At 65.7% G+C, this 56,843-nt stretch carries 50 protein-coding genes and 3 rRNA genes (2 of these 53 only partly in view); 19 read left to right on the top strand and 34 right to left on the bottom strand.

What is annotated here, in order from left to right; translation table 11 throughout:
- From ACZLHH_RS02100 to ACZLHH_RS02065, 8 genes are all read right to left on the bottom strand, one after another.
- A protein-coding gene (locus tag ACZLHH_RS02100; RefSeq protein ID WP_049462171.1) for a hypothetical protein crosses the window boundary here: on the bottom strand, positions 1-149 show its beginning. Its footprint begins 340 nt before the window's first position; only the first 149 of its 489 coding nucleotides appear in the window; its start codon is at positions 147-149; the stop codon falls past the left edge of the window.
- 31 nt (positions 150-180) lie between these two features.
- Positions 181-933, bottom strand: a complete 753-nt coding sequence (locus tag ACZLHH_RS02095; protein ID WP_049462172.1) for an HAD family hydrolase — start codon at positions 931-933, stop codon at positions 181-183.
- A 95-nt stretch (positions 934-1,028) separates the two neighbouring features.
- Positions 1,029-1,439, bottom strand: a complete 411-nt coding sequence (locus ACZLHH_RS02090; RefSeq protein ID WP_004139214.1) for an EF-hand domain-containing protein — start codon at positions 1,437-1,439, stop codon at positions 1,029-1,031.
- A gap of 232 nt (positions 1,440-1,671) precedes the next feature.
- Positions 1,672-2,043, bottom strand: a complete 372-nt coding sequence (locus tag ACZLHH_RS02085; protein ID WP_032968343.1) for a hypothetical protein — start codon at positions 2,041-2,043, stop codon at positions 1,672-1,674.
- Between the two features lie 210 nt (positions 2,044-2,253).
- A complete protein-coding gene (locus tag ACZLHH_RS02080; RefSeq protein ID WP_049461774.1) occupies positions 2,254-2,967 on the bottom strand; it encodes a M15 family metallopeptidase in 714 nt (237 codons plus the stop codon).
- On the bottom strand, positions 2,900-4,453 hold the full coding sequence (locus ACZLHH_RS02075; protein ID WP_049461773.1) for a serine hydrolase domain-containing protein: 1,554 nt from the start codon (positions 4,451-4,453) through the stop codon (positions 2,900-2,902). The genes ACZLHH_RS02080 and ACZLHH_RS02075 overlap by 68 nt, the downstream gene beginning before the upstream one ends.
- A gap of 55 nt (positions 4,454-4,508) precedes the next feature.
- Positions 4,509-7,532, bottom strand: a complete 3,024-nt coding sequence (locus ACZLHH_RS02070) for a TonB-dependent receptor (RefSeq protein WP_049461772.1) — start codon at positions 7,530-7,532, stop codon at positions 4,509-4,511.
- 51 nt (positions 7,533-7,583) lie between these two features.
- Positions 7,584-9,074, bottom strand: a complete 1,491-nt coding sequence (locus tag ACZLHH_RS02065) for a transglutaminase-like domain-containing protein (protein ID WP_049400066.1) — start codon at positions 9,072-9,074, stop codon at positions 7,584-7,586.
- A 132-nt stretch (positions 9,075-9,206) separates the two neighbouring features.
- Here ACZLHH_RS02065 and ACZLHH_RS02060 point away from each other — a divergent pair, with 132 nt between their 5' ends.
- The 6 genes from ACZLHH_RS02060 to ACZLHH_RS02035 all read left to right on the top strand — a co-directional run bounded on the left by ACZLHH_RS02060 (position 9,207) and on the right by ACZLHH_RS02035 (position 15,718).
- Positions 9,207-10,643 carry a C40 family peptidase gene (locus ACZLHH_RS02060; RefSeq protein ID WP_049421210.1) on the top strand — a complete coding sequence of 479 codons (1,437 nt, stop codon included), beginning with the start codon at positions 9,207-9,209 and terminating at the stop codon, positions 10,641-10,643.
- Complete coding sequence (locus ACZLHH_RS02055; protein ID WP_032130035.1) at positions 10,644-11,738, top strand: dipeptide epimerase; 1,095 nt, start codon at positions 10,644-10,646, stop codon at positions 11,736-11,738.
- A 616-nt stretch (positions 11,739-12,354) separates the two neighbouring features.
- Positions 12,355-13,203, top strand: a complete 849-nt coding sequence (locus ACZLHH_RS02050; protein WP_049461891.1) for a MurR/RpiR family transcriptional regulator — start codon at positions 12,355-12,357, stop codon at positions 13,201-13,203.
- Between the two features lie 15 nt (positions 13,204-13,218).
- Positions 13,219-13,980, top strand: coding sequence for a L,D-transpeptidase family protein (locus tag ACZLHH_RS02045; protein WP_049461892.1), 762 nt, complete (start codon positions 13,219-13,221; stop codon positions 13,978-13,980).
- Positions 13,977-15,278, top strand: a complete 1,302-nt coding sequence (locus ACZLHH_RS02040) for an APC family permease (protein WP_049461893.1) — start codon at positions 13,977-13,979, stop codon at positions 15,276-15,278. Before ACZLHH_RS02045 ends, ACZLHH_RS02040 begins: the two co-directional genes overlap by 4 nt.
- Positions 15,279-15,388: 110 nt before the next feature.
- On the top strand, positions 15,389-15,718 hold the full coding sequence (locus tag ACZLHH_RS02035; protein ID WP_049461894.1) for a hypothetical protein: 330 nt from the start codon (positions 15,389-15,391) through the stop codon (positions 15,716-15,718).
- 52 nt (positions 15,719-15,770) lie between these two features.
- Here the strand turns inward: ACZLHH_RS02035 and yiaA are convergent, their stop codons facing one another.
- On the bottom strand, positions 15,771-16,223 hold the full coding sequence (yiaA, locus tag ACZLHH_RS02030) for an inner membrane protein YiaA (protein ID WP_049461895.1): 453 nt from the start codon (positions 16,221-16,223) through the stop codon (positions 15,771-15,773).
- 168 nt (positions 16,224-16,391) lie between these two features.
- Between yiaA and ACZLHH_RS02025 the strand changes: the two genes are divergently transcribed.
- Positions 16,392-17,561: a PQQ-dependent sugar dehydrogenase gene (locus tag ACZLHH_RS02025; RefSeq protein ID WP_049461896.1), complete on the top strand. Its 1,170-nt coding sequence runs from the start codon at positions 16,392-16,394 to the stop codon at positions 17,559-17,561.
- 70 nt (positions 17,562-17,631) lie between these two features.
- On the opposite strand, the gene ACZLHH_RS02020 is transcribed toward ACZLHH_RS02025, so the two are convergent.
- The 4 genes from ACZLHH_RS02020 to folB all read right to left on the bottom strand — a co-directional run bounded on the left by ACZLHH_RS02020 (position 17,632) and on the right by folB (position 22,296).
- A complete protein-coding gene (locus ACZLHH_RS02020; protein ID WP_049461897.1) occupies positions 17,632-18,174 on the bottom strand; it encodes a hypothetical protein in 543 nt (180 codons plus the stop codon).
- A 131-nt stretch (positions 18,175-18,305) separates the two neighbouring features.
- A complete protein-coding gene (locus ACZLHH_RS02015) occupies positions 18,306-20,480 on the bottom strand; it encodes a glycoside hydrolase family 3 N-terminal domain-containing protein (RefSeq protein WP_049461898.1) in 2,175 nt (724 codons plus the stop codon).
- 128 nt (positions 20,481-20,608) lie between these two features.
- Positions 20,609-21,880, bottom strand: coding sequence for a mechanosensitive ion channel family protein (locus tag ACZLHH_RS02010; protein WP_049461899.1), 1,272 nt, complete (start codon positions 21,878-21,880; stop codon positions 20,609-20,611).
- 62 nt (positions 21,881-21,942) lie between these two features.
- Entirely contained in the window at positions 21,943-22,296 is a 354-nt protein-coding gene (gene folB / locus ACZLHH_RS02005) for a dihydroneopterin aldolase (RefSeq protein WP_025878255.1), read from the bottom strand.
- Positions 22,297-22,656: 360 nt separating this feature from the next.
- Here folB and ACZLHH_RS02000 point away from each other — a divergent pair, with 360 nt between their 5' ends.
- A complete protein-coding gene (locus ACZLHH_RS02000) occupies positions 22,657-23,322 on the top strand; it encodes a hypothetical protein (RefSeq protein ID WP_049461900.1) in 666 nt (221 codons plus the stop codon).
- A 142-nt stretch (positions 23,323-23,464) separates the two neighbouring features.
- Here the strand turns inward: ACZLHH_RS02000 and tsaD are convergent, their stop codons facing one another.
- Complete coding sequence (gene tsaD / locus ACZLHH_RS01995) at positions 23,465-24,490, bottom strand: tRNA (adenosine(37)-N6)-threonylcarbamoyltransferase complex transferase subunit TsaD (protein WP_049461901.1); 1,026 nt, start codon at positions 24,488-24,490, stop codon at positions 23,465-23,467.
- A 166-nt stretch (positions 24,491-24,656) separates the two neighbouring features.
- Between tsaD and rpsU the strand changes: the two genes are divergently transcribed.
- From rpsU to ACZLHH_RS01965, 6 genes are all read left to right on the top strand, one after another.
- The gene (gene rpsU, locus ACZLHH_RS01990) at positions 24,657-24,872 is read left to right on the top strand and encodes a 30S ribosomal protein S21 (protein ID WP_002808376.1); all 216 of its coding nucleotides are present in this window, start codon (positions 24,657-24,659) and stop codon (positions 24,870-24,872) included.
- 133 nt (positions 24,873-25,005) lie between these two features.
- Entirely contained in the window at positions 25,006-25,449 is a 444-nt protein-coding gene (locus ACZLHH_RS01985; protein WP_005415013.1) for a GatB/YqeY domain-containing protein, read from the top strand.
- Between the two features lie 105 nt (positions 25,450-25,554).
- On the top strand, positions 25,555-26,475 hold the full coding sequence (locus ACZLHH_RS01980; RefSeq protein ID WP_049461902.1) for a YihY/virulence factor BrkB family protein: 921 nt from the start codon (positions 25,555-25,557) through the stop codon (positions 26,473-26,475).
- A gap of 61 nt (positions 26,476-26,536) precedes the next feature.
- Positions 26,537-28,276: a DNA primase gene (gene dnaG, locus ACZLHH_RS01975; protein ID WP_071227447.1), complete on the top strand. Its 1,740-nt coding sequence runs from the start codon at positions 26,537-26,539 to the stop codon at positions 28,274-28,276.
- A 27-nt stretch (positions 28,277-28,303) separates the two neighbouring features.
- Positions 28,304-28,804 (top strand): protein tyrosine phosphatase family protein, encoded by a 501-nt coding sequence (locus ACZLHH_RS01970; protein ID WP_049461904.1) that lies wholly within the window; start codon positions 28,304-28,306, stop codon positions 28,802-28,804.
- A gap of 28 nt (positions 28,805-28,832) precedes the next feature.
- Positions 28,833-29,804, top strand: coding sequence for a bile acid:sodium symporter family protein (locus tag ACZLHH_RS01965; protein ID WP_049421191.1), 972 nt, complete (start codon positions 28,833-28,835; stop codon positions 29,802-29,804).
- A 117-nt stretch (positions 29,805-29,921) separates the two neighbouring features.
- Here ACZLHH_RS01965 and ACZLHH_RS01960 read toward each other — a convergent pair whose 3' ends face one another.
- The 6 genes from ACZLHH_RS01960 to ACZLHH_RS01935 all read right to left on the bottom strand — a co-directional run bounded on the left by ACZLHH_RS01960 (position 29,922) and on the right by ACZLHH_RS01935 (position 35,763).
- On the bottom strand, positions 29,922-30,665 hold the full coding sequence (locus tag ACZLHH_RS01960) for a hypothetical protein (RefSeq protein WP_132808923.1): 744 nt from the start codon (positions 30,663-30,665) through the stop codon (positions 29,922-29,924).
- 677 nt (positions 30,666-31,342) lie between these two features.
- Positions 31,343-32,149, bottom strand: coding sequence for a hypothetical protein (locus ACZLHH_RS01955; RefSeq protein ID WP_049461906.1), 807 nt, complete (start codon positions 32,147-32,149; stop codon positions 31,343-31,345).
- A gap of 146 nt (positions 32,150-32,295) precedes the next feature.
- The gene (gene cyoE, locus ACZLHH_RS01950; RefSeq protein WP_010484229.1) at positions 32,296-33,189 is read right to left on the bottom strand and encodes a heme o synthase; all 894 of its coding nucleotides are present in this window, start codon (positions 33,187-33,189) and stop codon (positions 32,296-32,298) included.
- Positions 33,190-33,193: 4 nt separating this feature from the next.
- Positions 33,194-34,357 (bottom strand): COX15/CtaA family protein, encoded by a 1,164-nt coding sequence (locus tag ACZLHH_RS01945; protein ID WP_049421194.1) that lies wholly within the window; start codon positions 34,355-34,357, stop codon positions 33,194-33,196.
- A gap of 10 nt (positions 34,358-34,367) precedes the next feature.
- Positions 34,368-34,937 carry a hypothetical protein gene (locus tag ACZLHH_RS01940; protein WP_032129724.1) on the bottom strand — a complete coding sequence of 190 codons (570 nt, stop codon included), beginning with the start codon at positions 34,935-34,937 and terminating at the stop codon, positions 34,368-34,370.
- Positions 34,938-35,046: 109 nt separating this feature from the next.
- Positions 35,047-35,763 (bottom strand): SURF1 family protein, encoded by a 717-nt coding sequence (locus tag ACZLHH_RS01935; protein WP_049461907.1) that lies wholly within the window; start codon positions 35,761-35,763, stop codon positions 35,047-35,049.
- Between the two features lie 57 nt (positions 35,764-35,820).
- Between ACZLHH_RS01935 and ACZLHH_RS01930 the strand changes: the two genes are divergently transcribed.
- Positions 35,821-36,039, top strand: a complete 219-nt coding sequence (locus ACZLHH_RS01930; protein ID WP_005412025.1) for a twin transmembrane helix small protein — start codon at positions 35,821-35,823, stop codon at positions 36,037-36,039.
- A 20-nt stretch (positions 36,040-36,059) separates the two neighbouring features.
- On the opposite strand, the gene ACZLHH_RS01925 is transcribed toward ACZLHH_RS01930, so the two are convergent.
- The 6 genes from ACZLHH_RS01925 to ACZLHH_RS01900 are packed head-to-tail and all read right to left on the bottom strand — an operon-like array spanning position 36,060 to position 40,913.
- A complete protein-coding gene (locus tag ACZLHH_RS01925) occupies positions 36,060-36,935 on the bottom strand; it encodes a cytochrome c oxidase subunit 3 (protein WP_049461908.1) in 876 nt (291 codons plus the stop codon).
- A gap of 13 nt (positions 36,936-36,948) precedes the next feature.
- Entirely contained in the window at positions 36,949-37,539 is a 591-nt protein-coding gene (locus ACZLHH_RS01920) for a cytochrome c oxidase assembly protein (protein WP_049461909.1), read from the bottom strand.
- A complete protein-coding gene (locus tag ACZLHH_RS01915) occupies positions 37,536-37,772 on the bottom strand; it encodes a hypothetical protein (protein ID WP_049461910.1) in 237 nt (78 codons plus the stop codon). The genes ACZLHH_RS01920 and ACZLHH_RS01915 overlap by 4 nt, the downstream gene beginning before the upstream one ends.
- A gap of 8 nt (positions 37,773-37,780) precedes the next feature.
- The gene (gene ctaD / locus ACZLHH_RS01910) at positions 37,781-39,388 is read right to left on the bottom strand and encodes a cytochrome c oxidase subunit I (protein WP_004153896.1); all 1,608 of its coding nucleotides are present in this window, start codon (positions 39,386-39,388) and stop codon (positions 37,781-37,783) included.
- Positions 39,389-39,447: 59 nt separating this feature from the next.
- Positions 39,448-40,425, bottom strand: coding sequence for a cytochrome c oxidase subunit II (gene coxB, locus ACZLHH_RS01905; RefSeq protein WP_049461911.1), 978 nt, complete (start codon positions 40,423-40,425; stop codon positions 39,448-39,450).
- An 11-nt stretch (positions 40,426-40,436) separates the two neighbouring features.
- Entirely contained in the window at positions 40,437-40,913 is a 477-nt protein-coding gene (locus tag ACZLHH_RS01900) for a DUF2244 domain-containing protein (protein WP_004153894.1), read from the bottom strand.
- A gap of 274 nt (positions 40,914-41,187) precedes the next feature.
- Here ACZLHH_RS01900 and putA point away from each other — a divergent pair, with 274 nt between their 5' ends.
- Complete coding sequence (gene putA, locus ACZLHH_RS01895) at positions 41,188-44,406, top strand: bifunctional proline dehydrogenase/L-glutamate gamma-semialdehyde dehydrogenase PutA (RefSeq protein WP_071227445.1); 3,219 nt, start codon at positions 41,188-41,190, stop codon at positions 44,404-44,406.
- Positions 44,407-44,494: 88 nt separating this feature from the next.
- Here putA and pnuC read toward each other — a convergent pair whose 3' ends face one another.
- Together pnuC and ACZLHH_RS01885 are read right to left on the bottom strand one after the other, a co-directional pair.
- On the bottom strand, positions 44,495-45,067 hold the full coding sequence (gene pnuC / locus ACZLHH_RS01890) for a nicotinamide riboside transporter PnuC (RefSeq protein WP_049461913.1): 573 nt from the start codon (positions 45,065-45,067) through the stop codon (positions 44,495-44,497).
- Between the two features lie 142 nt (positions 45,068-45,209).
- Entirely contained in the window at positions 45,210-46,559 is a 1,350-nt protein-coding gene (locus tag ACZLHH_RS01885) for an outer membrane protein transport protein (RefSeq protein WP_032129717.1), read from the bottom strand.
- A gap of 226 nt (positions 46,560-46,785) precedes the next feature.
- Here ACZLHH_RS01885 and ACZLHH_RS01880 point away from each other — a divergent pair, with 226 nt between their 5' ends.
- Positions 46,786-47,478, top strand: coding sequence for a rhomboid family intramembrane serine protease (locus ACZLHH_RS01880; protein ID WP_019662230.1), 693 nt, complete (start codon positions 46,786-46,788; stop codon positions 47,476-47,478).
- A 117-nt stretch (positions 47,479-47,595) separates the two neighbouring features.
- Here the strand turns inward: ACZLHH_RS01880 and ACZLHH_RS01875 are convergent, their stop codons facing one another.
- From ACZLHH_RS01875 to ACZLHH_RS01865, 3 genes are all read right to left on the bottom strand, one after another.
- Positions 47,596-48,006 (bottom strand): hypothetical protein, encoded by a 411-nt coding sequence (locus ACZLHH_RS01875; RefSeq protein WP_032129716.1) that lies wholly within the window; start codon positions 48,004-48,006, stop codon positions 47,596-47,598.
- An 83-nt stretch (positions 48,007-48,089) separates the two neighbouring features.
- Positions 48,090-49,538 (bottom strand): S41 family peptidase, encoded by a 1,449-nt coding sequence (locus ACZLHH_RS01870; protein WP_049461915.1) that lies wholly within the window; start codon positions 49,536-49,538, stop codon positions 48,090-48,092.
- Positions 49,539-49,646: 108 nt separating this feature from the next.
- Positions 49,647-50,945 carry a murein hydrolase activator EnvC family protein gene (locus ACZLHH_RS01865; protein WP_049461916.1) on the bottom strand — a complete coding sequence of 433 codons (1,299 nt, stop codon included), beginning with the start codon at positions 50,943-50,945 and terminating at the stop codon, positions 49,647-49,649.
- 95 nt (positions 50,946-51,040) lie between these two features.
- Here ACZLHH_RS01865 and ACZLHH_RS01860 point away from each other — a divergent pair, with 95 nt between their 5' ends.
- Together ACZLHH_RS01860 and ACZLHH_RS01855 are read left to right on the top strand one after the other, a co-directional pair.
- Positions 51,041-51,703: a DUF4097 family beta strand repeat-containing protein gene (locus ACZLHH_RS01860; RefSeq protein WP_032129713.1), complete on the top strand. Its 663-nt coding sequence runs from the start codon at positions 51,041-51,043 to the stop codon at positions 51,701-51,703.
- An 86-nt stretch (positions 51,704-51,789) separates the two neighbouring features.
- Positions 51,790-53,505: a M28 family metallopeptidase gene (locus ACZLHH_RS01855; RefSeq protein WP_049401620.1), complete on the top strand. Its 1,716-nt coding sequence runs from the start codon at positions 51,790-51,792 to the stop codon at positions 53,503-53,505.
- Between the two features lie 496 nt (positions 53,506-54,001).
- On the opposite strand, the gene rrf (ACZLHH_RS01850) is transcribed toward ACZLHH_RS01855, so the two are convergent.
- The 3 genes from rrf (ACZLHH_RS01850) to ACZLHH_RS01840 form a co-directional block, all read right to left on the bottom strand.
- A 5S ribosomal RNA gene (gene rrf / locus ACZLHH_RS01850) occupies positions 54,002-54,116 on the bottom strand.
- A 134-nt stretch (positions 54,117-54,250) separates the two neighbouring features.
- Positions 54,251-54,365, bottom strand: a 5S ribosomal RNA gene (gene rrf / locus ACZLHH_RS01845).
- Positions 54,366-54,492: 127 nt separating this feature from the next.
- A 23S ribosomal RNA gene (locus ACZLHH_RS01840) occupies positions 54,493-56,843 on the bottom strand (it continues 528 nt past the right edge of the window).

Genomic DNA, 56,843 nt, shown 5'->3' with positions numbered 1-56,843 from the left:
TAGTGGTTGATGTCCTGCAGCTGGGCATCGACCCAGCGGTCACCGGTTTCCACCGTGTAGGCCGCCGAACGCTTGGCGGTCTGCTGGGCCAGCACGATGGCCGGCACCAGCAGCAGGGACAACAACAGCGCGCGCAGTCGGACGTTCATGCCACGATTCTGCCGCAGCCGCCGGGTCCTGTCAGGCCGCCGCCGAGGCCTTGGCCTCGATCGCGGCCAGTGCGGCCGGCCAATCATGGGCGGTATCGGCAGTGACCATGCGCGGTTCGTCGTCGGCCACGCCGTGCTGGGTCTCGTGGGCCCAGGTCACCGCGTACGGGGTATGCACGCCCCAGCCACCCAAGGTCACCACCGGCTCGATGTCCGAGCGCAGCGAGTTGCCGACCATCACGAAGCGCTGCATCGGCAGGTCGAATTCGGCCAGCACGCGGGCGTAGGTCTCCGGGTCCTTCTCGGAGACGATCTCGATGCGCGGGAACAGCTCGGCCAGGTTGGCGACCTTGATCTTCGCTTCCTGGTGGAACAGGTCGCCCTTGGTGATCAGCACCACTGGATAATCTTCGGCGATCGCAGCGACTGCTTCACGCACGCCGTCGATCAGCTCGACTGGGTGGCGCAGGGTGTCGTGGCCGATGTCCAGGATGCGCTGGATGTCCTTGGCCTCGATGCGCTGGCCGGTGATGTCGATGGCCGCTTCGATCATCGACAGCGTCATGCTCTTCACGCCGTAACCGAAGGTGCCCAGGTGGCGCTGCTGCACTTCCAGCAGGTGGCGCGCGGTCTGCGTGTCATGCACGTCGACGTAGCGCGACAGCAGGTCAAGATAATCCTGCTCGGCCTTGCGGTAGTAGTCCTCGCTCTTCCACAGCGTATCGTCACCGTCAAAACCGACCAGGCCGATGGCGCGCGACGGCGCAGGCGTGGGGGTGTTCATCGCACAAGGATACAGGGGTGCTGGTGACGATAAAAACCCGGGCGGCCGCAGCCGCCCGGGTCCCCATGCACCGGTCTTCCCGAATCAGGCGTGGATCAGCGGCCCTGCGCCGCGCCGGCACCTGCACCGGCCTGCTGGGCGGCCACGTAGGCCTTGTACTCGTCGGCGCTCAGCTCGCCGTCCTTGTTGGTATCGGCCTGGTCGAACACCTGGGCCAGGCCTGCGTTCACCTGCGCCTCGGTCTTGCTGATGGTGCCGTTGCCATCGGTATCGATGCTGGCCCAGGTCTGGCCACCGCCATTGGCCTGTGCCGAAGCCGCTGCGGCCGCGTTGGTCGCCTGGTCAGCCGCCTGCCCTGCCTGTGCCGCCGACTGCTGCGCCTGCGCGGCCTCGTTCTGTGCCTGCGCGGCCTGCTGCTTGGCCGACTGGGCCATCGCCGGAATGGCCAGCACGCTGCCGGCGGCGACGATCAGGGCGATCAGGGGCTTGCGGTTGCGAATAGTCATCAGGGGTGTCTCCTACCAATTGGGTGGTGTTGCGCGGCGTGTTGTCTCCGCACGGCACCTACCCTGCCACCGCGTTTCTGAATCGATTTTGCCCCGCGACCGGCGTCAACACGCACGATTAACCACTCGCCTACGCGCATGCTTTAGCGCGGTGGTTAGCACGAAGTGAGTGGCTCATAAGCTGCGCATTCAGCGCTGCCTGATTTAACCGGCAGCGAACAAAAAACCTGCGTCAGTCGACGTTCTGAGCCGATGACCGCGAACTGAACACCACCCAGCCGAGGGCAACACCGGCGAGCGCGCCGGCGATTTCCAGCACCACGCGGCTGCCGAGTTCGTTCGGATCGTGGATGGTGGCGAGGAAAAGGCGCGCATACAGGGGCGACTCCAGACGCACGATGCCCATGTAGAACAGCTTCCAGGCATCGATGCCGGCGGAGATGATCACGGCGATGACGCAGGACCAGCCGATCGCGTGGCCAACCGTCCAGTGCAGGAGCCGGCACAGCTGCGACCACAGGAAGTACACCAGCAGCCCGACCAGCAGGGCAATGGCGCCCGCTTCGAGGGTACCGAGCAGGCCGAAGTGCAGGGGAAGGTTCATCGGGTGGGCAGGGATGAAGAGGCGGCCAGTGTAAGGGATCTGCCTCGGACCCAATCCGTTAGCCCCGGTAGATCCACGCCATGCGTGGATGAATCCCCATCGAAATCGAATACTCCGATGATTGAACGAAAGGCGTCCACGCATGGCGTGGATCTACCGTGTCGACCAAGGTCGACACCTACCAACAGCAGCGCCCCTCCGCCGATGTCCCTACCGCACGGGGACGTCGTATGCGGTGCCCGGGTCCGGTTCGGGCTGCAGGGTGTAGTGCCACCACTCCTGCGGATAGTTGACGAAACCACGGCGTGCCATCGCCTGCACCAGCTGCTTGCGATTCGCCTGCTGCGCAGCACTCAGCCCGCTCGTCTGCGTATGCGCGCGTGGCCCGAAGAAATCGAAGTCGGTGCCCATGTCCAACGGCGTACATGCACCACTGCCGCAATCCAGCAGCCCCAGATCCACCGTGGCACCGCGGCTATGGCCGGAGCGCTCGGCGATGTAGCCGTCGGCCAGCAGCCGTGGCTTGTCCAGATCCGGGTACTGCAGAGCCTTGCGCGAGCGCTCGCGCGGATCGTTCACCCAGGCCATGAAGGCCTGCACCGAGCGCACCGGCCGGTAGCAGTCGTAGAGGCGCAGGCCAAAGCCATCCGCGCGCAGGTCCTGTTCCACCTGTGCCAGTGCCTTCGCCACCGGCGCCAGCAGGTAACAGGACGGCCCCTCGTAACCCGGCACGCGCGCGCCGGTGAAGTTGTTGGCGCCGGCGTAGCGGATGTCCATCTCGATGCCTGGCGACAACGTGCGGATCTCCACGAATCCGGCGCTGGCGGCATCGGTGGCCGGCGAAACACGCGGCGGCTCAGCGGCGCTGGCGCTCGCTGCCAGGGCAGTCGCCAGTACGAGTGAAATGCAGGTCCTGGAAGTCATAGCTGAAGTCGATGTCCGGGTCGATGGCACGCAGGTCCAGTGTGGGCGGCGCACCGTCACCGGGCTGCAGCCAGGCCTGTGCGTCTTCGCCCAGCGTATCCCAGCGCAGCAGCCAACGCCCCTGCAACTGCAGCACCGTGGCCTGCAGCCGGGGCGACTTGTCCACGCTGAAGCGCAGGCCGTCCGCGCCCGGGCACAGTGAGGCCGGGCCCAGCCACGGATCGCGGTAACGGCCCTGCCAGTGCGGCAGATCCGTGCGGCTCGTCTCCTGCGCCGCAACGGTGGACGGCCGCGAATGGCCGGTCGCCGCCCGCGTTGCCTGGTCTGCCTTCAATTCGGCCAGGTACTCCATCGCAGGCCGCGCATCGTCCGCTGCGGTGAAGCGCTTCAGCGCGGCCTGCATCAACGCGGTACGCGCATCCTCGCCTTCGCCATTGATCAGCATCACCACACCCACCTTGCGGTCGGGCAGCAGCGCCAGCGACGAGTACATCCCTGACAGCGTGCCGGTGTGTGCCACCTTCCACTGCCCATCCATGTCAGACACGCGCCAGCCATAGCCGTAGCCGTAGAAATGCGCGTTGTCCCAGCGCCGCTGGCGCTCACCCAGCGGCATCGGCACGTGTAATGTCCACAACGTGCGGCGCTGTTCACTATCCAACCAATCCTGCACCACGGCAGGATCAAGCAGTACCTGCATCCAGCGCGTCATGTCGCGCAGCGAACAGCGGATGCCTCCGGCAGCCATGGAAGGCAGGTCCGGGCTGATGGCACCGTCAGCGTTCACCACCTCATTGCGATCACGACGCCAGGCATGTGGCTGCGCGACGTTGCCTACGCGCTTCACCGACCAGGCCCCCACCTGGCAGCGCGTCATGCCGAGTGGTTCAAACACCTGCTCGCGCATCAACTGGTCGTACGATTTGCCACCGGCCGCAGCGGCCACTTCGCCGGCCACCACATACATCAGGTTGTCGTAGGCATAGTGGCTGCGGAAGCTGCTGACCGGCTTCAAGTGCGCCAGTCCGGCAATGATGTCGGCGCGGGTGAACGTGTTCGGCTCCGGCCACAGCATCAGATCACCGGCGCCCAGACCGAGACCGCTGTTGTGGATCAGCAGGTCGCGCACCTGCATCTGCTGGCCCACCCATGCGTCATGCATGCGGAAGCCCGGCAGGTGCCGCCGCACCGGGTCATCCCAGCGCAGCTTGCCCTGCTGCACCAGCCGCGCCAGCAACGCGGCGGTCATCGCCTTGCTGTTGGAGGCGATCTTGAACAGCGTGTCCTCGTCGATGCGGCCGCCATCACCGCGCGCGCCCTCGGCATGGCGATAGACCACGTGCCCATTCTCGACCACCGCCATGGCCAGCCCGGGCAGGTGCTTATGCTGGACCACGGCGGCGACATCGGCATCGATGGATGCGGTATCGACCGCCGAAGCGGAGGGTGCGGCCAGTGCCGCTGCGAGGATCAGCAGATGATGCATGCACGCTTCCCTTCCAATGCCCGCGCCGCCCACACGGACGGCACGGGATGCAGCCTCAGAAATTCCAGGTCACCACCAACTGTGTATAGCGCGGAGCCTGCCAGCGCGTCCCGGTGGCGAACGTCGCCTCGCGGTACTGGCCGGGCTGCGCTTCATAGCGCTGGTGCACGTTGATGGTCTTCTGATTGTTGAACAGGTTGTAGACCGACAGCCGTGCGCTGAGGTCGATGCCTTCCACCGGCAAACGCCACGTCACATTGGCGCCCATGGTCCACGTCCATGGCAGGCGACCGAACGCGCCGCGCGGACTGTACTCGAACTGTCGCTGGTTGTATGGGCCGGAGCAGTTGGCCACGCACAGCCAACCGGTGCCACCGCCACTACCTTCACTGGAGGTACTGCCACCGGCGATGGAGTCGTTTGGCCACATCACGCCATACGCAGTGATCGGGCCACCGGACTGCACCTGCAACGTGGTGCCGAAGGACCATTGCTTGTTCAGTGCGTACGCAGCTCGCAGCTTGAACTGGTGGCGGAAGTCGTTGAACAGTACGCCGTAGCGCTCGTTGGTGGCGGGGTGGTCCCAGAACTGGACCATGCCGGTATCACCGTAGTTGGTATCGGAGTTCACTGGTCCTTCGAAGTTGCCTTCACTCTTCGACCACAGGTAGGACGCGTTGAACATCCACTTCTCGTCCCATGCACGGTCGATCTGGAACTCCAGCGCCTTGTAGGTACGCTTGGGCTTGGAGTAACCGATCACCTCGCCACTGCCGCCCTTTCGATAGCCGCTGTTGGCGGTGTCGATGGTGATCCAGCCTTCGTTGGCGCAACCGATGCTCTTGTCGCCCCAGATCGTCAGGCTCTCGCCCGGGTTGGCGATCGGCCACAGCGTGCTGGGGGTCGGGCCGCACGGGGTGTAGTTGATGCGGATGTCATCCAGAGCGCGGGTCATGCGCCGGTAGGTGGCGTTGACGCCCCAGGACCACGCCTGGTTGATCATGTTCTGGAAGCCCAGGATGTACTCGTCCTGGTAGACCGCCTTGAGATCGCGGTCCACGCTCTGGCGCAGGTCGGCACCGCCGGTGTTCATGCGGGTGTCGGTCGGCCCGATCTGCTGGCCGACGATCGGTGCCATGTACGGCGAGCCTGTCGGCGAGGTCTTCTGTTCCCAGCCATTGAGCACGTAATAGCTGTATTCGTCGGTGAGACCACCGGCGAAGTTCACGTTGATGTTGTTGGTAACCGGCAGGTAGTAGCGGCCGGCGTTGCCGAAGAGCTTGGTGCTGCCATCACCGCGCATGTCCCACGAGAAGCCCACACGCGGCGCGACCAGGTCGTCCATCTTGATGAACGCCTTGCCGGCGGCGGTGCGGTTTTCGAAACGGTCCCAGCGCACGCCGAGGTTGAGCATCAGGTTCGGAGTGATGTTCCAGATGTCTTCCACGTAGAAGGCATTGGCTTCAGTCTCGAACGTGCCTCCCGACTTGCGGTTGCGCGCACGCAGCATTTCGGTAACGCCTGCTGGCACGTAGGCATTGGCACCGTCCCAGACTTCGTCGCCAGGTCGCGCTACGTAGGCCGTGTAGCTCAACTCGGTCGGACCGGGGTAGCGGGTGGACTGCTTTGTGGTCATCAGCTCACGGTCGACACCGAAGCGTAGCAGGTGATCACCCAGCTGCCATTCGAAGTCCAGTCGCGCCACGTCACGGGTATCGTCACGCTCGGCCACTGCCGTGCCGGTGGGGTGGCAGCCTGCGCGCAGGCCCTGCAGCTTGCCCAGGCGCGGGCCGTAGGTGCTGTCGGTGAACACCGGGCTGCACGCCTGATCCAGCGACGAATTGGTGAACGCACGCTGGTTGTTCTGGCCGACCATGGCGCGGGCGGTGAAGTTCTGGCCGAAGTGGCCGGTATAGGTGGCCGACCAGTTGCGACCACCCGTCTCGGTGACCGAATCACCGCCCCATGCACCGAGCTGGTCTGCGTTCCAGTTGTAGCCATACGAGGCGTTGGTGACGTCACCTTCGTCGGAGAACGCCAGCAGTGCCAGGCTGTGGTTGTCGTTGATGTTCCAGTCCAGCTTGGTGCCCCAGAAACCGTTGCCGGAATCATTCTTGAACCAGGTACTGCCATCGGACGAGGTGTTGTGCCCTTTGTCACTGCGGTCTTCATACATCGCGAACAGGAACAGCTTGTCCTTGATGATCGGACCGGAGCCCCACACGTTGGTCTTCAGGAACGAGTTGTTGTCGCGGCTGCCATACGAATGCGGGGTTCCATCACGATGGAAGTGGTCGCCGCCGCTGGAGCGCCATGCACTGGGTTCAGCGGTGACTTCCACGCCGCCTTCGAACTCGTTGCTGCCCGAACGGGTCACCGCATTGATCACGCCACCGGTGGAGCGGCCGAACTCGACCGAGTATCCGCCGGTCTTGACCTGAAACTCCTTGAAGAAGGCGAACGGCGCGGTACTGAAGCCGCGACGGGTGTACATGTCGGTGACATTCAGGCCATTGATGAAGACGGCATTTTCAGCCACCGACGAGCCGGCGAAGGACAAGCCACCAAACGACGAGTTGCCGCCGACCACGCCAGGCGCCATCAGTGCGACCGCAGACAGGTCCTGCGCCACAGGAAGGCGCGAGATTTCCTGTCGATTGATGTTGAAGGATGTTTCGGTGGAATAGACATCCACGCGATTGACCACGCGTGTGCCGACCACCTGCAGTGCATCGAGATTGGTGACGCCGCCGCCGCTTGCCAGATTGACCGTGGTGGTGCCGCCGATCGCGACGCTGACAGCAACCTGATCACCCAGCTTCTGGCCATCACGGCTGAGCTGCAACTGGTAGTCGCCCACCGGTAGCTGGCCCAGGCGATAGCTGCCATCGGCACCGACCGTGACAGAGCGGGTCAGGCCCGTGCTGTTGCTGACCACGGTCACCTGATCACCGGCGGTGGCGCGGCCCGCCACCGCGCCGCTCACGTTCTGCGCCATTGCGGTGCCGGGCAGCATCACGCCCAGACACGCCCCAAGGGCGACGCACAACGCCGCCCGCTTGATGCTGTAAGCCTTCATCCCCTGCTCTCTCCTGCAAGAATCGAATGGTGTGGAGTGCGATGTGTCGCGCTAGCGTTGCCTGGCTGGCAGTACCCGCCACTGGAAGTCGTAGTTCCATTGGTCGAAGTACAGGTTGCCGCCAGCCCACTCGGCCTCGCCGCGCTGCGAGTCGACCGTTTCCGAGCGGAAGTGCTGCTTGGCCGGCACCAGGGCCTGGCCGAAATCGTCGTTGAAGGCGATGCGGTAGCCGTCGAGGCCACCCAGGTAGAAATCGCGCAGGGCCGGCACGTCGCTGGCCAGTGCGCCGGTGGTCACGTCCATCGGCAGCCATCCATACGGCGCCAGGTAGACCTGCCCCCAGTCATGCAGGTTGTTGTAACCACTGCCATCGTCGGAGAACACCATGCCCGACTGCCAGCGTGCGGGAATGCCGTTCAGGCGCAGCAGCGCGATCAACAGCAGGGTCTGCTGCCCACAGTCGGCATGCCCGGCATGCAGCGCGTAATCGCTGATGTTGCTGATCGTGGAGTATTCGCGCGCACCGGCCCATGGAATGCGATCCACGGCAGCAAACAGCTTGCGCACCACTTCATACGGGCGGGTTTCCCCCTGCAGCACCTGGTCGGAGAACAGCTTCAGCGCCGGCGTGAAGCGCACGTGCGGCAGCTGCTCGGCCAGGTAGGGTTTCAGTGCCGGATCGGCCGGTGTCGGCTGCACCTTGGCCGGATCGATCGCGGTATGCCGGGCCAGGATCGTGACCGCATAGCGGACCTCGAAGCGGGTCGGCTGCCCGGCCACCGCTTTGGCTTCCAGATAGGCGGTACGCTGCAGGGTGCTGGCTGGTGCCACGCGCGCCTTGCCCGGGGTGCTGCCCAGCCACTGCACCTGCTCCTGCTGGCCGGGTATCTCGCGCGGGTACGGAATCCAGGCGCGTACGGTCTCGCCGGCCGGCACCGCATCGGCTTTCACCGTGAGCGACTGGGTGAATTCAATGCGCTGCGGCAGTACCGACGCCTGGCCACTTTGTTCCGCTGCGGCAAGCACGCGTGCGTGGTGCGCGTTGAGCACCTCGTTTGGGCCCGGCGCCGGCATCGGTGCATCCGCGCGGCGGCGCGCACGTGCCTCGTCGCTGAGCAGGAACAGGTTCAACGGTGCGCGCTTGAAGTACCAGCGCGTGCCATCGATGTCGAGGTGTTCGATCAGTCCAAGCTGGTCCCAGCGTGCGAATTCCTCGTCGGTCAGGTCGGGAATCCAGCGGCGCACGGCAGACTTGGCGGCGGCTTCGTCGAGGGAAAAATCCAGGCGGATGCGGCGCATGCGCTCTTCCTGGAACGCGATGTCGTCGAAACTGACGCCAGGCTCCGCCGCGTCCGCAGCCGACCAGGTGTTCAGTTCGCTGCCGGCTTCGGAGAACCGTCCCGCGTCGATCATCTGCACGACCCGCGCAAACTGGATGGCCGAGGGTGGCGGCTCCGCTCCCGCCGACCACGCCCACAGCAGCAGCGCGGCACACAGGCCGGCAGTGGCAGGCAGACGTGGTTTGCGAACGGCAGGATCCACAGCGACACTTCCCCAGCGCGGGTGGTAACGGCTGTGTAACACGGGCCGGGATGCCGGTCAATAATTTATTCTTGCTTTCGATGCCAAAAGGAATAAATATTCCAACAGGCATTCGAGGAGGGTGTGCAGCGCATGATCCTGGCTTCCCGCGAACGGCATCGGCATTGGCCACGCCGCTTGACCCTGGCCCTGTGCCTGCTGGCCGCACCGGCCTTTGCACAGGCGGCCCCGCCGCCCGACCCGGGCGCGCCGCTGCCCTATGTGATCGGCCTGCACGAGGCCTACCTCACCCCGCAGTACTGGACCGCGCGCCTGGACAACGCAGACGTGCCGATCCTGGACCGCAGCCAGATCGAGGCACAGAACGCACGGATGCGGTCACAGGACAGCCACATCCAGGACATCGCCGCACTGCCCGAGCAGCTTGATGCGGCGGCGGTGCGCGCCAGCATCACCTCGCTGTCGAGCTGGCCCACCCGCACTCTGTACAACGACAAGGGCCAGGCCGTTGCGCCGGCACTGCGCAGCGCGACCGAAGCCAATCTGGGCCTACAGTCCATTCCCGCGCAGACGACACCGCAATACGGGCTGGTGGTGAAGCGCGCTGCACTGCGCACCTTCCCCACCCGCGAGCGCGTCTTCAGCAGCGTCGGTGACATCGACATCGATCGCTTCCAGGAATCGGCGCTGTTCCCCGGCGACAAGGTCGCCGTGGTCCATCGTAGCGCCGACGGCCGCTGGCTGTTCGTGCACAGCGAGCGCTACAGCGCATGGATCGAGGCCGATGCCATCGCCAGCGGCGACAAAGCCACCGTGCTCGGCTACGGCGCGAAGGGACCGTACCGGATCGTCACCGGCGCCACCGCACAGACCGCCTACACCCCGGAAGAACCGCGCGTCTCGCGCCTGCAGCTGGACATGGGCGTGCGCTTGCCGGTGCTGGCCGACTGGCCGGCGTCAGAGCCGGTGAACGGCCAGCAGGCACATGCGTCGTGGGTGGTGCAGCTGCCGGTACGCGAGGCCGATGGTCGATTGAAGCTGGTACCAGCGCTGTTGCCGCGCTCGCAGGACACCGCCGCCGACTATCTGCCGCTGACCCCACGCCTGCTGCTGCAGCAGGCCTTCAAGTTCCTCGGCGAGCGCTACGGTTGGGGCCACGACTACGACACCCGCGACTGCAGCGGTTTCGTTTCCGAGATCTACCGCAGCTTCGGCGTGCTGCTGCCGCGCAATACCAGCGCGCAGGCGGTCAGCCCGGCGCTGGACCGCGTGCCATTCACCGGCAAGGACGGCAAGGCCGTGCGCGACCGCGCCGTCACCGACCTGCAGGTGGGTGACCTGGTCTACATCCCCGGCCACGTGATGATGGCCATCGGCCACGTCGACGGCCGCACCTGGGTGATCCACGATACGGCGGGCGGCAGCTGGTTCGGTGCTGACGGCAAGCGTGTGCAGGCCCACCTCAATGGTGTTTCGGTCACCCCGCTTGAGCCGATGATGGCCAGCGACAGCGTCCGCTACATCGACCGCATCACCAACATCCAACGCCTGCGTGCCAAGACCCCCTGAATGAAGATCACTGCCATCGAACTGGGCATGCTGCGCGTGCCGCTGAAAACACCGTTCAAGACCGCCCTGCGCACGGTGGAAACCGTGGAAGACGTAGTGGTGCTGATCCGCACCGACACCGGCCACACCGGCTACGGCGAAGCGCCGGCCACCGCGGTGATCACCGGTGATACCCACGGCTCGATCATCGAGGCGATCCGTCACTTCATCGCGCCGCGCCTGATCGGCCAGGACGTGGCCAACCTCAATCGCCTGTGCGGTCTGGTGCAGACCGCGATGGAGCGCAACACCAGCGCCAAGGCGGCGGTGGAGATCGCGCTGTACGACCTGTGGGCACAGCTGCATGGCGCGCCGCTGTACCAGATGCTGGGTGGCGGCGACCCGGTGATCACCACCGACATCACCATCAGCGTGGACTACATCGACAAGATGGTGGCCGATTCGCTGTCGGCGATCGAGCGCGGCTTCGAGTCGCTGAAAATCAAGGTCGGCAAGGACATCGGTCTGGACATCGAACGGGTCAAGGCGATCCACGCCGCCGTGGAAGGCCGCGCCCTGCTTCGGCTGGACGCCAACCAGGGCTGGACGGCCAAGCAGGCGGTGCATGCCATGCGCACGCTGGAGGAAGCGGGCGTGGTGCTCGAGCTGCTGGAGCAGCCGGTGAAGGCCGCCGACATCAGTGGCCTGAAGTACGTGACCGACCGCGTCAACACGCCGGTGATGGCCGACGAAAGCGTGTTCAGCCCGAGCCAGGTGATGGACCTGATCCAGCAGCGCGCGGCCGACATCATCAACATCAAGCTGATGAAGACCGGCGGCCTGTCCAACGCGATCCGCATTGCCGACATCGCCGGCATCTACGGCGTGCCGTGCATGATCGGCTGCATGATCGAATCCAGCATCAGCGTGGCTGCGGCCGTGCACCTCGCGGTGGCCAAGAGCGATGTGATCACCAAGGTCGACCTCGACGGCCCCTCGCTGGGCCAGTTCGACCCGGTCAGTGGCGGCGTGCACTTCAACGAATCGGAGATCAGCATCAGCGACGTGCCGGGGCTGGGCATCACCGAAGTGCGCGGGCTGGAGATGCTGGGGTGACCCGCGCAGTCGAGCATGGCTCGACTCTACAAGGGCCGTGCTTATCTGATGCCTGGTCGGGCGTTACTTTTCTTTCTGCGAAAAGAAAAGTAACCAAAAGAAACGCTCCGCCAGCCGCGAGCCGACGTGCTGCGCACGTCGGTGCCCTGCGCTCCTCGGTCCGTCAAGGGACGGCGCGGAACTCGCTGCGCTCAGACACCCGCGCCTCTTCGCCCTCGCAGGACCTGCGGTGCTCGGCTCGCTACAAGGCGGACTCAACGTCCAAAGCAACAGCTGCACCCAGTAAATCCATGCCACGCGTGGATGCACCTTCTCTTGCTTCTGCCCTACCCCGTAACCCCTTCGCGGCTGGCACGCGCGCGATGTGTCCGAGGTCGGGCGGGTGGGGTTTGCAGGGGTGTCCGCGCCATGGGCCCGAGGCATGCCTCGGGCGGGTTGGGCAGGACGCCCAACCCCGGTCTTGCCGTTTGCGCAGGACAGCGCAAACGAGCAAGCGCGGCCAAGCCTCCATGGACGGATTCACGGCGTCCCCTGCAAACCCCACCCGCCCGACCCACTCCATGACACGCTCTACGCGACCAACCGCAATGCGCCTACACATGCCCGGACTCCCCGCATGCCGCCCCTGCTGAAGATCCGTTCCGAGCGCGGGCAGATGTCGGCCATCGAGCGTCGCATCGCCGACTTCATTCTCGACAACGCACACCTGCTGCGCGACTACTCGTCCCAACAGCTGGCCAGCGCGCTGGGCATCAGCCAGTCCAGCGTGGTGAAGTTCAGCCAGAAGCTCGGCTTCAAGGGCTACCCGGACCTGAAGTACTCGATCGGCCAGGATGTGGCTCGCGCCGGTGCCGATCCACAACAGGCGCCCAGCGAACCGGACAGCGGTGACGACTACCTGCGCCTCGGCGAGGCCCTGCGCCGCAGCAAGGCACAGGCCGAGGAGGAAACCCGCCAGGCCAATCCACGCGGGGAAATCGAGCGCATCGTGCAGCTGATCGACGGCGCGCCGAAGCTGTTCGTGTACGGCCTGGGTGACGACGGCCTGTACGCGCGTGAGTTCGCCATGCGATTGTCGCTGCTCGGCCTGCTGGTGGTGCCGCATACCGACCCGATCCTGATGCTGGCCAACCTGTCGGCCGCGCGCCCCGGCGATGCGCTGCTGGTGTTCTCCGAGTTCGGCAACCTGCCCCAGCTTTCGCAGCTGTCGCGCCAGTTCCAGGACATGGGTGGCAAGGTGATTTCCATCACCCGCCACACCGCCAACCCGCTGCGCGCGCATGCTGATGCAACACTGGTGGTGTGTGCGCACGACCGCACGCCGCAGGTCGCGCAGCTGCTGTACCGTAGCGCCATGCACGCGCTGCTCGATTTCCTGTTCGTGCTGCTCTGCCACGCCAATCCGGATCGCCAGCAGCAGCTCGCGGTGAACCTGGAGCGGATCGACCACCTGCTGGATTCCTGACCGGAGCGCACGTTGATGAAATCGCTGGTCCGCCTCGCTACCGCTGCGCTGCTGCTTGCTGCAGCGGTGTCCGTATACGCGGCGCCGCTGGATGGTGCGCGCCAGCTGATCGTGGTCACCAGCGATGGCTGGGACAGCACCGAGGGCCAGCTGCAGGCCTATGTGCGCGATGGCAAGGGCTGGCACGCGCATGGACAGGCGTTCCCGGTGGCGCTCGGCCGTACCGGCAGCGCCTGGGGCCTGGGCCTGCATCCGGCACAGGCCGACGGCCCGCAGAAGCAGGAAGGCGATGGCCGCAGCCCGGCCGGCGTGTTCGCGCTCGGCAGCGCCTTCGGCTATGCCATCACCCGCCCCGGCACCGCGATGGCCTACCAGCCCATGCTTGAAAGCAGCTACTGCATGGATGTGTCCGGCTCTCCGTTCTACAACCGCATCGTGGATGAAAAGAAGGTCGGCAGCGCCGCGGTCAAGGGCTCCACCGAGCCGATGCGGCTGGACCTTCACAACCAGGGCGACGTGCGCTACCAGGAAGGCTTCGTGATTGCCCATAACCCGGACAACCAGCCCGGCAAGGGCAGCTGCATCTTCGCCCATCTGTGGCGCGCGCCCGGTGAGGCCACGGCTGGCTGCACCGCCATGCCGCAGCCACGCATGCAGGCGCTGCTGGACTGGTTGCGCCCGCAGGATATGCCGCGCTTCGTGCTGCTGCCGCGCGCCGAGTACAAGCGCCTGCAGGCACAGTGGCAGCTGCCCGCACTGAGCGGAGACGCCCGTTGAGCGCGCAGGACGAACCGCAGCTGCAGCGCGCGGTCAGCCGCTGGCAGATCGTCGGCCTGTCGATCAACGATGTGATCGGCAGCGGCATCTACCTGCTGCCGGCCGCCACCGTCGCCCTGCTCGGCCCCTTCAGCCTGTGGGGCGTGGTCGCCGCCGGCATCGTCGTTGCCCTGCTGGTGCTGTGCTACGCGCAGGCCGCCAGCTACTTCGATGAACCCGGTGGCAGCTACCTGTATGCCCGTGAGGCGTTCGGGCGATTCGCCGGGTTCGAGATCGGCTGGATGATCTGGTTGACCCGCATCAGCTCGGCGGCCGCATTGAGCAATGCACTGGCCGATGCGGTCGCGCGCTTCTGGCCGTGGGCCGGCGCCGGCATGGGCCGCATCGCGGTGATCGTGGTGTCGCTGGGCTTCCTCACCGGCGTCAACATCATCGGCGTGCGCTCGGCCGCGCGCACCGGCGTGGTGCTGGTGATCGGCAAGATGCTGCCGCTGCTGCTGTTCGTGGCCATCGGTGCGTTCTACATCGATCCGCAACTGGCCTTCTCCGGCCAGCGCCCGGACCCGCATGACCTGCAGCGCATGGGCGAAGCCGCCTTGCTGCTGCTGTACGCCTACGCCGGCTTCGAGAACATTCCGGCGGCCGCCGGCGAGTACCGTAATCCGCGCCGCGATATTCCATTCGCCCTGATCACCATGATCATCACCGTCACCGTCATCTACGGCGCGGTGCAGGTGGTGGCGCAGGGCACGCTGGCCGGCCTGGCCAGCTCGGCCACGCCGCTGGCCGATGCCGCCGCCGGCTTCGGTGGCGAGGCACTGGCGCTGATCCTGACCATCGGCGCGACCATCTCCATCCTCGGCACCAACAGCAACACGATGATGATGGGCCCGCGCTTCCTGTTCGCGCTGGCCCGCGATGGCTACGGCCCGAAGATCCTGGCCCAGGTGCATCCGCGCTTTTACACGCCGGCCGCGTCGATCCTGTGCCAGGGTCTGATCGCACTCGGCCTGGCCCTGTCGGGTTCGTTCGTGCAGCTGGCGCTGCTGTCGATGACCACGCGCCTGTTCGCCTACATCGGTACCGCCGCGGCAGTGCTGGTACTGGCCAAGCGCTATGCCGACCGCCCCGGTGCATTGAAGCTGCCGGGCGGCCCGCTTATTCCGGTGCTGGCGCTGCTGCTGTGCGTTGCGCTGTTCGCCAGTGCCAGCTGGCAGAACATCGCCGCCGCGCTGGTGGCGTTCGCCATTGGTGCAGTGATCTACAAACTGCCGCGAAAAGATGCCGACGCCGGATGACCGATAGCGCCGGGCCATGCCCGGCGGATTGATCTGGTGATCACGCTGCCGGACCGGGCCGTTAACCGCCACGCAGGCATGATCAGGCTTCGTCCACAACGGAGCCTTCCATGACCGAGTACCAGATTCCCGGCCGCGTACCGGACGACAGCACACCGCGCGATGCGGTCAGTAACTACTGGCGCGAACGCTACACGGCCGAGCCGTACTACGACGACCAGCTGTTCTTCGAGGACTACGAGCCGGCCTACCGCATCGGCCACGCCGCACGTGCGCAGGACGTGATCCGCGCCTACGAGGAAGTGGAACGCGAGCTGGAATCACGCTGGGCCAGTGAACGAGGCAAGAGCCGGCTGGAGTGGGCGCAGGCACGCAGTGCCGTTCGCCGTGGCTGGGAGGAAGCGCGGCAGGTGGAACCGCGCCTGGCACGCGGCCCCTGACGGATCCGATATGCGGCAACGCCGGGCATGGCCCGGCGCTACCGTTGCTGCATCACTCCTGTTCCGGCAGCGGCGGCACGGCCGTGCTGCGCTTGCTCTCACCGCCACCGGCGGCGATCAGGTCGCGGGTGTTCTTCTGCACCGCCACCGCACCGAACAGCGACAGCGCGAAGGCCATGCCGTAGAAGCCCTTCTCGCTCAGCACCAGGGTGGCGTTCCACAGGCCAACCAGCAGCAACAACAGCGCAGACAGCAATGCGAACCAGCACAGCGCGTAATACAGGCCACTCACCGGGATTCCCTCGACACGGTCACGCACGCTCTTCTGCAGCGACACCGCCGCGAACAGGCCGAACAGCAGCAGGGTCAGGTAGTAGCCCTTTTCGTTGAGCGCCATCGTGGCGTTGAACAGACCGATCAGGTAGGCCGCCGCACCCAGCAGCAGGGCCACCCATGAGGCGGCGATGAAGGCGGTGGAGGGCTTGTGGGGCATGGCAGTGTTCATTGCAGATCCTTGGCAGGCAGACGGGCACGCTTTGCCCGGGCGTGCCCACCCTAGACGATCCCGCCGCGCTCGCACAGGGGTCGCAGGACCTTCGGGCCACGACGCTCACGACGCCAGTGGTATACAAGGGACAGCCCGGCCATCCGCATCCCCGCACTGGAGATACCCATGACCCGCACGCCCCTGCTGCTCGCCCTCGGCCTGGTGCCGATCCTTGCCACCTCCGCCTGCAATGCCGCCGACCCGGCCGCCAACGGGGCCCAGACCGCAGCGTCCGCAGCCTCCACCACTGCCGACCAGCGACCGTTCACCGCATCCGAAATCAGTCGTTTCGACCAGCCGTGGGCAATGACCTTCCTGCCCGATGGCAGCCTGCTGGTCACCGAAAAGCGCGGAAAGCTGCAGCACCTGGACCTGGCCAGTGGCCAGAAACACGAGATCACCGGCGTTCCGAAGGTCGCTTACGGCGGCCAGGGCGGCTTCGGTGACGTGATCCTGCACCCGCAATTCGCGAGCAACCACGTGGTCTATCTCAGCTATGCCGAGGAAGGCACGCTGGACACCCGCGGCGCTGCCGTGGCCCGTGCCACGCTGGCGCTGGATGCCAACGGTGCCGGCCAACTGAAGGACCTGAAGGTGATCTGGCGACAGAGCCCGAAGGTGAGTGGTGAAGGTCACTACGGCCATCGCCTTGCTTTCGGCCCGGACGGCAAGCTGTGGATCAGCTCCAGCGAGCGCCAGAAGTTCGATCCGGCACAGGACATGGGCGGCAACCTCGGCAAGATCATCCGCCTCAACGATGATGGCAGCCTGCCCGCCGACAACCCGTTCGCCTCGCAGGGCGGCGTGGCCGCGCAGGTGTGGTCACTGGGCCACCGCAACATCCTCGGCATGGCCTTCGATGCCAACGGCAAGCTGTGGGCCCACGAGATGGGCCCGGCCGGCGGCGACGAGCTGAACCTGATCGTGCGCGGCGCCAACTATGGCTACCCGATCGTCTCCAACGGCAACCACTACGACGGCCGCCCGATTCCCGACCACGATACCCGCCCGGAGTTCGCCGCCCCGAAGGTGACCTGGACGCCAGTCATCTCGCCGGCCGGCTTCGTGATCTACAGCGGCACCCTGTTCCCGCAGTGGAAGGGCAGCGGCTTCATCGGTGGCCTGTCCTCCACCTCGCTGGTGCGCGTGGCCTTCGATGGTGACAGCGCGCGCGAAGCCGAACGCTTCAACATGGGCGAGCGCATCCGCGAAGTGGAACAGGGCCCGGATGGCGCCCTGTGGCTGCTGGAAGATGGCAACAAGGCGCGCCTGCTGAAGCTCACCCCGAAAACCTGACAGGATGGTAGTGCCGGCCGCTGGCCGGCACGTTTTCCCGCAACGGCCCCGCACGCGGGGCCGTCTGCGTTCATTGGATGGTGATGACCTTCACCTCGGTCTTCGTGCAGGCCTGGTCCAGGCACTGCCCGTTCAACCACACCTGGCCATCGCCGATCATCACGCCCTGCTGGTTGACGAAGACCTTGCCGAAGTCCTGTTCGGACACCGCCTTGACCACCGCCGGGGTGATGATCTTCTCGTAGTTGCGCTGGAACTCACCGGGGCCGGTGATCTTCCTTCCGTTAGCGATATTCAGCGGGAAGCGCACTTCCTCCACCACCGCAGCGCGATCACCGCCGACCACCGCGGTCTTGAACGCGTTGAACACCTTCTCGTACTGCGCGGCATCACCGAGCAGGGTCTCGATACGCGCACGTGCGTCTTCGGTAGTCGCTTCCGCTGCGGGCGCGGTCGGTGCCGAAGCAGCGGATTCAGCGGCAGGTGCCGCAGGCGTTGCCGCAGCACTGGCCTCCATCGGCGGCGGTGCGTCCACCGCAGGCTCGGCCGGCGGTGCCGGCTGCGAACAGGCCGCCAGCAACAGGGCGGGAATCAACACAGCGATCGTGCGCATGCGCGGACATCCATCGGTTCAAGAACACCGATGGTAGCGCCGCCGCGGTGAGGACAACAAAAAGGGGACGGAGGGGATTAAGTCGTTAGTGGCACAAACGACTTAATCCCCTCCGTCCCCTTTTTCTTCGATCAGGCCTTCAGCAGCTCGAACTGCACGGCTTCGCCTGCTGCCGACGAGGCGCAGACCCACAGGTCGAACTGGCCCGGCTCGGCACGCAGCACGCCGTCGCGGCCGGTGAACGCCAGCTGCTCGCGGGTCAGGGTGAATACCACTTCGGCCGACTCGCCCGGCTGCAGTGCCACCTTGCGGAAGTCCTTCAGTTCACGCACCGGACGCACGCGGCTGGCCACGCGGTCGTGGATGTACAGCTGCACCACTTCCTCGCCGGCCATGTCGCCGCTGTTGGTCAGCGTGGTGGTGATGGTCAGGGTGTCGTCCCAGCCGAGCTGCGCCGCACTCAGCTGCGGCACGCCGTAGGCGAAGGTGGTGTAACCGATGCCGTGGCCGAACGGGTACAGCGGCTCATTCGGGATCTCGCGCCAGCGAGCCTTGAACTCCGACATGGTCGGCAGTTCCGGGCGGCCGGTGCGCGGGTGGTTGTAGAAGTACGGCTGCTGGCCGGACACCTGCGGGAAGCTGACCGGCAGGCGGCCGGACGGGCTGTAGTCGCCGAACAGCACATCAGCCACGGCATGGCCGGTCTGCGTGCCCAGGTACCAGGTGACCGCCACCGCGTGCGCGTTGCGCACCGCGCCCTGCAGTGCCAGCGCGCGGCCGTTGCGCAGCAGCACCACCAGCGGCTTGCCGGTCATCGCCACCGCCTCGGCCAGTGCCTGCTGTGCCGGCGGCAGGGTGATCTCCACGCGCGACTGCGCTTCACCGCTGTAGCGCTGCGGTTCGCCCAGCGCCAGCACCACCACGTCGGCGCGCAGCGCGGCCGCCACGGCGGCTTCGGTGCCGCCCGGAATGGCAGTTTCCAGTTCGCAGCCCGGCACGATCTCCAGCAGCGCTTCATCGCCGATGGCGGCGCGCACGCCGGTTTCCAGATCCACGTAACGCTGCTTGTCGCCGAACAGCGTCCAGCAGCCTTCAATGTTCTCGCGGTCCTGCACGAACGGGCCGATCAGCGCGATCTTCTGCCCGGTCTTCTGCAGCGGCAGTACGTTGTCACGGTTGTTCAGCAGCACGATCGAACGGCGCGCGGCATCGCGCGACAGTGCGTCATGTGCGGCAATGTGCGAGGTATCCGCTTCGCGCGCCGGGTCCAGCGAACGGTACGGGTCGTCGAACAGGCCGATGGTTTCCTTCAGCCACAGGATGCGGCGCACGCCTTCATCCAGCACCGCCATTGGCACTTCGCCGCTCTCGACCAGGCCCGGCAGGTGTTCGGCGTAGAAGCCGCTCTGCATGCTCAGGTCCAGGCCGGCGGTGAACGCCTTGGCAGTGGCATCACGGTCATCGGCGGCATAGCCGTGCGCGACCAGTTCCATGTCGGCGGTGTAGTCGGAGATCACCACGCCCGGGAACTTCCACTCACCGCGCAGGATGTCGGTCAGCAGTTCGGCATTGGCACTGGCCGGCACGCCGTTGATGTCGTTGAACGAGGACATCACGGTGATCGCGCCCGCATCGAAGGCGGCCTTGAACGGCGGCAGATGCACGTCACGCAGGGTCTGCGGCGAGATGTCCACCATGTTGTATTCCATGCCCGCCATCACCGCGCCGTAGGCGGCGAAGTGCTTCGGCGTGGCCAGCAGCGAATCGGCGGCGCGCAGGTCGCTGCCCTGGAAGCCACGCACGCGGGCGGCGGCGAACGCACACCCCAGCACCACGTCCTCACCGGCACCTTCGGCGCCACGGCCCCAGCGCTGGTCGCGGGCGATGTCCACGGCCGGCGCATAGGTCCAGTGCAGGCCAGCGGCCGTCGCTTCGATGGCGGTGGCGCGCGCGGTGCGCTCGGCCAACTCCGGCTCGAAGCTGGCGGCCTCGCCCAGCGGAATCGGGAACACGGTACGCATGCCGTGGATGACGTCGGCCGCCAGGATCACGGGGATGCCCAGGCGGCTCTCTTCGGTGGCGACCTGCTGGATCCGGCGGCCCAGTTCGGCGCCCACACCATTGAACAGCGAGCCGACCTTGCCCTCGCGCACCTGCTGCAGCACCTGGTCGGCATTGCGCACGTTGGCTTCCGGGTTCACGTCCGGGGCGAACGGGCGGACCATGTCCGCGAAGACACCCAGCTGGCCGACCTTTTCCTCGACGGTCATCTGGGCAATGAGGGATTCGATGCGATCGGAGGCCACCGGCAGTCCTTGATGAAAACGTTTACAAGCCCGGCATTCTAGCGATCCCGGGCGATTTGGCGAGGGGTTTGTTCATTCAGTTTCAGCCACCAGCGGGGTCCGTATGGCCCCGCCGGGGGCACCGCAGCTTACTCCGAGCCGGCCAGCTGGCGCTGCCCGGCCATCAACATGGCGTCGCTGGAGGCCTGGAATACCCGCAGGCCGAAGGCCGGCAGGATCGCCAGCAGGTGGTCGAAGATGTCCGACTGCACCGCCTCGTACTCGCCCCAGGCGGTGCTGCGGGTGAAGCAGTACAGCTCCAGCGGCAGGCCTTCGGTGGTCGGCTGCAGCTGGCGTACCAGCAGGGTCATGTCGGTATGGATGCCCGGGTGGCTGCGCAGGTAACGCTCCACATAGGCCCGGAAGGTACCCAGGTTGGTCACCCGGCGGCTGTTGACCTCGGCCACGCCCTGCTCGCGCAGGCGCCCGTTCCACTGGCCAAGCTCCTGCTCCTTCTCCTGCAGGTAATCACGCAGCAGCGCGAACTGGCCGAGGAAGGCCAAGTCGCCTTCGTCCAGGAAGCCGACGCTGTGCTGGTCCAGGTACAGCGCGCGCTTGATGCGGCGGCCACCGGCCTCCTGCATGCCGCGCCAGTTCTTGAACGACTCGGTCACCAGCTTCTTGGTCGGAATGGTGGTGATGGTCTTATCGAAGTTCTGCACGGTGACGGTGTGCAGCGCGATATCGATGACGTCACCGTCGGCGTTCTGGCTGGGCATTTCGATCCAGTCGCCGATGCGCACACGGCCATCGCCACTGATCTGCACGCTGGCCACCAGCGACAGGATGGTGTCCTGGAAAATCAGCATCAGCACCGCCGTGGCCGCCCCCAGGCCGGTCACCAACGGCCCCAGTTTCACCCCCAGCAGCGTGGCGATGATGGACAGGCCGGCGGCCACGAACACCACGATCTTGACCACCTGCAGGTAGCCCTTGATCGGCTTGTTGCGCGCATCGGGCTTGCGTTCGTACAGGCTGTTGGCCGCGTCCAGCGCATGCGAGAACGCCATCGACACCGTCAGCACGGCCCATACGATGCACAGCTTGATGATGACGTTGACCAGGCCGGGTGGCAGGTCGGGAATGAGGGTGATGCCCGAGGCGATCACCTGGCTGGGCACCACGTTGGACAGGCGCGAGATGACCCGCATCAGATGGCTGCCGCGCCCGGACTCGGCACCTGGCAGGCGCTGCAGCAGGCGCCGCAGGCCACGCACCAGGATGCGCTTGGTAACCCAGTTGGCCAAGCCCGCAGCGATCAGCAGCGCCGAGATCATCAACGCCAGGTAGGCGCCGGGATAGGGTTCCAGTGTGTTCTGCAGCTTTTCCAGCCACTGTACCGCCACCACCGCGTCCACCATCAGTTGTCTCCTTGCGTTGTCGTTGTTGTTGGGGGTGCCGGCCAGCGGCCGGCACTACCGGATCAGTCCCGCGAGCGCTCGATGATCACGCCCACCGCGCGCGCGCCACGCACCGCGCCCGGCTTGCTCAGTTTCAGGCGCAGCCACTTCACGTCGAATTCGTCCAGCACGATCTGTGCGCAGCGCTCGGCCAGGGTTTCGACCAGGCCGAATTCCGACTCGCGCACGAACTGCTCCAGGCGCTTGCTGACCGCCTTGTAGTTCAGGGTGTGGGCGATGTCGTCGGAGGCCGCCGGACGACGGTTGTCGAAGCCCATCTCCAGGTCGAACACCAGGTCCTGGCGGATCCGTCGTTCCCAATCGTAGATACCGATCAGGGCGTCGATCGTCAGCCCCTCGATGAAAACCTTGTCCATTGCGCTTAACCAGCCCGAATACAGGGGGCCATGGTAACGGCACGACGGTGAGCCTGCCCGGAACGGGCGGTGAGTGGCCGGCAGGGGCGCGGCTCCAGAAAAGACAAAGGACCCCGCTAGCAGGGCCCTTTGGTACTACCGTTTGTCCCCGGGGGGAGCTGTTGAACAGCCGCGGGTCCCGGTGGCGCAGGCACGCAGATTAGGTAAAGACGAGATCACCGGTCAAGGCCAATTCCGACAGGGCAGATCAGGTAGTCGTCCGAGGTCAAACGCAGAGAATCAGCCGCGCAGACAACGACGTTCCCTGATGGTGGCCGCCGCCCACTCTCGCGAACATCGATCCCTCCTTCACCACCGCACATGACGATGGCTCCACACGATGTACTGCGGCGCGCGTTGTCAGCGGAGCGTCTGTCTACTTACGAGAGAATCGCATCGACCTGCAGCCCCGACGTCACGGCCGAATCCCTGTACCTCTGGAACATGCGGATGTGCGGTGCACTGATGATGCCGGTCCATCTGTGCGAAGTGGTCACCCGTAACGCCGCTGCTACCGTGCTCGCCCGGCAGCATGGCCCGCGTTGGCCCTGGAATGATGCCTTCCGACGCAGGCTGCCAACCTCGTCCTGTACTTCCGCACGTGCAGCACTGGAACAGGTTGCTGGCCGCACGACCGATACACCCGAAATCGTCGCCAAGCTGCCGATGGTGTTCTGGCAGCAGCTTTTCACCTGTCGCTTCGACGACACGCTATGGATACCCGCACTCAATGGAGTTCTGCGGCATGCACCCTCAGCTCATCCCAGCGTCATCAGAAAAGCCATCCACTCTGACATCGGACGCATTCGCCACCTGCGCAACCGCATCGCGCACCACGAACCCATCCTGGAACGCGACATCGGTGCCGACCTGGCGGCGATCGGGCGGCTGATCCACGCCCGCTGCCCGCATACGCTGGGCTGGCTGCAGCGCCATGAGCGGGCGACAACGGTGTTGGCGGCGTCGCCATTGGCAGGGCGTCCGTAATGTGTAGCCGGGCGTGGCCCGGCGCTACGGAGGCCTGCCTGTAGAGTCGAGCTTGCTCGACTGCTCTGTGTCCGTCATTGCGCCCAGTCGAGCAAGCTCGACTCTACAAACGCCGATCGAGCGGTTCGCGCGGCCGGGGGGCTCAGACCGCCGGCAGGGTCGCCATGTCCCAGCGCGGGGTCACATCCACCTTCGGCGGGCTGTACTGGCCGGCCTGCAGCCGCAGCGCGCCGGCGAAGGCGATCATCGCGCCGTTGTCGGTGCACAACGCCGGCCGCGGGAAGCAGGCACGGCCGCCGAGACGCTCGGCCATCTGCTGCAGGCGTGCGCGCAGGCGCTTGTTGGCGCCAACACCTCCAGCCACCACGATCACGTTGGTGCCGGCCGCTTCCAGCGCGCGTTCGCACTTGATCGACAGGGTCTCGACCACCGCGTCCTCAAAGCCCCGGGCGATGTCGGCACGGGTCTGCTCGCTCTGGTCACTGTCGCGCCAGGCCATCAGGACCTGGGTCTTCAGGCCGGAGAAGCTGAAATCCAGCCCCGGGCGGTCGGTCATCGGTCGCGCGAAGCGGTACACGCCCGGCGTGCCCTGCTCGGCCAGCCTGGCCAGCTGCGGGCCACCCGGGTACGGCAGGCCCATCAGCTTGGCGGTCTTGTCGAAGGCCTCGCCGGCCGCGTCGTCCAGGGTCTCGCCCAGCAGGCGGTACTGGCCGATCGCGTCCACCGCCACCAGCTGGGTATGGCCACCGGACACCAGCAGCGCCACGAACGGCGCTTCCGGCGGGTCGTCCTCCATCAGCGGGGCCAGCAGGTGGCCTTCCATATGGTGTACGCCCACCGCCGGCACCTCCAGCGCCCAGGCCAGCGACCGCGCCACGCCCGCGCCGACCAGCAGTGCGCCGACCAGACCGGGACCGGCCGTATAGGCCACGCCGTCGATATCACCTACACCCAGACCGGCGTCGGCCAGGGTCTGGCGCACCAGCGGCAGCAGCTTGCGGACGTGGTCGCGGCTGGCCAGTTCGGGCACCACACCACCGTATTCGGCGTGCAGGGCGATCTGGCTGTAGACCGCATGGGCGCGCAGGGCCGCGCTGCCGGCCAGGTCGGTGTCATACACCGCCACGCCGGTCTCATCACAGGAAGATTCGATGCCAAGGACTCGCATGCCTGCTATTATGACGCCCCTGCCGCCCCCTCGGGGGACGTGCAGATCTCACTGCTTTCGAACCGCCGGCCCGTATTCAGGGTTGGCCGCTTGCAGTTTGTCTATTCGCCGCTATAATGTGCGGCTCGCCGGGCGTGACCCGGTTCTACTGTGTCCCGGAGATTCCATGCCCAGCGTCAAAGTCCGCGAGAACGAGCCCTTCGAGTTTGCTCTTCGCCGCTTCAAGCGCACTTGCGAAAAGGCCGGTGTGCTGGCCGAAACCCGCAAGCGCGAGTTCTACGAAAAGCCGACCCAGGAGCGCAAGCGCAAGGCCGCCGCTGCTGTGAAGCGTCAGCTGCGCCGCTCGTCGCGCGACGTCACCAAGCGTCAGCGCCTGTACTGATCGGACGCATCTTCATTGCGGCGGGCTTGCCTGTCGCGATGGAGCCGAAGCCGGCACGCGCGAGCGTCGCCGGCTTTTTGCGTTTCCGGGTTCGGGCATCCGCCCCGCCCCACCTACCACCACGAGGTTCCTCATGAGCATGAAGCAGCAGCTCACCGAAGACATGAAGGCCGCCATGAAGGCGGGCGAGAAGCACAAGCTGGGCGTGATCCGCCTGATCAACGCCGCCATCAAGCAGCGTGAAGTGGACGAGCGCATCGAACTGGATGACACCGCCGTGATCGCCGTGCTCGACAAGATGGTCAAGCAGCGCAAGGACTCGGTCAGCCAGTACGAGGCCGCCAACCGCGAGGACCTGGCCGAGATCGAGCGCGCCGAGATCGTGGTCATCGAAGCCTACCTGCCGGCCAAGATGGGCGAAGCCGAGATCGTGGCCGCCATCCAGGCCGCCATCGCCGAAACCGGCGCCTCCGGCCCGGCCGACATGGGCAAGCTGATGGGCGCACTGAAGCCCAAGCTCGCCGGCCAGGCCGACATGGGCCTGGTGTCCAAGCTGGTCAAGCAGCAGCTGGCGTAATCCAGCACTTGGGGTCGGATCCCTTCCGCGACGCGGAAGGGCTCTGACCCCATTGATGCACTCGCTTCACCGCACCTTCGTCGCTCGCCTGCTACAACCGCACACATGGTTGAACCCGAGCCCAACGTTCACGTGTCACTGCACAAGTACATCAAGCGCCTGCAGGACAGCTTCCCGATGGCGGTGGCCAAGCGCTTCATCGACGTCGACGTGCTGACCCAAGCAGCTTCCGTCTCCTTCTACGCGCTGCTGTCGATGGCGCCGTTGCTGGTGCTGCTGCTGTGGCTGACCGCCTCGCTGTACCCACCGGCCCAGCAAGCACTGATCGACCAGATCAGCTCGGTGGCCGGCAGCAGCGCGGCTACCGTGGCCGAAACCGTTCTGAGGAACGCCGACAACCAGCCGGATGTCGGCTCGCTGGCGGGTGTGTGGAGCACGCTGCTGCTGTTCGTCGGCGCCACCGCCGTGTTCGCCCAGCTGCAGAACGCACTGAACCTGATCTTCCGCACCAGCGGCGAGCGCCTGGAAGGCCTCAAGGCCTGGCTGCGCAAGCGCGTGTTCTCGTTCGGCGTCGTGCTGGCGCTGGGCTTCCTGCTGATCCTGTCGATGACCGCCACCACGGTGCTGCAGGTGGCCTTCGCGCAACTGCCTTCGATCCTGCCCGCGCTGGGGTACGTCACCAGCCTGCTGCTTTACGCAGTCGGCTTCGCCTTCATGTACCACTACCTGCCCGACCGTCGCGTGGCGTGGCGCCAGGCCTTCATCGGCGGCGTCATCACCTCGGCACTGTTCGCACTGGGCCGCTACGGCATCGGCGTCTACATCGCCACCGTGGCCCCCGGCAGTGCCTACGGCTCGATGGGCGCGCTGGTGATCTCACTGGTCTGGATCTATTACGCGACCGTCGTGTTCTTCGTTGGCGCGCTGATGACCGCGGTGATCGATGAGCGCCTGCGCGCGCGCCATCACCTGGCCGCCGCCGGCATCGATCCGGCCACCGCCAGCCAGGTGCCCGACAGGGGGTAAACTAGGGCAACCGCCCCCGGTTCCGTCGCGTGGTCCTGTACCGCGCCCTGCCCTGTTGCCCATGGCCCGTATCCCCGACGCTTTCATCGACGATCTGCTGGCCCGCACCGACATCGTCGAGGTGGTGGGCAGCCGCGTGCCGTTGAAGCGCCAGGGCAAGGAGTACGCCGCCCGCTGCCCGTTCCATGACGAGCGCTCGGCGTCGTTCACGGTCTCGCCCACCAAGCAGTTCTATCACTGCTTCGGTTGTGGCGCGCACGGCACCGCGATCAGCTTCCTGATGAACTACGACCGCCTCGAGTTCCTCGACGCGGTGGATGAACTGGCCAAGCGCGCCGGCATGGAAGTGCCGCGCAGCGAGAACCCGCGCAGCCCCCAGCAGCAGGACGACAGCCGCGAGCTGTACTCGGCGCTTGAGGCGGCCACGAAGTTTTTCCAGAGCAACCTGCAGGGCAGCGACAAGGCCCGCAGCTACCTGGATGGCCGCGGCGTGGATGAAGAGAACCGCGCGCGCTTCCAGATCGGCTACGCGCCGGATGGCTACAGCGGCCTGCGCGATGCGTTGGGCAAGGACGAGCGGCGGATGAAGCTGCTCGACCGCGCCGGCCTGTTCTCCAAGAACGATCGCGGTCACGTCTACGACAAGTTCCGCGACCGGGTGATGTTCCCGATCTTCGACCGCCGCGGCCGGGTCATCGCCTTCGGCGGCCGCGTGTTCGAGAAGGACGACGGCCCCAAGTACCTCAACTCGCCCGAGACCGCGCTGTTCCACAAGGGCCGCGAACTGTACGGCCTGTGGCAGGTGCGCCAGGCCAACCAGAAGATCGAGCGGCTGATCGTGGTCGAGGGCTACATGGACGTGGTCTCGCTGTTCCAGTTCGGGGTCACCCAGGCGGTGGCAACACTGGGCACCGCGACCACGCCGGACCATGCGGAGCTGCTGTTCCGCAACGCACCGGATGTGTTCTTCTGCTTCGACGGCGACGCCGCCGGCCGCCGCGCCGGCTGGAAGGCGCTGGAGTCGGTGCTGCCGCGCATGAAGGATGGCCGCCAGGCCTTCTTCCTGTTCCTGCCCGATGGCGAAGACCCGGACACCATCGTGCGCAAGGAAGGCGCCGAGGCGTTCAACGAGCGCCTGAAGCAGGCCACGCCGCTGTCGCAGTTCTTCTTCGACGAACTGACCCGCGAGATCAATCTGGGCACGCTCGATGGCAAGGCACGCCTGGCCGAGCGGGCCAAGCCGATGCTGGCGCAGATTCCCGACGGTGCCTTCGGCGACCTGATGAAGCAGCAGCTGGCGCAGCTGACCGGCCTGGGCGGTACTGCCCAGGTCACGCGCGCGCCGATGCCGCAACGGCAGCCGCAGCGGACGATCCAGCCCGTGGCCAAGCGCAGTCTGGTGCGCGGCGCGATCGCCGTGCTGCTGCAGCAGCCGTCGCTGGCGCTGACGCTGGGCGGCAAGCATCACTTCCAGGGCCTGCGCCTGCCCGGCGTGGAACTGCTGCTGGAGCTGCTGGGACTGGTCGAACAGCGCCCGGACATCAGCACCGGCGCCCTGCTGGAGCACTTCGACGGGCGCGAGGAACAGGCATCACTGCACACGCTGGCTGCGCAGACACTGCCTGGCACCGAGGCCAGCTGGACCCAGGAACTGCACGACGCCGTGGCCCAGCTGGAGAAACAGCTGCTGGTGCAACGTCTGGAGGAGTTGTTGGCAAAGCAGCGCCAGCAGGGCCTGGACGATACTGACAAGTACGAACTGCGCGAGCTGCTGAAGGCGCGCGCCGGACTGCGCCTGTAGCGGCAGAACGTTTTCACGGAGAGGACCATGCTGCTGCGCCTGACCTGCCTGCTGTTGTTGTCGCTCTGCCTGCCGCTGACGGCCCTGGCCGAAGACGCGCCCCTCAACGAAGTCCGCCCCGGCCTGTACGCCGGCGGCCAGCCCAGCGCCGCACAGCTGCAGGCCTTGGCCGCACAGGGCGTGCGCACCGTGATCGACCTGCGCCAGCCCGACGAGGACCGGGGTTTTGATGAAACCCGCGTAGCCGAATCACTGGGCCTGCGCTACGTACGCATTCCGGTGGCCGGTGCCGACGGCCTGGATGCGGCCAACATCCGTGCCGTGCACCAGGCCCTGCAGCAGAGCCAGGGGCCGGTGCTGCTGCACTGTGCGTCCGGCAACCGCGCCGGTGCCGTGCTCGGCCTGGTCAATGCACGCTACGAACATGCCAGCCCCGAACAGGCCCTTCAGCTGGGCCAGCGTGCTGGCCTGAAGTCGCTGGAAGCCGCCACCCGCCAGCGCCTGGCCACGCCGGTCACCTCGCCCTGAACCCTCCGCACCAAGGACTCTGCCCACCATGACCCGCTGGTGGTCGCGCCTGCGACCGGACAACTTCACCCTCGCCCTGCTGTGCACCGTCGGCCTGGCCTCGCTGCTGCCGATGAAGGGCGCCGCCGCCATCGTGCTCGACGATGTCACCACCGTCGCCATCGCCGCGCTGTTCTTCCTGCATGGCGCGCGCCTGCCGCGCGAGTCGATCATCGGCGGCATGCTGCACTGGCGGCTGCACCTGACCATCCTGGCCTGCACCTTCATCCTGTTCCCGCTGCTGGGGCTGATGTTCAAGCCTCTGTCGGGCTGGCTGCTGACGCCGGAGCTGTACCTGGGCGTGCTGTTCCTGTGCACCCTGCCCTCCACCGTGCAGTCGTCCATCGCGTTCACCTCGATGGCACGCGGCAACGTACCCGCTGCGGTGTGCAGCGCCTCGCTGTCGAGCATCCTCGGCGTGTTCCTGACCCCGCTGCTGCTGACCGCACTGGCCGGTACCTCCGGCGGCGTGCACGACCCGCTGCATGCGATCGGCGGCATCATGCTGCAGCTGCTGGTGCCCTTCGTGGCCGGCCACCTGCTGCGGCCGTGGATCGCCGGCTGGGTGGAGAAGCAGCGCGCGCTGCTGCGCTATACCGACCAGGGCACGATCCTGCTGGTGGTGTATTCGGCGTTCGGCGAAGCCGTCACCGAGGGTCTGTGGAGCAAAACGCCGCTGCTCTCGCTGCTGGCCGTGGCGGTCGTGGCCGCCGTGCTGCTGGGCATCGCGATGCCGCTGATCACCTTCATCGCGCGTCGCCTGCGCTTCAATCGCGAGGACGAGATCGCCATCGTCTTCTGCGGCTCGAAGAAGAGCCTGGCCACCGGCGTGCCGATCGCCAAGGTGCTGTTCGCCGGTGGAAGCCTCGGCGCGATCGTGCTGCCGGTGATGATCTACCACCAGATCCAGCTGATCGTCTGCGGTGTGATCGCGCAACGGTATGCGAAGCGCGCGCCCTGATTGGGCGCGCGGGTTTTTGTAGAGAGCCCATCCACGCGCGGCGTGGATCTACCAAACCGCGGATGGCGTGAACCCGCAGTAGATCCACGCCATGCGTGGATGACGCATACGCCGCCGCTAATCCACGATGGCCGCGGCGATGTCGTGCAGCACTCGGGCGTTGCGCTCCACGTCGCTGCCCGGCTCGCCCGTGACGGTCAGACTGTAGGTCTTGCTGTCTCCCGTCCAGGCAAGCTCAACCCGAGTACGGCCGACACTATCCACAACCTTCCCGAGGTGAGCGGGCTTGCCGTCCACCACGGTGTTCTGCGCCTCCGCGATGACCTCGATCTGCATGCCCGCAGCGAGGAAGTTGTTCTCGCTGAACTCCACGATGCCGACACCCTCCAGCCGGTAGAAACGGCTCAAGCCCGAGGACTTTCCACCCTCCAACGCACCACTGGGCTCCATGCCAATCATCTCGGCTGCGCCCAGCAGGCTGCTTTCCAGCCTGCTGGGGGGCTGCGGCAGGCGCTGGCGTAGTTCTGGAGTTGAGCGGTGAGTCCGCGGCACGGCAGCCAGCATTTCGGCCTGCGTTGGGATGCTCCCTGCTGCAACCCGCACGACACCGTTGGATCGTTCGATGTCATCGCGAAGCTGCTGCTTCACTTCTCGGGGGGCATCAAGGTCTGCCAGTTTCACCATCTGGTAGCTGCCCACGCTGGCGGACGATCTTCCCATTGCCGAGGCCTCCTGCATTGCAGCCTGCATGGCGCGTTGGTGTAGCCAGCTCCCTACCGCATCGGGAGCAGGTTCATTCTGGGATGCTTGAGCTGACATCGACATGGCCAGCGAGAATGCGATAAAGCAAAGAATCTTCATGATGCTCACCACTCCGAAAGCTGGCAATCGACCGCACTCATGGGTTGCGTAAATACGCGTCCGCCCAGCACCCATGTGTGATATCCGTGAACAACCATTCGTTCTGGATCACTGCCATCGCCTGCGTAAAATCGCCAGGAGTACAGTCCATTGTTAGGCGCACCGAAAGCATGCTTCGGCTCAATGTTCCCGAGGGGAACGTGCCTAGTTACGGCCGACCCCTGAAAATTGCGAAACTGGGGCCGTTCATAGGTCACGGATTCGTTGATGAATCCAATGCAGTTGGCCCGACTCAGTGCTTTTATTTCTGCTGCCGCATTGCCAGCCAGGCTGGTAAGCGCGGCACACAGAACGATGGGCAGAGAAACATGACATCTCATTGATTGCTCCACAGAATTGCGAGTCATCCCGCAATACCTGTGTATCTACTGTTGATGATCCGGTCTGGTGGAACAGTCGGTATCTGTGACGCCTTGCGTGCAGGAAGCTGACAGCGCGGCAAAACCCTACAGCGCGACGGCTTGGTCGATGGGCGCAGTTGCAGCCCTCCCGGGCGAAACCCGACACTGGCTGCGCCGGGTTCCGTGAGAGCCCATCCACGCATGGCGTGGCTCTACTCCCACCGATGGCGTGAACCACCAGTAGATCAACGCCATGCGTGGATGGGTTGCCTGCCGTTACGGGCCCACCAGCGTGCCGACGCTCAACTCCGGCATCCACACCCACAGGTCGTACGGCCGTTTCGCATCGGCATCGACCCGCGGCGCCGTGGCCACCTGCTCTGGAAGTGGCCGCGCCATGCAACGGTCCGCGCACGCCCACGCCTGGCCACGCAGCGCACCCAACCGCACGCTGTAGATATCCAGGTCCCGCAGCTGGGAGGCCATCGGCTGCCTCTGCATTTCCGGCGGCATACCTTCCGGCCGCCGCAGCATGGCGTGGACATTGCCCGTCAGCACCAGCATGCGTGCATTGTCTGGCAACCCTCGATAGAGCCGTCGCAATTCGGCTGCCATGAAGTCATCGCGCGCCTGGTTGCCGCCACTGCTGGCATTGACGTCATAGCCAACCACTTCGATCACGCGCCCCTGCGCCTTCAGCACACGGAGGCCTTCGATCATCGCCAGCATGTCGCGGCTGCGGCGACCATCATGCTGGTCATCGCGCACGGTCCAGAACGCGCGGCCGTGCAGGTGCCGGCGCGCCCTGGCCCCGCCATCGGATTCCAGATAGTCGCGCAGCACAGGGTTCTCGGCGCGTGGCAGTTCCAGCGCCAGCAGGACCGGGCCGTTGCGGCTGTAGTCGTCCACCAGCTGGCGTACCAGCAACGGGGTCTCGCGGGTGCCGTGGAATTCGCCCAGTACCAGCAGGCGGTGCTCACCGGCATGCTGGCGGATCTGCGCGGCGGTGTCATCGGCATGCGCGGTGAGGGCCACACCCAGCGCCAGCAGCAGCGCGGTGGTCCAACGGAAGATCGAATGCATCCCTGCGCCTTCCTTTCCTTTGCGGTCAGGAACAGCAATGGCGACGCAGCAACCGCGGTTCAAGTAGATCCACGCCGTGCGTGGATGCTCCCGCCATCAGACCGGGCCTGAGTCGAGCGTGGCTCGACTCTACAAAGGGCAGCCCCTCACAACCAGGGCAGGATCCAGTGGTCCACCAGCAGGAAGGCGAACAGCGCCATCAGGTAGACGATGGAGTAATAGAACATCTTCATCGAGAACAGTTCGTCCGGCGGATTGAGCATGCGCCAGGCGTACCAGAGGAACACCGCATTGAGCACGATCGCGCCGCCCAGGTAGAACGCACCGCTCATGCCCACCAGGTACGGCAGCAGGCAGACCAGCGCCAGCACCACCGAATACACCATGATCTGCTTGCGGGTGTGCACCACGCCGTGGGTCACCGGCAGCATCGGAATTTCCGCCTTGGCGTAATCCTCGCGGCGGAAGATCGCCAGCGCCCAGAAGTGCGGCGGCGTCCAGATGAAGATGATCAGCACCAGCAGCGACGAGTACGCCCAGTCCGACGAACCCTGCATGCCGGTCACCGCAGCCCAGCCCAGCATCGGCGGCATCGCGCCGGCCAGGCCACCGATGACGATGTTCTGCGAGGTCGCACGCTTGAGGTACACGGTGTAGATCACCGCGTAGCCGATCAGCGAGGCGAAGGTCAGCACGGCGGTGATCAGGTTCACCCACAGCACCAGGATGACCATCGACAACACGATCAGCACGCCGGCGAACACCAGCACCTGCCACGGCTTGACCTTGCCCACCACCAGCGGACGCCACGATGTGCGCGCCATCTGCGCATCGATGTGCGCATCCAGCAGCTGGTTGATCGCCGCGGCGGCCGAAGCGGCCAGCCAGATACCGAGGAAGCCGAGCACGCCTGCGCGCACCTGCTCCCAGCTGGGCACGCCGGGGATGGCCAGGACCATGCCGACCAGGGCGGTGAAGACAATGAGGGCAACGACCTTGGGCTTGGTCAGGTCCCAGTACTGGCGGTAATTGGAAAACATGGAATCAGTCCGGGGCACGCAGGCGGGCCAGCAGGCTGACCAGCACGAACAACAGGGCAACGGCCACGCCGTTGTGGGCCACCGCCACTTCCAGCGGCAGCGCCAGCTTCACATTGAGGATGCCGAGGGTGACCTGCAGCACCAGCAGCGCGATCAACGCGCTGGCCCAGCCACGCATGCTCGGCAACCGGAACAGGCGCACGCCCAGCCACAGCAGGTAGAGGGCCACCACCACCGCGAACAGGCGGTGTGCCATCTGGATGGCGATGCGCGAGGCGCCATCCAGCACGCCGCCTTCGTAATCCACGCCGATGCCACGCCACAGGGTGAAGCCTTCGACGAAGTTGTGCTGCGGCCACCACTGGTTGGCGCAGCGCGGGAAGTTGTCCAGCGAGGCGCTGCCACCGCCGCAGGCCAGCGCCGCGTAATTGGCGCTGACCCAGCCCCCCAACGCGATCTGGGTGACCAGCACCGCCACGCCGATGCGCAGCAGCCACTTCAGCTTCGGCGCCTCGGCCAGCGTGATCGGCATGTGCGTCGCGCGCCAGGCCATCCACACCAGCAGGCCGAACATCAGCATGCCACCGAGCAGATGGCCCATCACTACGATGGGTTTGAGCAGCAGGGTCACCGTCCACATGCCCAGCAAGGCCTGGAAGATCACCACCGCCAGGGTCAGCAATGCAGCGCGCGCCAGGTCGATGTTGCTCCAGCGCAGCGCGGCGATCAGCAGGATCGCCTCACCGATCAACGCCAGCACGCTGGCCGTGCCATGCCAGCCCATCATGTACAGCGGTATGCCGGCGGCCACCAGCACGCAGGCGGTCACCACCGCCGTGCTTCCGAATCGCCGCTTGCGCGTGGCCAACAGGGCCAGGGTCAGGATCTCGATGCCCAGCGCGCCAGCCAGGAAGCGGTGCACCTGCTCACGCCAGGCCTTGTGGGTCTCCAGCGGGCGGATCTCCGCCGCCGGGTGGCCGATGGTCTCTTCCACGTGCTGCGGCCAGGTGGCCTGGCCATAGCAGGTCGGCCAGTCCGGGCAGCTCAGGCCGGCATCGGACAGGCGCACGAACGCGCCGAACATGATCGTGCTCGCGGTCATGATCATGGCGAACCACGCCAGGCGGTGGAAATTGCGGTGCAGCGCCGGACGCGCGGAAAGGCTCATCAAACGGGACTCACTTCAGTTTCAGCAACGTGGCCATGTCCTTGCGCAGGCCACCCAGGTCGGTGCCCGGGGCATGACGCATGATCACGAAGCCGTTCGGATCGATCACGTAGACCGGCAGGCCAGCCGGATCGTCGACGCCGGGCAGGGCCGCGCGCAGTGCTGGCGACGGAGCCAGCGGCCGCAGCGCGGGCAGCGAGGCGATCGACGCCGGTGGCGTTCCCAGCCACAGGATTTCGACATTATCGGCGTTATGGCCGAACAGCTGCCACACCTTGCCCAGTCCCTGCGACAAAGTGACGCACTGCGCGTCGCAGGCACCGGCCGGCGCCACCAGCAGGCGCCAGGTACGGGCCTCGGGGTTCCAGGCGTAGGGCTGGCCGCTGGCCAGGGTCGGCGCCTGCTGGCGCAGGTCCACCGGCGGCTTCAGCAGCTGGCCGGCATTGCGGTGCCCGGTCGGTTGCCAGCCGGAGAAGCGCAGCACGGCGGCCAGTGCCATCGCACCGAAGAACACGGCAAACAGCAGCACCAGGGTCCGGCGGCCGGAGCCGCGCGCCTGCGGGGACGTAGCAGTGTTCATGCGGGGCATTTTCTCATGGTTGGGTAAGGGATGCGGGTGTGGTGCCCCGGTAGTGCCGGCCGCTGGCCGGCATCCAGGAATCCGAGGGGATGCCGGCCAGCGGCCGGCACTACCGGGCCACGGCACGTCTCCTGCGCCACTCCAGCACCAGCGCGACCACCAGCACGGTCAGGGCCAGGCCGAACCACTGCACGGCGTAGCCCAGGTGACGCTGCGGCGGCAGCGTGTTCGGCAGCAGGTCCAGATCGCGTTCGTCGCCGAATGGCAGTGCCGGGTCCAGGCGCAGGACGCGGTCGGGCAATACCGGTAGGCCAAGCGCCGCCGCCAGGCCTTCGGCGGGCAAACGGCTGGCCAGCCAACGCCCGGCCTCATCGGTAGCGGAGAACGCCGGGCCCAGTGCCAGTCCCGCCGACGGCGGCGGCGCCAATAACCCACGCACCGCCACCGGCGAAGGCGGCGCCGGCACATCCGGCAGCGTGCGATCCGGCGGCAGCGCGCGCCAGCCGAGGTCGACCAGCAGCACGCTGCCTCCGTCACTGCGGAACGGACGATAGATCTTCACCCCGGCGCGACCATGCCGGGTCTGGTTGTCCAGCAGCACCACGCCGGGCAGGAAGCGGCCGTGGTCGGCCACGCCGTGCAAGGCGCCGGGCGCCGCCAGGGCCTGCGACAACGGAAGCGCTTGCGCCACAGCTGGACCCTGCGCATCCAACATTGCCTGTTTGGCATGCATGCGCTGCAGTTGCCACAGCCCCAATGCGCTGAAACCGGCCATCGCCAGCACCGCCAACAGCCAGCCGATCACGCGCGTGTGCTGGCGCATCATGACAAGTCCGCGCAAACGCGGTCAGATAGGCGCATCCACCCTGCCCTCGAGCCGCGCATGAGTGATTCGCTGAAGACCCTGCTGGTAATCGCGTTTCTGATCGTCATCGTCTGGAATCTGGGCGCCGGCCTGTATTACCTGCTGGTCGACCGCGGCCAGACCAAGCGCACGGTCAACGCACTGACCCGCCGCATCGCGGTGTCGGTGGCGTTGATCCTGCTGGTGATCGTGAGCATCTACATGGGCTGGATAAAACCGCACGGCATCGGCGGCTGAGGCCACCGATACGTGCGCGGTCAAAGCACGTAGACGAACATGAAGAGCATCAACCACACCACGTCGACGAAGTGCCAGTACCACGCGGCGGCTTCGAAACCGAAATGGTTGTCGCGGGTGAAGTGCCCCTTGGCCGAACGCAGCCACATCACGATCAGCATGATCGTGCCCAGCAGCACGTGCGCACCGTGGAAGCCGGTCAGCATGAAGAACGTTGAACCGTAGATGCCCGAGCCGAGCGTCAGGTTCAGTTCCTTGTAGGCGTGGATGTACTCCTCCGCCTGCAGGGTCAGGAAGCCGAGGCCGAGCACCACGGTCAGGCCCAGCCAGATCAGCAGCTGGCGACGGTTGCCCGCCTTCAGCGCGTGATGGGCGATGGTCAGGGTCACGCCGGAGGTCAACAGGATCAGCGTGTTGATCAGCGGCAGGCCCCAGGCCGGAATGGTCTGGAACGTGCCACCGATCGCCGCCGGGCCATTGGTCGGCCATCCGGCGGAATAGCCCTGCCAGAGCAGCTCGTTGGTCATCACACCGCGGCCTTCGCCACTGAGCCACGACAGGCCCAGGTTGCGGGTGTAGAACAGTGCGCCGAAGAAGGCGCCGAAGAACATCACCTCGGAGAAGATGAACCAGATCATTCCCATCCGGAATGATCCGTCGACCTGGTGGTTGTAATTGCCGGCCTGCGATTCGCGCACCACGTCGCTGAACCACCAGAACAGGGTCAGCACTAGCATCGCGATGCCGATGTAGAACGTCCAGCGTCCCCAGCTGGCATCGTTGAGCCAGCTGGCCACGCCCACCATGGTCACCATCATCGCGATGGACCCCACGAACGGCCATTTGCTCTGGGCCGGGACGAAGTACACGTTGGCATCGGTCGGTGTCTGGGCCATGTCGGTATCCGGGTCAGGGTGCGGCGTGCGCGCCTTCCGAGGTGGCGGCCGGAGCCAGCCGATCGGACAGCGCGTCGTTGCGGTAGAAGGTGTAGGACAAGGTGATCGTCTTGATCTCCGGCGGCAGGTCCGGATCGACGATGAAGCGCACCGGCATGTCGCGCTTCTCGCCGGCCTGCAGCGTCTGCGCGGTGAAACAGAAGCACTCGGTCTTGCTGAAGAAGCCCGACGCACGCGCCGGCGCCACCGACGGTACCGCGCTGCCGACCACCGCCTGCTGGCTGTCGTTGCGGGCGAAGTACAGCGCCTCGTTGAGCTCGCCCGGCACCACGTCCATGGTCAACTGTTCGGGATGGAACGACCAGGGCAGGCGCGAGTTGACGCCGCCATCGAACTCCACGCGCACGGTGCGCTTGCCGGTCACGGCGCCGGTACTGGCCTCGCTGCCGGGACCGCGCTCCAGGCGCACGCCGAATACCTTTTCGCAGGCGATGCGGTACAGCGGCACCAGCGAGAACGTGAGCAGGAACACCGCCACCGCCACGCCGATCAGGCGCGGCAGCCCCGCACTGCGTGACGGTGTGGTGGCCGGCGCCTCGCTCATCGGCCGATCACCCCGCTGAGGATGAAGCCGACGTAGACCAGCACGGCGATGGCGCCGACCCAGAGCGCGGTGCGCCTGGCGCGTTGGCGCTGCTGCTCGATGCTTCCACCCTGGTAGAGCCGACCGCTGGTCGGCTGCGCTTCGCTGTTGTAGAGCCGAGCCGTGCTCGGCGGCTTTTCGTCAGTCGAGCATGGTTCGACTCTACCGATCGGGAGCGGGCTTTCGTTATGCATGCCCCACCTCAATGCGTGATGTCGTCATGCGCCAGATCCCCCGGGCGGATGGTCGGCGGCGTGGTGAACGTATGCGCAGGTGCCGGCGACGGCAGCGTCCATTCCAGGCCGCGCGCACCTTCCCACGATCGGGCCTCGGCCTTCTCGCCGTTGCGCAGCGAGGACAGCAGGATCGCGGCCATCATGAACGGCGTGACGAACATGCCGAACGCGCCGATCGAGCTGATCAGGTTCCAGTCGGCGAAGGCCACGCTGTAATCGGGAATGCGGCGCGGCATGCCGGCCAGGCCGAGGAAGTGCTGCGGGAAGAACAGCAGGTTGACGAACACGATCGACCACCAGAAGTGCACCTTGGCCCACTTCTCGCTGTACATCCGCCCGGTCCACTTCGGCCACCAGTAGTACACCGCCGCGATCAGCGCGAACACCGCACCGGTCACCAGCACGTAGTGGAAGTGCGCGACCACGAAGTAGGTGTCGTGGTACTGGAAGTCAGCCGCCACGATGGCCAGCATCAGGCCGGAGAAGCCACCGATGGTGAACAGGATGACGAACGCCACCGACCACAGCATCGGTGCCTCGAACGTCAGCGAGCCACGCCACATGGTGCTGACCCAGTTGAACACCTTCACCCCGGTCGGGATCGAGATCAGCATGGTGGCGAACATGAAGTAGATCTCGCCACCCAGCGGCATGCCCACGGTGAACATGTGGTGGGCCCAGACGATGAACGACAGGAACGCGATCGCGGCGGTGGCGTACACCATCGCCTGGTAGCCGAACAGCGGCTTGCGACTGAAGGTCGGGATGATCTCGCTGACCACGCCAAAGGCGGGCAGGATCATGATGTAGACCTCGGGGTGCCCGAAGAACCAGAAGATGTGCTGGTACATCACCGGGTCACCGCCACCGGCGGCGTTGAAGAAGCTGGTGCCGAAGAACTTGTCGGTCAGCAGCATGGTCACCGCACCGGCCAGCACCGGCATCACCGCGATCAGCAGGAACGCGGTGATCAGCCAGGCCCAGCAGAAGATCGGCATCTTCAGCAGGTCGATGCCCGGCGCACGCATGTTCAGCACAGTGGCGATGATGTTGATCGCGCCCATGATCGAGCTGATGCCGGCCACGTGGATGGCGAACACGCTGAAGGCGACGTTGTAGCCGCCCTGCAGCGACAGCGGCGGGTACAGCGTCCAGCCGCCGGCCGGCGCACCACCGGGCAGGAACAGGGTCAGCAGCAGCAGGCTGAAGGCCACCGGCAACAGCCAGAACGACCAGTTGTTCATGCGCGGCAGCGCCATGTCCGGCGCGCCGATCTGCAGCGGGATCATCCAGTTGGCGAGGCCGACGAAGGCCGGCATCACGCCGCCAAAGATCATCACCAGCGCATGCACGGTGGTCATCTGGTTGAAGAACTCGGGCTTGACGAACTGCAGGCCCGGCTGCGCCAGCTCGGCGCGGATCACCACGCTCATCGCCGCACCGATGATGAACATGATGAAGCTGAAACCCAGGTACAGCGTGCCGATGTCCTTGTGGTTGGTCGAGAAGAACCAACGCTCGAAGAAACTCTGCTGGTGATGGTGATCGTCGTGCCCAACTGCCGAGTGCGCCATTGCAAAACACCTCTCAGAATCGGTTGTCACCACGGCCGCGAACGGCCGCGGGCTTTACATCACGCGCCGCTGGCCACGGTGGCAGGCGCGCTGCCCGCTTCTGCAGCAGCAGGCGCAGCCGGTGCCTCGCTCGCCGGTGCCTCGCTCGCCGGTGCAGTCGGTGCCGCCGGTTCGGTAGGTGCCGCCGGCGTTGCCGGCTCGGCGGGCGGCGCCGGCTTGCGCTGCGCCAGCCACTGCTTGAACTCTTCCTTGGACACCGCCTCGACCACGATCGGCATGAAGCCATGGTCCTTGCCGCACAGCTCGGCGCACTGGCCGCGGTAGACGCCGGGCTGCTCGATGCTGGTCCAGGCTTCATTGATGAAACCGGGGATGGCGTCCTGCTTCCAGCCCAGCGCCGGCACCCACCAAGCGTGGATCACGTCATCAGAGGTGATGACGAAACGCACCTTGGTATCGACCGGCAGCACCAGGCGGTTGTCGACATCCAGCAGGTAATGCGGGTGAGTCTCGCGGGTCGGCACGATGCCACTTTGCCGCACGCGGTCGGACTCGCGGTCCAGGCGGCTGGTGAAGGTGACGTTCTCGCCGAGATACTCGTACTTCCACATCCACTGGTAGCCGGTGACCTTCACCGTCATCTCGGCATCGCGGGTGTCGTACATCTTGATCAGGTTGGCCGTGGCCGGCCATGCCATCACGATCAGGATGATCACCGGGATCACCGTCCAGATGATCTCGGCCTTGGTGTTGTGGCTGAAGGTGGCGGCGACCGCGCCCTTGGATTTGCGGAACTTGAAGATGGCGTAGGCCATCGCCCCGAACACGATGACGCCGATCACCGTGCAGATGATCAACGAGAGATTGTTCGATTCCCAGGCCAGGCGCGAGGTCTGGGTCACCCCCTTGCCCATGTTCAGCTGCCACGGCTTGGGATCGGCCGCCTGGGCCCAGGCCAACGCCGGCATCAGTCCCCCGGCCACCATGGCGGCGACCGCTGCAACGCACTTCGTGCCCCACCTGCTGCTTTGCTTCATTGCCTAGACCCTTAGCGTCGTCGGTTGCCGCCATCGCTGGCGGCGAGCAAGCTTTCAAGTGTCTCTGCGAGCGTCTGACGTTCGGCCGGCGCGAGGAAACTCCCCACCTCCACCTGCCGGCCGCTGGATGCCAGCCGGACCCTCTCGTCGTCGGTGAGCAGGCGCACCCAGTGGGGGTGGGCCCGGAACACCGGCGATCCACCGGGTACGGGGATGACCTCCACGTACGCCGGCACTACCCGGATCTCCTCCTGCCGTTCACCACTGCGCCACAAGGCACGCAGTGCCGCCGCCAGCACCAGGCTGTACAGCAGCGCGAACAGGGGGGCGAATGCATTGCCGGCCAACCACCCGAGGGCGGACACCAGCCACATCGCACCCGACAACACGGTGAACAACAGGACGAACTGCCGGGCATCGAGCGCCCGTGGGGGACGCAGCCGCAGCTGCGTACCTGACCCATCCGGAGCTGGAAGCACCTCGATCATGTCGCAACCGCGTTCCTGCCGCGGGAAACGTCTCGATGGTAGCCCCGCCCTCTCGCCGGTAGCAAGGGTGCATTCACACTTTTTACCATGCTGCAACACAGCATGAGGTCGGCGGCACGAATGACGAATTCAGCACAAATCCTGCCAAGCTTGCTGAACACGCTGAATCCACTGCAGCTAGGGGCTATCAGCGCTTCACGAAGGTGGCTGTTGGGCACTTCCGCAACCCGCAAAAATGATTAAAATCGCCAAGTTTTCCACTGGCCGGACCGGCATGAACGCACCTTCCTCCTCCCCTGCCGCCCACGACGCTCCGCGTCCCGGCGCGCTGCTGTCGCCGGAACTGCCGGCGCCCCCCAACCCGTTCCGCCAGGCCATCACCGATGGCTGGTTGAAGGACGAGGCCAGCCACGTGCGCGAGCTGCTGGCGCAGGCCCGCCTACCCGCCGAAGAGCAGGCCAAGGTGCAGGCGCTGGCCGCCGACCTGGTCGGCCGCGTGCGCGTGCGTGCCAAGGACCAGGGCGCGATCGAAGCCTTCATGCGCCAGTACGACCTGGGCAGCGAGGAAGGCGTGCTGCTGATGTGCGTGGCCGAGGCGCTGCTGCGCATTCCGGACCAGGACACCGCCGACAAGCTGATCCGCGACAAGCTGGCCGATGCCGACTGGGAAAAGCACCTGGGCGGCAGCGACTCGGTGCTGGTCAACGCCTCCACCTGGGGCCTGATGCTGACTGGCAAGCTGGTGCAGATGAACGACGCCACCCGTGCCGATGCGCCCAGCGCGTTCAAGCGCCTGGTCGGCCGCGTCGGTGAGCCGGTGGTGCGCCTGGCCGTGCGCCAGGCGATGAAGATCATGGGCCACCAGTTCGTCATGGGCCGCACCATCAGCGAAGCGCTGTCGCGCTCGCACAAGGGCGACAACGCGAACTACCGCTACTCCTTCGACATGCTGGGCGAAGGCGCGCTGACCATGAAGGACGCGCTGCGCTACCTGGAAGACTACCGTCGTGCGATCCACGCCATCGGCGGCGACCACAAGGCACGCGGCGGCCGTCCGGACGGCGACGTCAACAACGCGCCGGGCATCTCGATCAAACTGTCGGCGCTGTACCCGCGCTACGAGCACGCCAAGCGCGCGCGCGTGCTGAAGGACCTGGTGCCGGGCGTGCTGGAACTGGCACAACTGGCCAAGAGCTACGGCATCGGCTGCACCGTCGACGCCGAAGAGTCCGACCGCCTGGAACTGTCGCTGGACATCATCGAGCAGGTCTTCTCCGACGCCTCGCTGGCCGGCTGGGATGGCTTCGGCGTGGTCGTGCAGGCCTACCAGAAGCGCACGCCGTACACGATCGACCACCTGGCCGACATGGCCCGCCGCGCCGGTCGCCGCTTGCAGGTGCGCCTGGTCAAGGGCGCCTACTGGGACGCCGAGATCAAGCGCGCGCAGATCGAAGGCTACCCGGGCTACCCGGTGTTCACCCGCAAGCAGAACACCGATGTCTCCTACCTGGCCTGCGCCAAGCGCCTGTTCACGCATGCCGACGCGATCTACCCGATGTTCGCCACGCACAACGCGCACACCATCGCGGCCGTACGCAGCATCGCCAATGGCGGCGTGTACGAGCACCAGAAGCTGCACGGCATGGGCGACGACCTGTACGCCGAAGTGGTGCCGGCCGACCGCTTGAACCTGCCCTGCCGCGTGTATGCGCCGGTCGGTTCGCATGAAGACCTGCTGCCGTACCTGGTACGCCGCCTGCTGGAAAACGGCGCCAACTCCAGCTTCGTCAACCGCATCACCGACGAACGCGTGCCGATCGCCGACCTGATCCGCGATCCGGTCGAGATGGTCGCTTCGTTCGAATCGATTCCGCATCCCAAGATCCCGCTGCCAGTTGACCTGCTGCGCAGCCAGAACCACGACAGGAAGAACTCCATGGGCGCCAACCTCGCCAACGACAACGAACTGCGCGCCCTCGCCGAGCAGATCAACGCTGCAGTGAAGCCGTGGCAGGCCGCCCCGCTGGTGCCGGGTGCGAACCCGGCCGGCGCCGCGCTGCCGGTGACCAACCCGGCCGACACCCGCGAAGTGGTCGGCCAGTGGCTGGCCGCCGATGCCGCCACCGTGCAGAAGGCCCTGGCCAACGCCGTGGCCGCGCAGCCGGCCTGGAACCGCACCCCGGCCGCCAGCCGCGCCGCCATCCTCGAGTACGCCGCCGACCAGCTGGAAGCGCGCATGCCGGAGTTCATGGCGCTGTGCGTGAAGGAAGCCGGCAAGAGCCTGCCCGACAGCATCGCCGAAGTGCGCGAAGCGGTGGACTTCCTGCGCTACTACGCCAAGCAGGCGCGCGAGCAGTTCAGCCACGCCGAGAAGCTGCCGAGCCCGACCGGTGAGTCCAACGAGCTGCAACTGCACGGCCGTGGCGTGTTCGTCTGCATCAGCCCGTGGAACTTCCCGCTGGCGATCTTCCTGGGCCAGGTCGCTGCCGCCCTGGCCGCCGGCAACAGCGTCATCGCCAAGCCGGCCGAGCAGACCAACCTGATCGGCTACTACGCGGTGAAGCTGCTGCACGACGCCGGCGTGCCGGCCGAGGTGGTGCAGTTCCTGCCGGGCGACGGTGCCACCGTCGGTGCCGCACTGACCGCCGACCCGCGCGTGGCCGGCGTGGCCTTCACCGGCTCCACCGACACCGCCCGTGCGATCAACCGCGCGATGGCCGCGCGTGATGCCGCCATCGGCGTGCTGATTGCCGAGACCGGTGGCCAGAACGCCTTCATCGCCGACTCCTCGGCACTGCCGGAACAGCTGGTCAAGGACGCGATCGGTTCGGCCTTCACCTCAGCCGGCCAGCGCTGCTCGGCCGCGCGCGTGCTGTTCGTGCAGGACGACATCGCCGACAAGGTGATGACCATGCTGGCCGGTGCGATGAAGGAACTGAAGGTCGGCAACCCCGGCCTGCTGTCCACCGACGTCGGTCCGGTGATCGACGCCGATGCGCTGCAGATCCTGCAGGATCACGCCGTGCGCATGGACCGCGAAGCACGCCTGATCGCTGCGGCCGAGCTGTCCGCCGAAGCGGCCAACGGCACCTTCTTCGCCCCGCGTGCGTACGAACTGAAGGACCTGGGCCAGCTGCAGAAGGAAGTGTTCGGTCCGGTCCTGCACGTGATCCGCTGGAAGGGCGACCAGCTCGACGCGGTGATCGACCAGATCAACGCCACCGGCTACGGCCTGACCCTGGGCGTGCATTCGCGTATTGACGAGACCGTCGACCGCATCAGCAACGGCGTCCACGTCGGCAACGTCTACGTCAACCGCAACCAGATCGGTGCGGTGGTCGGCGTGCAGCCGTTCGGCGGCCAGGGCCTGTCCGGCACCGGCCCGAAGGCCGGCGGCCCGCACTACCTGCTGCGCTTTGCCACCGAAAAGACGGTGACGGTGAATACCACCGCCGCCGGTGGCAACGCCTCGCTGCTGACCCTGGGCGACTGATCGCCTGCGTCATGCGGTGAACGAAAAACCCCGCGAAAGCGGGGTTTTTTGTGCCTTTTTTCCTGTAGCGCCGAGCGTGGGCTCGGCGCTACACCCGCATCAGGCCGCGCCAATGACGCAACGCCACCAGCGCGTTGATCCAGAAGCCCACGTACAGGATCGAGGTCAGGTGCAGGCCACGGCTGTAGTACAGCGGCACCGCCACGGTGTTCACCAACAGCCACACCCACCACGATTCCAGCTTGCGCCGCATCATCAGGATCTGCGCGATCACGCTCAGCACCAGCACCGCCGAATCGATGTAGGGCGCGTAGGCGTTGGTCAGGCGGGTCAGCATCCAGCCGTAGCCGAACGTGGCCACCACCGCCAGCGGCGCGAGCCAGGCCCATGCACGCGGTCGCAATGAGGTAATCGGCAGCGGCGCACCGTGATCGCCACGCAGCCACTGCCACCAGCCCAGCACGCTGATGGCAATGAAGAAGAACTGCAGCACCATGTCTGCGTACAGGTGCGAACGCTCGAACACGGCGGCGAACAATGTGCAGCCCACGATGCCCAGCCACCAGGTGTGCACGTTGTTGCGGCCGGCCAGCAGGATCGAGCCGGCGACGGCAATGTTGGCAGCCAGCTCCAGCTGGAAGTTCGGATCGGACAGGTTCATGGCGCTATTGTCGTGGATCCGCACCGTGGCTGGCTGCGCTCTTCAGTAGATCCATACCACGCGTGGATGGCCCGTGGCCACAGAAAAAGAAAGCCCCGCTTGCGCGGGGCCTTCCGTGTGCTGCGTCAGGCCGAGGCCCGAATCAGAACTTGTACTGGAACGAAGCCGCCAGCACGTCGCCACGGACCTTGTACTTGCCCGACAGCGAGTTGCCCTGGTTGGCAGTGGTGGCACGCACGTTCACGTTCGGATCGCTGGTGAACAGGTGGGTGTAGCCAAAGTTGTACTCGGTGTTTGCCGACGGGGTCCAGCCCACGCCCAGCGACAGCCACTTGCGGCTGGTATCCGGCACGCGCACGTCGCGGTGTGCGTCGGTGGTCGGGGTCTGGTCCAGTGCAACACCACCGCGCAGGGTGACGGTGTCGCTCAGCTTGTAGTCGGCGCCCAGCGACACGAAGGTGGTGTCACGGTAGCCGAACTCCAGGACCGAGTCCGCCTGCGGCGACGCGTAGTCGACGGTGACGCTGTCAAAGGCGGTCGACCAGGCGGTACGGGTCACGTCGCCCATCACGGTCCAGCGGTCGTTGACCTTGTGGGTCACGCTCAGGGTGGCCGAGGCCGGCATGGTCACCGTGGCCTTGCCGCTGGTGTCCATGAACCAGCCGCGGGTACGCGGCGAGTTGGTCAGCAGCGAACGTGCGCGGTCGGCGCCGCTGAAGGTCGCATCACCACCGGTGATCTTGTGCTCGACCTTCGAACGGTAGCTCAGGCCGATGTGGGTGTTCTCGTCGATCGAGAACAGGCCACCGACGGTCCAGCCCACGGCATTGTTGTCACCCTCGATCTTCAGGGTGCCATCCGCGCTGCCCGGGGCGAAGCCCGGAGCGCCGGCGCCGGCCAGGATGCTGCCGTAGTCGACGGCGTTGCTCAGCTCGATGGTCAGGTGCTCGACGAACACCGACGCGCCGAACGACACGTACGGGTTGACGTCATACGACGCGGCGAAGCCAAGGTCGATGGCCTTCAGATCGGTCTTCAGGCCGCTGTAACGACCGACCCAACCGTTGTCGTATTCGGTCTTGAAGCCGAACGGTGCGGTCAGCGACACACCGAAGTGGGCCTTCTCGCCGATCGGCATGTGGAAGTACGCAGCCGGGACCGGAGCGATCATGCCGGCGTCGCCGCCGTCACCACCGGTCTGCGGGCGGCCTGCCGCATTGCGGCCCTGGCCCTTGAACTCGGCCTTGAAGCTGATGGCGCTCAGGTCGCCCTGGACCATCGTGCCTTCCAGCTGGCGCATGCCGGCCGGGTTGACGGCGATGATGGAGGCGTCGCCTTCGGCGCTGCCGGAACCGGCGAACGCGCGGCCGAGGCCCTTGGCGCTGTTTTCCTTCAGCTGGAAGGCAGCAGCGTTGGCGTCGGCGGCGGCCAGCGCACCGGCAACGCCGACGGCCAGCAGGGTCAGACGGGCAATGGTGGAAGCGGTTTGCATCGTAGTTCTCTCTCCGGTAAGCGGTGATGGTGCTCTGAGTGCGCCTGCGCCCGGCAGGCCTTGGGGCCCTTCGGAGCGCGCCGGATTCCCCTCCCGACATACGACGCCGTATGCGAGTATTACCCAGAGCTGTTAATGAAACAATAACAGCGCAGGCGCTTTTTTCGTCCCAGAAGCTGAACAGGACAATCCCCGCCGTAAGCGCCCGCACGCTAGGCTATTGCCCATGTTCGTCTCCCTCCCGTCGCGCAAGAAGGCGGCCCTGCGCTGGGCCACGCCCGTGCTGTTTGCGGCACTGTGGCTGGCGTTCCTGTGGTCGATCTCGCGTCCGGACGACGCCCGGGGCAGCCTCTGGCTGGACTGGGGCGCCCTGTCCACCGGCCTGACCCACCCGCTGGACTGGTGGGCGACCCTGCAGGACGGCAGCGTGCTGCGGCTGTTCACGGCTCTGTTCCTGCACGCGGACTGGTCACATCTGCTGGGCAACCTGGTGTTCCTGCTGATCTTCGGCCTGCCCGCCGAGCGGGTGCTGGGGCCGTGGCGGCTGCTGCTGCTGTTCCTGGTCGGCGGTGCGGTGTCCAACCTGGTAGCGATCTACACCATGGGCAGCCCGGACCAGATCATCATCGGTGCCAGCGGCGCGGTGTCCGCACTGATCGGCGCCTATCTGGCCCTGTTCCCGGGCGCCCGGCTGGGCGTGGTCATTCCGCTCGGCCTGTTCCTGGAGTTCGTGCGCGCCCCGGCCTACCTGCTGATCGGCGTCTGGGCCGCCCTGCAGGTGGTGTTCGCCCATATCGGCCCAAGCTTCGGCATGGTCGCCTGGTGGGCGCACATCGGCGGCTTCGTGTTCGGCGTGGTGTACGGGGTCTACGTGCGGGCGGCCATCGCCCGCCGCCTGCGCAAGCGCCACGGCTTCTGACCCCTGGTAGTGCCGGCCGCTGGCCGGCTCCACGCGCACCCGCTCGTTCGTGGCGTCGAGCGTGCTCGACTCCTTCATCGATATGGATCTGCTCCGTCCGCGATGACGCCGAATGCGTCACTCGCGACTGACCACCAACGTGTTGTGGTGGGTATCGAACAGCAGCGTAGCGCCGTCATCCAGCACCACGAAGTACTCAAAGAACGGCAACTCGCCGAGCAAAGGAATCAGTTCACTTGCCTGCAGAGTCCAGATCGGCCACGGCAATGCGCGCTCATCTGACGCTACCAGGCACATTTCACCGTTCACTTCCGCCAGCAGTTCAGCCAGGCAGGAAAGGCCTTCATCGCTGCTGTCGTATTGGATCGTCTGATCAGACGTCGCTTTGCCTGCCCACCAATAGACAAAGCGCGGATCGATTCCATGGCGGACCGCCAGGGATTCCAGCAGGGTGGCGGCCCGGTCAGGTGGCAGCGGATCACGGCCAAGGAGTTGGCTGATCGTAGTCGCCAGGTTCGAATCGTCCATGGGCCGATTCTATCGGGCGACGCCTCGGCCGCGTCGCCTTCTGCATGAGCAGGGTGTCCGCCAGGCACAGCCCGGCGCTACCCTCAGGGCTTGGCCGGGACCGGAATGGGCTTCGCTTCCGGCTTCGCTTCCGGCTTCGCTTCTACCTTCGCCTCCGGCTTCGCGGCAGCGGCCTTCGCAGCCTTGGCCGCATCCACTTTCGTCGCTTCGGCCTTCAAGCGTGCAGCCACCGAACCCGGGTTCTTCAGCTCGGCCAGCGCGTCGTTGATCGGGCCATCGCCCGGCAGTACCGCACCGGCGTGATAGCCCTCGGTGCCCTCGTCGTCACCGCGCAGATGGCCCGGCAGGGTCGCTTCGCTGTAATCGCTCAGGCTGGCCGGCAGTGCATCCTCGGCCGGCGTAGCGGCCGGCTTCAGTTCGACCTCCGGCACGATGCCCGTGGCCTGGATCGACTTGCCGCTGGGCGTGTAATAACGCGCGGTGGTCAGCTTCACCGAGTCACCGTTGTCCAGCGGCAGCACGGTCTGCACCGAGCCCTTGCCGAAGGTGCGGCTGCCAACCACGCGGGCGCGCTTGTTGTCGCGCAGTGCGCCGGCCAGCACTTCCGAGGCACTGGCCGAACCGGCGTCGACCAGCACCACCACCGGTGCGCCCTTCAGCAGGTCGCCCGGCGTTGCATCGAAACGTGCATCGCTGATGCTGATGCGACCGCGGGTACTGACGATGTTGCCCTTGTCGAGCAGGTCGTCGGCCACCTGCACGGCAGCGGTCAGCAGGCCACCCGGGTTGCTGCGCAGGTCCAGCACCAGGCCCTTGAGCTGGCCACCGGACTGCTTCTGCAGCTGCTGCACGTGCTTCTGGAAGTCCGAACCGGTGTCGGCCTGGAAGGTGCTCAGGCGGATGTAGCCATAGCCCGGTTCCAGCAGGCGGCTGCGCACGCTGGTCACGCGGATGGTCTGGCGGGTGAGGCTGACATCGAACGGCTTGGGCTTGCCTTCGCGCACGATGGTCAGCACCACCTTGCTGCCGGCCGGGCCGCGCAGCGGTTCGCTGGCATCGATCGCGCTGATCGGCTTGCCGTCGATGGCGATGATCAGGTCACCGGCGAGGATGCCGGCCTTGGCCGCCGGCGTGTCGTCGATCGGCGAGATCACCTTCATGCTGGCGTTGTCTGGCTGCTGCTGCAGCTCAACGCCGATGCCTTCGTAGGCACCGCTGGCCTGTTCGTCGAAGGCCTGCGCGTCTTCCTTGTTGAAGTAGGTGCTGTGCGGGTCGAGGTCGAGCAGCAGGCCACGCACCGCTGCCTGCATCAGCTTCTTGTCATCGACCGGATCGACGTAGGCGGCCCGCACTGCGTTGTAGACGGCCACGAAGCGGCGGATGTCCTCCAGCGGCACCTTCGAGGTCACCGCCTCCTCGCTGCTCGCTGCCTGCCCGCCGGTTTCCTGGCTCGGGGCGGGCGCGGTCTGCTGCGCCCAGGACAGCGCTGGCAACAGGGCCAGCAAGAGGGTGGCGGTACGGGCTGCGCGCATGGATCACTCCTGTCGACGGTGGCATGGTGCCCAAGGCACATGCACCGATTATGCGCGAAGCACAGCTAAATTCCCGTTGAATCCAGCCCGCTCATGGCGAGCCGGGATTCAGCGCCGCTGCAGCCAGCTGTCCGGATTCACCGGTTGCCCGCCACGACGCAGCTCGAAGTACAGCGCGGTGACCCCTTGGCCCCCCGAGTTGCCGACCTTGGCCACCGCATCGCCACGGCTGACCCGTGCACCGGCGTCCTTGAGCAGGGTGTCGTTGTGGGCGTACAGGCTCATGTAGCCATTGCCGTGGTCGACGATCAGGATCATGCCGTAGCCGGTCATCCAGTCGGAGAACACCACGGTACCGTCGGCCACAGCGGTGACGGTGCTGCCGGCCGGTGCGCCGATCAGCACGCCGCTGCTGGTACGCCCGTCAGGCAGCTTGCCGCCGTAGCGGGCCAGCAGGTTGCCGGACAACGGCCAACCCAGGCCCCCCACCTTCGGCGCCGGTGCGGAAGCCACCGCCGGCGGAACCTTGGTGGGCGGTGGCGGCCGTCCCTGTGCCGCGGCCTGGCGTGCGGCACGTTCGGCAGCGGCCTTCTCCGCTGCCGCACGGCGCGCAGCCGCGCGACGCTCGGCCTCGGCACGGGCGGCGGCCGCACGCAGATTGGCCAGCAGTGTTTCCAGCGCCTTGGCGTCCTGGCCCAGCGCCTGTTCCTTCTCGCGCTGGTCCTTGAAGCGCTCGTCCAGCGAGGCCACGGTCTTTGCACGATCGCGGCGGTCGGCTTCCAGCGCCGCTGCCTGCTGCTTCTGGTCCTGCTGCGCCCCCTGCAGCTTCTGCTTGCGCTCGGCAATCTGCGCCTGCAGCGCTTCCAGTTCCTTCAGGTCGGCGGTCAGCGTGGTGATGCGCTGGGCCCGCTCACGCTGCAGGTAGCGGTGGTAGGCCAGGGCGCGATTGGCATCGGCCACCGTGTCCTGCGACAGCAGCAGCTTCAATGGTGCGTGGTTGCCCAGCTGGTAGGCCGCACGCAGCAGGCCGGCCAGCTCGCGATGCTGCTGGGCGAGGTTGACCTGCAGCGTGCTGCGGCGTTGTTCGGCCTCGGCCAGGGCCCTTCCCTGCTCGCGCAGCGCGGTCTCGGTCTGCGCAAGCGCACGGCCGGTGCGGGCCACCTTCTCATCTGCCTCGCGCAGCTGCTGCGAGGCCTGGCCACGCTGGCCTTCGATCTGCCGGCGCTCCTGCGCCACGCCCTTCAGCTCACTGCGCAGCTTCTGCAGCTTGCGCTCGGTCTCGCGCGTGGTCTGCGCGGCACCCGGCAGCGGCAACGCCAGTGCCAGGGCCAGCCCCAACAGCAGGCAGCGCCCGCCGCGAGCAGCGGCGATGTGATGTCGGCGTGATGGGAAGGCGTTGTTGCGCAAGGGCTTTCCAGTGACTTCAGGCAGTTGCAGGGGGTACCGGGGAATGGTGACATCTCCGCACGCGGCCTGCCAGCCGCACATCCATCGAGGTCCCCATGAAAGCTCTCTCCATTCCGCTGCTGTTGGGCGTACTGCTGGTCACCGGGCCAGTGGCAGCGCAGGAAAACATCAGCAAGGTCAACGGCAGCATCAGCGCCGAACCCGGCCAGCGCTACGGCAAGCTGGACACCGTCAACGGCGGCATCCGTGTCGGCGAAGGTGTCGAGACCGGCAGCATCGACACCGTCAACGGCGGGGTCAAGGTCGCCGATCGCGCGCGCACCGGCAAGATCGAAACGGTCAACGGCGGCGTACGCCTGGGCCGCGAAGTGATCGCCCACGGCAGCGTCAGCACCGTCAACGGCAGCATCTTCAGCGATCGCGGCAGCCAGATCGAAGGCGGCGTTGAAACCGTGAACGGTGGCATCGGGCTGGTCGAAAGCCGCGTCGGCAACGACGTGGAAACCGTCAACGGTGACATCACCGTGGGCATCGGTTCGCAGGTCAAGGGCGGTGTGCACGTGCGCAAGCCGAACTTCAGCGTCTCGCTGACCGCCAGCCGCAAGCCGCGCGTGATCATCGGTCCGAATGCCGTGGTGGACGGCCCGTTGCAGTTCGAACGCGAGGTGGTGCTGTACGTGCACCGCACGGCCCGCATCGGCCCGGTCACCGGCGCCGAGCCGATCCCGTTCGACACCGAAACCGCTCCGGCGGACTGAGCACACCGCGCCCATCGGTTCGGTGATACTCGCTGTTACCGGTCGTACACGTGGTGCGGCCGCCCTTTGTTTTCCAGGAATCGACGATGCCCCGCAAACTCCTCCTGTGCCTGGCCGCTGCGGCCGCGCTCAGTGCCTGCAAAGGCGAAGACACTCCGGCGCCCGCGCCGGCCACCGACACCGCCACTGCCAAGCCGGCGGCCCATGCGTTCTCGCCGGAGATCAACGCCGGCGACTTCGCCGAGATGGTCAAGACGCTGGCTTCGGATGAATTCGAAGGCCGCGCCCCGGGCAGCAAGGGCGAGGAACTGACGGTCAACTACATCCGCGACCAGATGCAGCGCATCGGCCTGCAGCCCGGCAACGGCGACAGCTGGTTCCAGGATGTGCCGATGACCGAGACCACGGCCGACGAATCGACCGTGCTGAAGATCACCCAGGGCGGCAAGACCACCGAGCTGAAGTTCGGCACCGACATGGTGGTGGGTACCCGTACCGGCCAGGCCGAGGTGAAGGTCGATGCCAGTGACCTGGTGTTCGTCGGCTACGGCGTCGACGCGCCGGAGCAGAAGTGGAACGACTACGCCGGCCAGGACTGGAAGGGCAAAACGGTCGTCATGTTTGTCAACGACCCGGGCTTCCATGTCGATGACGCGAAGCTGTTCGACGGCAAGCGCATGACCTATTACGGGCGCTGGACCTACAAGTTCGAGGAGGCTGCGCGAAAGGGCGCCGCTGCCGCGCTGATCGTGCACGACACCGCCGGCGCTTCCTACGGCTGGGATGTGGTGAAGAACTCCTGGGCAGGCCCGCAGTACGACCTGCCGGCCAAGGATGACCCGGAAGCCCGCATTCCGGTGCAGGGCTGGCTGAGTGCCGACGCTGCCAAGGCGCTGTTCGCCGGTGCCGGCCTGGACCTGGCGCAGGCCTACAAGGACGCCAGCAAGCGCGGCTTCAAGCCGGTGCCGCTGAAGGCCACCGCTGCAGTCGATCTGAAGAGCCAGATCGCGCAGAAGCAGTCGCGCAACGTGGTGGGCGTGCTGCCGGGCAGCAAGCGTGCCGACGAGGCCGTGCTGTACATGGCGCACTGGGATCACCTGGGCAAGCACGAGGGCGAGACCGGCGACAACATCTACAACGGCGCGGTCGACAACGCGACCGGCGTGGCCGGCATTCTCGAAGTGGCCGAAGCAATGGCCCACCAGGAGCCGAAGCCGGAACGTTCGGTGGTGTTCCTGGCGGTGACCCTGGAAGAATCCGGCCTGCTGGGTTCGAAGTACTACGTTGCCCATCCGACCTTCCCGCTGGACAAGATCGCCGGCGTGATCAACATCGACGCGATGTCGGTGGCCGGCCGTGCCAAGGACGTTACCGTCACCGGCTTCGGCAGCTCGGAGCTGGAAGACATCCTCAAGCCGCTGGCCGCGGCCCAGGACCGTACCCTGCACGGTGAGACCTCGGTGCAGAGCGGCTTCTACTTCCGTTCCGATCACTTCAACTTCGCCAAGGCCGGTGTGCCGGCCCTGTACGCCGATGGCGGCGAAGACCTGCGCGAGGGTGGCGTGGACGCGGGCCGCAAGGCTGCAGCCGACTACGGCGCCAACCGCTACCACGGCCCGAAGGACGAGTTCGATGCGGCCACCTGGAAGCTGGACGGCACCGTCGAAGACCTGCAGCTGATGTACGGTGTCGGCAAGGAGCTGGCCGGTGGTGATCGTTGGCCGAACTGGTACGAAGGCAACCCGTTCAAGGCAGCCCGCGACGCGATGATGAAGGACAAGGCCCCGGCTGCGGCGAAGTAACGTCGAGCTTGCTCGACTGAGTACTGAAGCAAGCCAAGGCGGCGCCCGCAAGGGCGCCGCTTTTTTGTGTGTGATCGCGCCCTGCAGTTGTAGATGCCAACCTTGGTTGGCGCCGTGGTTCCATGCAGAGAGCATCCACGCATGGCGTGGATCTACTTGTAGTGCCGGCCGCTGGCCGGCAAACGATCGCTGTGTGGGCCTGCTGTTGGTAGCTGCCAACCTTGGTTGGCGCCATGGTTCCTCGCAGAGGGCCTCCACGCATGGCGTGGATCTACCGGTAGTGCCGGCCGCTGGCCGGCAATCACAGCGACGCGCACTGTCTGGACCTGCTGCCGGGGGGCGGCACCGCTCTTCGCAGGGACAGCCATCCACGCATGGCGTGGATCTACCGGCCGCTGTGCAGCCACGGCAGTGCCGGCCATCGGCCGGCACTACCCGCATTTCGCGCGCACAAAGAAAAACCCCGCTGCGCGAGCAGCGGGGTTTTGGGTGTAAACCCTGGCGATGACCTACTCTCGCATGGCTTGAGCCACACTACCATCGGCGCAGCTGCGTTTCACTTCCGAGTTCGGGATGGGATCGGGTGGTTCCACAGCGCTAATTTCACCAGGGAGACGGTTGCAGCAGCGCTTGCAGCGCCAGCTTCGCGATCTTGCCCTTGGGGCGGAAGGTACCCGGAAAATGCAGTGCCTTCACTTAATAAGAAAAACCCCGCTGCGCATGCAGCGGGGTTCTCGGGTATAAACCCTGGCGATGACCTACTCTCGCATGGCTTGAGCCACACTACCATCGGCGCAGCTGCGTTTCACTTCCGAGTTCGGGATGGGATCGGGTGGTTCCACAGCGCTAATTTCACCAGGGAGGCGGTTGGAGCGTCGCCATCCGATACAACTGGATAAGGCGCCTGCCTCTCGTAGTTCTTGTGACGTAGCGTGCACTTGGATGCTCTTACGACGTTGTCGTAAAGCCAAGGCAACTTGAGGTTATATGGTCAAGCCTCTCGGATCATTAGTATCAGTTAGCTCAATACATTGCTGTACTTACACACCTGACCTATCAACCACGTAGTCTACATGGTTCCTTCAGGGGGCTTGTGCCCCGGGAGATCTCATCTTGAGGCGCGCTTCCCGCTTAGATGCTTTCAGCGGTTATCGCTTCCGAACATAGCTACCCGGCAATGCCACTGGCGTGACAACCGGAACACCAGAGGTTCGTCCACTCCGGTCCTCTCGTACTAGGAGCAGCCCCTCTCAAATCTCCAACGCCCATGGCAGATAGGGACCGAACTGTCTCACGACGTTCTGAACCCAGCTCGCGTACCACTTTAAATGGCGAACAGCCATACCCTTGGGACCGACTACAGCCCCAGGATGTGATGAGCCGACATCGAGGTGCCAAACACCGCCGTCGATATGAACTCTTGGGCGGTATCAGCCTGTTATCCCCGGAGTACCTTTTATCCGTTGAGCGATGGCCCTTCCATACAGAACCACCGGATCACTAAGTCCTAGTTTCCTACCTGCTTGATCCGTCGATCTTGCAGTCAAGCACGCTTATGCCTTTGCACACAGTGCGCGATGTCCGACCGCGCTGAGCGTACCTTCGAGCTCCTCCGTTACTCTTTAGGAGGAGACCGCCCCAGTCAAACTACCCACCATACACGGTCCCCGACCCAGATAATGGGCCCAGGTTAGAACGTCAAGCACGACAGGGTGGTATTTCAAGGATGGCTCCGCTGCAGCTAGCGCCACAGTTTCATAGCCTCCCACCTATCCTACACAGACGAACTCAACGTTCAGTGTAAAGCTATAGTAAAGGTTCACGGGGTCTTTCCGTCTTGCCACGGGAACGCTGCATCTTCACAGCGATTTCAATTTCACTGAGTCTCGGGTGGAGACAGCGCCGCTGTCGTTACGCCATTCGTGCAGGTCGGAACTTACCCGACAAGGAATTTCGCTACCTTAGGACCGTTATAGTTACGGCCGCCGTTTACTGGGGCTTCGATCAAGAGCTTCGCCTTGCGGCTGACCCCATCAATTAACCTTCCAGCACCGGGCAGGCGTCACACCCTATACGTCCACTTTCGTGTTTGCAGAGTGCTGTGTTTTTGATAAACAGTCGCAGCGGCCTGGTTACTGCGACCCTCTTCAGCTATAGCTCGCACGAGCCACCAAAAAGGGTGCACCTTCTCCCGAAGTTACGGTGCCATGTTGCCTAGTTCCTTCACCCGAGTTCTCTCAAGCGCCTGAGAATTCTCATCCTACCCACCTGTGTCGGTTTACGGTACGGTCTGCGTAAGCTGAAGCTTAGGAGCTTTTCCTGGAAGCGTGGTATCAGTGACTTCGCCTTAAAGGCTCGTCTCGGTGCTCGGTCTTAGAGGATCCCGGATTTGCCAAAGATCCAAACCTACCGCCTTTCCCCAGGACAACCAACGCCTGGTACACCTAACCTTCTCCGTCCCTCCATCGCACTTACGCGAGGTGCAGGAATATTAACCTGCTTCCCATCGACTACGACTTTCGTCCTCGCCTTAGGGGCCGACTCACCCTGCGCCGATTAACGTTGCGCAAGGAAACCTTGGGCTTTCGGCGTGCGGGGTTTTCACCCGCATTATCGTTACTCATGTCAGCATTCGCACTTCCGATACCTCCAGCAGACTTCTCAATCCACCTTCAACGGCTTACGGAACGCTCCTCTACCGCGCATACAAAGTATGCACCCCAAGCTTCGGTTCTGTGCTTAGCCCCGTTAAATCTTCCCCGCAGACCGACTCGACCAGTGAGCTATTACGCTTTCTTTAAAGGGTGGCTGCTTCTAAGCCAACCTCCTGGCTGTCTGTGCCTTTCCACATGGTTTTCCACTTAGCACAAAATTTGGGACCTTAGCTGTGGGTCTGGGTTGTTTCCCTTTTCACGACGGACGTTAGCACCCGCCGTGTGTCTCCCATACAGTCCGTCTCGGTATTCGGAGTTTGCAATGGTTTGGTAAGTCGCGATGACCCCCTAGCCATAACAGTGCTCTACCCCCGAGAGGATACATATGAGGCGCTACCTAAATAGCTTTCGAGGAGAACCAGCTATCTCCGGGTTCGATTAGCTTTTCACTCCTAATCACACCTCATCCCCTACCTTTGCAACGGGAGTGGGTTCGGGCCTCCAGTGCGTGTTACCGCACCTTCACCCTGGGCATGACTAGATCACCCGGTTTCGGGTCTACTGCCCGCGACTATGCGCCCTTATCAGACTCGGTTTCCCTTCGCCTCCCCTATACGGTTAAGCTTGCCACGAACAGTAAGTCGCTGACCCATTATACAAAAGGTACGCAGTCACTCCTTGCGG

It is taken from the genome of Stenotrophomonas sp. 28608_Sma, from assembly GCF_056486185.1.
Note: the sequence above shows the minus strand (reverse complement) of the source record. Positions and strands in the feature narration are given on the sequence as shown.

Bases quoted from the DNA above. Each gene is read 5' to 3' on its own strand.
- ACZLHH_RS01870 (WP_049461915.1), bottom strand. From the start codon at position 49,538: ATGCGCGCAGCCCGTACCGCCACCCTCTTGCTGGCCCTGTTGCCAGCG.
- ACZLHH_RS01880 (WP_019662230.1), top strand. From the start codon at position 46,786: ATGTTCGTCTCCCTCCCGTCGCGCAAGAAGGCGGCCCTGCGCTGGGCC.
- cyoE (WP_010484229.1), bottom strand. From the start codon at position 33,189: ATGTTTTCCAATTACCGCCAGTACTGGGACCTGACCAAGCCCAAGGTC.
- ACZLHH_RS02070 (WP_049461772.1), bottom strand. From the start codon at position 7,532: ATGAAGGCTTACAGCATCAAGCGGGCGGCGTTGTGCGTCGCCCTTGGG.
- putA (WP_071227445.1), top strand. From the start codon at position 41,188: ATGAACGCACCTTCCTCCTCCCCTGCCGCCCACGACGCTCCGCGTCCC.
- pnuC (WP_049461913.1), bottom strand. From the start codon at position 45,067: ATGAACCTGTCCGATCCGAACTTCCAGCTGGAGCTGGCTGCCAACATT.
- folB (WP_025878255.1), bottom strand. From the start codon at position 22,296: ATGGACAAGGTTTTCATCGAGGGGCTGACGATCGACGCCCTGATCGGT.
- tsaD (WP_049461901.1), bottom strand. From the start codon at position 24,490: ATGCGAGTCCTTGGCATCGAATCTTCCTGTGATGAGACCGGCGTGGCG.
- ACZLHH_RS01925 (WP_049461908.1), bottom strand. From the start codon at position 36,935: ATGGCCCAGACACCGACCGATGCCAACGTGTACTTCGTCCCGGCCCAG.
- ACZLHH_RS01935 (WP_049461907.1), bottom strand. From the start codon at position 35,763: ATGATGCGCCAGCACACGCGCGTGATCGGCTGGCTGTTGGCGGTGCTG.
- ACZLHH_RS01955 (WP_049461906.1), bottom strand. From the start codon at position 32,149: ATGCATTCGATCTTCCGTTGGACCACCGCGCTGCTGCTGGCGCTGGGT.
- ACZLHH_RS02085 (WP_032968343.1), bottom strand. From the start codon at position 2,043: ATGAACCTTCCCCTGCACTTCGGCCTGCTCGGTACCCTCGAAGCGGGC.
- ACZLHH_RS02090 (WP_004139214.1), bottom strand. From the start codon at position 1,439: ATGACTATTCGCAACCGCAAGCCCCTGATCGCCCTGATCGTCGCCGCC.
- ACZLHH_RS01875 (WP_032129716.1), bottom strand. From the start codon at position 48,006: ATGGACGATTCGAACCTGGCGACTACGATCAGCCAACTCCTTGGCCGT.
- ACZLHH_RS02080 (WP_049461774.1), bottom strand. From the start codon at position 2,967: ATGACTTCCAGGACCTGCATTTCACTCGTACTGGCGACTGCCCTGGCA.
- ACZLHH_RS01970 (WP_049461904.1), top strand. From the start codon at position 28,304: ATGCTGCTGCGCCTGACCTGCCTGCTGTTGTTGTCGCTCTGCCTGCCG.
- ACZLHH_RS02035 (WP_049461894.1), top strand. From the start codon at position 15,389: ATGACCGAGTACCAGATTCCCGGCCGCGTACCGGACGACAGCACACCG.
- ACZLHH_RS02025 (WP_049461896.1), top strand. From the start codon at position 16,392: ATGACCCGCACGCCCCTGCTGCTCGCCCTCGGCCTGGTGCCGATCCTT.
- ACZLHH_RS02010 (WP_049461899.1), bottom strand. From the start codon at position 21,880: ATGGTGGACGCGGTGGTGGCGGTACAGTGGCTGGAAAAGCTGCAGAAC.
- ACZLHH_RS02050 (WP_049461891.1), top strand. From the start codon at position 12,355: ATGCCGCCCCTGCTGAAGATCCGTTCCGAGCGCGGGCAGATGTCGGCC.
- coxB (WP_049461911.1), bottom strand. From the start codon at position 40,425: ATGAAGCAAAGCAGCAGGTGGGGCACGAAGTGCGTTGCAGCGGTCGCC.
- dnaG (WP_071227447.1), top strand. From the start codon at position 26,537: ATGGCCCGTATCCCCGACGCTTTCATCGACGATCTGCTGGCCCGCACC.
- ACZLHH_RS02060 (WP_049421210.1), top strand. From the start codon at position 9,207: ATGATCCTGGCTTCCCGCGAACGGCATCGGCATTGGCCACGCCGCTTG.
- ACZLHH_RS02000 (WP_049461900.1), top strand. From the start codon at position 22,657: ATGACGATGGCTCCACACGATGTACTGCGGCGCGCGTTGTCAGCGGAG.
- ACZLHH_RS01900 (WP_004153894.1), bottom strand. From the start codon at position 40,913: ATGATCGAGGTGCTTCCAGCTCCGGATGGGTCAGGTACGCAGCTGCGG.
- ACZLHH_RS02095 (WP_049462172.1), bottom strand. From the start codon at position 933: ATGAACACCCCCACGCCTGCGCCGTCGCGCGCCATCGGCCTGGTCGGT.
- ACZLHH_RS02055 (WP_032130035.1), top strand. From the start codon at position 10,644: ATGAAGATCACTGCCATCGAACTGGGCATGCTGCGCGTGCCGCTGAAA.
- ACZLHH_RS01855 (WP_049401620.1), top strand. From the start codon at position 51,790: ATGCCCCGCAAACTCCTCCTGTGCCTGGCCGCTGCGGCCGCGCTCAGT.
- ctaD (WP_004153896.1), bottom strand. From the start codon at position 39,388: ATGGCGCACTCGGCAGTTGGGCACGACGATCACCATCACCAGCAGAGT.
- ACZLHH_RS01980 (WP_049461902.1), top strand. From the start codon at position 25,555: ATGGTTGAACCCGAGCCCAACGTTCACGTGTCACTGCACAAGTACATC.
- yiaA (WP_049461895.1), bottom strand. From the start codon at position 16,223: ATGAACACTGCCATGCCCCACAAGCCCTCCACCGCCTTCATCGCCGCC.
- rpsU (WP_002808376.1), top strand. From the start codon at position 24,657: ATGCCCAGCGTCAAAGTCCGCGAGAACGAGCCCTTCGAGTTTGCTCTT.
- ACZLHH_RS01915 (WP_049461910.1), bottom strand. From the start codon at position 37,772: ATGCATAACGAAAGCCCGCTCCCGATCGGTAGAGTCGAACCATGCTCG.
- ACZLHH_RS01920 (WP_049461909.1), bottom strand. From the start codon at position 37,539: ATGAGCGAGGCGCCGGCCACCACACCGTCACGCAGTGCGGGGCTGCCG.
- ACZLHH_RS01960 (WP_132808923.1), bottom strand. From the start codon at position 30,665: ATGAAGATTCTTTGCTTTATCGCATTCTCGCTGGCCATGTCGATGTCA.
- ACZLHH_RS02075 (WP_049461773.1), bottom strand. From the start codon at position 4,453: ATGCATCATCTGCTGATCCTCGCAGCGGCACTGGCCGCACCCTCCGCT.
- ACZLHH_RS01985 (WP_005415013.1), top strand. From the start codon at position 25,006: ATGAGCATGAAGCAGCAGCTCACCGAAGACATGAAGGCCGCCATGAAG.
- ACZLHH_RS01860 (WP_032129713.1), top strand. From the start codon at position 51,041: ATGAAAGCTCTCTCCATTCCGCTGCTGTTGGGCGTACTGCTGGTCACC.
- ACZLHH_RS01885 (WP_032129717.1), bottom strand. From the start codon at position 46,559: ATGCAAACCGCTTCCACCATTGCCCGTCTGACCCTGCTGGCCGTCGGC.
- ACZLHH_RS01965 (WP_049421191.1), top strand. From the start codon at position 28,833: ATGACCCGCTGGTGGTCGCGCCTGCGACCGGACAACTTCACCCTCGCC.
- ACZLHH_RS01940 (WP_032129724.1), bottom strand. From the start codon at position 34,937: ATGAACACTGCTACGTCCCCGCAGGCGCGCGGCTCCGGCCGCCGGACC.
- ACZLHH_RS02045 (WP_049461892.1), top strand. From the start codon at position 13,219: ATGAAATCGCTGGTCCGCCTCGCTACCGCTGCGCTGCTGCTTGCTGCA.
- ACZLHH_RS02020 (WP_049461897.1), bottom strand. From the start codon at position 18,174: ATGCGCACGATCGCTGTGTTGATTCCCGCCCTGTTGCTGGCGGCCTGT.
- ACZLHH_RS01930 (WP_005412025.1), top strand. From the start codon at position 35,821: ATGAGTGATTCGCTGAAGACCCTGCTGGTAATCGCGTTTCTGATCGTC.
- ACZLHH_RS01945 (WP_049421194.1), bottom strand. From the start codon at position 34,357: ATGAGCCTTTCCGCGCGTCCGGCGCTGCACCGCAATTTCCACCGCCTG.